This is a genomic window from Mediterraneibacter catenae, assembly GCF_008691045.1.
GTDB lineage: Bacteria > Bacillota > Clostridia > Lachnospirales > Lachnospiraceae > Mediterraneibacter > Mediterraneibacter ornithocaccae.
On the sequence record NZ_VMSO01000001.1, the window covers coordinates 173015 to 230685 of the forward strand.

General features: G+C 49.1%; 55 protein-coding genes (2 of these 55 running past the window's edge). 51 read left to right on the plus strand and 4 right to left on the minus strand.

The window, feature by feature from the left end; genetic code table 11:
* The 18 genes from FNY66_RS00685 to gatB form a co-directional block, all read left to right on the plus strand.
* Nucleotides 1–2398: the 3' portion of a PD-(D/E)XK nuclease family protein gene (locus FNY66_RS00685; protein WP_150309990.1), read on the plus strand. It extends 989 nt beyond the left edge of the window; the window shows 2398 of its 3387 coding nt (coding positions 990–3387); the start codon falls outside the window, past its left edge; its stop codon occupies nt 2396–2398.
* On the plus strand, nt 2395–6051 hold the full coding sequence (gene addA, locus FNY66_RS00690) for a helicase-exonuclease AddAB subunit AddA (protein WP_150309991.1): 3657 nt from the start codon (nt 2395–2397) through the stop codon (nt 6049–6051). Before FNY66_RS00685 ends, addA begins: the two co-directional genes overlap by 4 nt.
* Nucleotides 6048–6311, plus strand: a complete 264-nt coding sequence (locus tag FNY66_RS00695; protein ID WP_150309992.1) for a DUF1294 domain-containing protein — start codon at nt 6048–6050, stop codon at nt 6309–6311. The genes addA and FNY66_RS00695 overlap by 4 nt, the downstream gene beginning before the upstream one ends.
* 930 nt (nt 6312–7241) lie before the next feature.
* Entirely contained in the window at nt 7242–8444 is a 1203-nt protein-coding gene (locus FNY66_RS00700; RefSeq protein WP_150309993.1) for an LL-diaminopimelate aminotransferase, read from the plus strand.
* Nucleotides 8445–8670: 226 nt separating this feature from the next.
* Nucleotides 8671–8994, plus strand: coding sequence for a PadR family transcriptional regulator (locus FNY66_RS00705; RefSeq protein WP_087152164.1), 324 nt, complete (start codon nt 8671–8673; stop codon nt 8992–8994).
* On the plus strand, nt 8991–9728 hold the full coding sequence (locus tag FNY66_RS00710) for a DUF1700 domain-containing protein (protein ID WP_150309994.1): 738 nt from the start codon (nt 8991–8993) through the stop codon (nt 9726–9728). The genes FNY66_RS00705 and FNY66_RS00710 overlap by 4 nt, the downstream gene beginning before the upstream one ends.
* A gap of 3 nt (nt 9729–9731) precedes the next feature.
* Nucleotides 9732–10571, plus strand: a complete 840-nt coding sequence (locus tag FNY66_RS00715; protein ID WP_150309995.1) for a DUF4097 family beta strand repeat-containing protein — start codon at nt 9732–9734, stop codon at nt 10569–10571.
* A 32-nt stretch (nt 10572–10603) separates the two neighbouring features.
* Nucleotides 10604–10798: a PspC domain-containing protein gene (locus FNY66_RS00720; RefSeq protein ID WP_087152167.1), complete on the plus strand. Its 195-nt coding sequence runs from the start codon at nt 10604–10606 to the stop codon at nt 10796–10798.
* A gap of 108 nt (nt 10799–10906) precedes the next feature.
* Entirely contained in the window at nt 10907–11110 is a 204-nt protein-coding gene (locus tag FNY66_RS00725; protein WP_087152168.1) for a small, acid-soluble spore protein, alpha/beta type, read from the plus strand.
* A 65-nt stretch (nt 11111–11175) separates the two neighbouring features.
* Nucleotides 11176–11850 (plus strand): WecB/TagA/CpsF family glycosyltransferase, encoded by a 675-nt coding sequence (locus tag FNY66_RS00730; protein ID WP_087152169.1) that lies wholly within the window; start codon nt 11176–11178, stop codon nt 11848–11850.
* Between the two features lie 171 nt (nt 11851–12021).
* Nucleotides 12022–13113 carry a PucR family transcriptional regulator gene (locus tag FNY66_RS00735; protein ID WP_087152170.1) on the plus strand — a complete coding sequence of 364 codons (1092 nt, stop codon included), beginning with the start codon at nt 12022–12024 and terminating at the stop codon, nt 13111–13113.
* A 46-nt stretch (nt 13114–13159) separates the two neighbouring features.
* On the plus strand, nt 13160–13846 hold the full coding sequence (ftsE, locus tag FNY66_RS00740) for a cell division ATP-binding protein FtsE (protein WP_087152171.1): 687 nt from the start codon (nt 13160–13162) through the stop codon (nt 13844–13846).
* Complete coding sequence (gene ftsX, locus FNY66_RS00745) at nt 13836–14789, plus strand: permease-like cell division protein FtsX (RefSeq protein WP_150309996.1); 954 nt, start codon at nt 13836–13838, stop codon at nt 14787–14789. The genes ftsE and ftsX overlap by 11 nt, the downstream gene beginning before the upstream one ends.
* 105 nt (nt 14790–14894) lie before the next feature.
* The gene (locus tag FNY66_RS00750; RefSeq protein WP_150309997.1) at nt 14895–16211 is read left to right on the plus strand and encodes a S41 family peptidase; all 1317 of its coding nucleotides are present in this window, start codon (nt 14895–14897) and stop codon (nt 16209–16211) included.
* Between the two features lie 500 nt (nt 16212–16711).
* Nucleotides 16712–18043, plus strand: coding sequence for an aspartate--tRNA(Asn) ligase (gene aspS, locus FNY66_RS00755; protein ID WP_087152174.1), 1332 nt, complete (start codon nt 16712–16714; stop codon nt 18041–18043).
* 75 nt (nt 18044–18118) lie between these two features.
* Nucleotides 18119–18412: an Asp-tRNA(Asn)/Glu-tRNA(Gln) amidotransferase subunit GatC gene (gatC, locus tag FNY66_RS00760; RefSeq protein ID WP_087152175.1), complete on the plus strand. Its 294-nt coding sequence runs from the start codon at nt 18119–18121 to the stop codon at nt 18410–18412.
* Between the two features lie 36 nt (nt 18413–18448).
* Nucleotides 18449–19987, plus strand: a complete 1539-nt coding sequence (gatA, locus tag FNY66_RS00765; RefSeq protein ID WP_150309998.1) for an Asp-tRNA(Asn)/Glu-tRNA(Gln) amidotransferase subunit GatA — start codon at nt 18449–18451, stop codon at nt 19985–19987.
* 2 nt (nt 19988–19989) lie between these two features.
* The gene (gene gatB, locus FNY66_RS00770) at nt 19990–21426 is read left to right on the plus strand and encodes an Asp-tRNA(Asn)/Glu-tRNA(Gln) amidotransferase subunit GatB (protein ID WP_150309999.1); all 1437 of its coding nucleotides are present in this window, start codon (nt 19990–19992) and stop codon (nt 21424–21426) included.
* A 4-nt stretch (nt 21427–21430) separates the two neighbouring features.
* On the opposite strand, the gene FNY66_RS00775 is transcribed toward gatB, so the two are convergent.
* Nucleotides 21431–21646 carry an AraC family transcriptional regulator gene (locus FNY66_RS00775; protein WP_150310000.1) on the minus strand — a complete coding sequence of 72 codons (216 nt, stop codon included), beginning with the start codon at nt 21644–21646 and terminating at the stop codon, nt 21431–21433.
* A gap of 461 nt (nt 21647–22107) precedes the next feature.
* The gene (locus tag FNY66_RS00780) at nt 22108–23673 is read right to left on the minus strand and encodes an aminotransferase class I/II-fold pyridoxal phosphate-dependent enzyme (protein ID WP_087152180.1); all 1566 of its coding nucleotides are present in this window, start codon (nt 23671–23673) and stop codon (nt 22108–22110) included.
* A gap of 285 nt (nt 23674–23958) precedes the next feature.
* Between FNY66_RS00780 and FNY66_RS00785 the strand changes: the two genes are divergently transcribed.
* From FNY66_RS00785 to FNY66_RS00805, 4 genes are all read left to right on the plus strand, one after another.
* The gene (locus FNY66_RS00785) at nt 23959–24939 is read left to right on the plus strand and encodes a glycosyltransferase family A protein (protein ID WP_150310001.1); all 981 of its coding nucleotides are present in this window, start codon (nt 23959–23961) and stop codon (nt 24937–24939) included.
* Between the two features lie 393 nt (nt 24940–25332).
* On the plus strand, nt 25333–27945 hold the full coding sequence (gene clpB / locus FNY66_RS00795) for an ATP-dependent chaperone ClpB (RefSeq protein WP_150310002.1): 2613 nt from the start codon (nt 25333–25335) through the stop codon (nt 27943–27945).
* Between the two features lie 32 nt (nt 27946–27977).
* Nucleotides 27978–29192 carry a Y-family DNA polymerase gene (locus FNY66_RS00800; RefSeq protein WP_150310003.1) on the plus strand — a complete coding sequence of 405 codons (1215 nt, stop codon included), beginning with the start codon at nt 27978–27980 and terminating at the stop codon, nt 29190–29192.
* Between the two features lie 14 nt (nt 29193–29206).
* Nucleotides 29207–30220 carry an acyltransferase gene (locus FNY66_RS00805; RefSeq protein WP_150310004.1) on the plus strand — a complete coding sequence of 338 codons (1014 nt, stop codon included), beginning with the start codon at nt 29207–29209 and terminating at the stop codon, nt 30218–30220.
* Nucleotides 30221–30641: 421 nt separating this feature from the next.
* On the opposite strand, the gene FNY66_RS00810 is transcribed toward FNY66_RS00805, so the two are convergent.
* Nucleotides 30642–31970, minus strand: coding sequence for a threonine/serine exporter family protein (locus FNY66_RS00810; RefSeq protein ID WP_087152617.1), 1329 nt, complete (start codon nt 31968–31970; stop codon nt 30642–30644).
* Between the two features lie 237 nt (nt 31971–32207).
* On the opposite strand from FNY66_RS00810, the gene dnaK reads away from it, so the two are divergent.
* The 13 genes from dnaK (at nt 32208) to FNY66_RS00875 (ending at nt 46370) form a co-directional block, all read left to right on the plus strand.
* A complete protein-coding gene (dnaK, locus tag FNY66_RS00815) occupies nt 32208–33989 on the plus strand; it encodes a molecular chaperone DnaK (RefSeq protein WP_150310005.1) in 1782 nt (593 codons plus the stop codon).
* 181 nt (nt 33990–34170) lie between these two features.
* The gene (locus tag FNY66_RS15385; RefSeq protein ID WP_190324738.1) at nt 34171–35037 is read left to right on the plus strand and encodes a hypothetical protein; all 867 of its coding nucleotides are present in this window, start codon (nt 34171–34173) and stop codon (nt 35035–35037) included.
* Nucleotides 35021–35320 carry a LysR family transcriptional regulator gene (locus FNY66_RS00825; RefSeq protein ID WP_330581243.1) on the plus strand — a complete coding sequence of 100 codons (300 nt, stop codon included), beginning with the start codon at nt 35021–35023 and terminating at the stop codon, nt 35318–35320. The genes FNY66_RS15385 and FNY66_RS00825 overlap by 17 nt, the downstream gene beginning before the upstream one ends.
* A gap of 196 nt (nt 35321–35516) precedes the next feature.
* Nucleotides 35517–36794 carry a DUF2812 domain-containing protein gene (locus FNY66_RS00830; RefSeq protein WP_150310006.1) on the plus strand — a complete coding sequence of 426 codons (1278 nt, stop codon included), beginning with the start codon at nt 35517–35519 and terminating at the stop codon, nt 36792–36794.
* Nucleotides 36794–37126 (plus strand): PadR family transcriptional regulator, encoded by a 333-nt coding sequence (locus FNY66_RS00835; protein ID WP_150310007.1) that lies wholly within the window; start codon nt 36794–36796, stop codon nt 37124–37126. The genes FNY66_RS00830 and FNY66_RS00835 overlap by 1 nt, the downstream gene beginning before the upstream one ends.
* Before the next feature lie 232 nt (nt 37127–37358).
* Nucleotides 37359–38240 (plus strand): LysR family transcriptional regulator, encoded by an 882-nt coding sequence (locus tag FNY66_RS00840; protein ID WP_150310008.1) that lies wholly within the window; start codon nt 37359–37361, stop codon nt 38238–38240.
* Between the two features lie 373 nt (nt 38241–38613).
* Entirely contained in the window at nt 38614–42573 is a 3960-nt protein-coding gene (gene srtB / locus FNY66_RS00845) for a class B sortase (protein ID WP_229409402.1), read from the plus strand.
* Between the two features lie 69 nt (nt 42574–42642).
* Nucleotides 42643–43125, plus strand: coding sequence for a hypothetical protein (locus FNY66_RS00850; protein WP_150310009.1), 483 nt, complete (start codon nt 42643–42645; stop codon nt 43123–43125).
* A gap of 13 nt (nt 43126–43138) precedes the next feature.
* Nucleotides 43139–43465, plus strand: a complete 327-nt coding sequence (locus tag FNY66_RS00855; protein ID WP_087371172.1) for a hypothetical protein — start codon at nt 43139–43141, stop codon at nt 43463–43465.
* Nucleotides 43452–44219 (plus strand): FAD-dependent thymidylate synthase, encoded by a 768-nt coding sequence (locus tag FNY66_RS00860; RefSeq protein WP_267872916.1) that lies wholly within the window; start codon nt 43452–43454, stop codon nt 44217–44219. Before FNY66_RS00855 ends, FNY66_RS00860 begins: the two co-directional genes overlap by 14 nt.
* Complete coding sequence (locus tag FNY66_RS00865; RefSeq protein WP_150310011.1) at nt 44216–44629, plus strand: dUTP diphosphatase; 414 nt, start codon at nt 44216–44218, stop codon at nt 44627–44629. Before FNY66_RS00860 ends, FNY66_RS00865 begins: the two co-directional genes overlap by 4 nt.
* A gap of 129 nt (nt 44630–44758) precedes the next feature.
* A complete protein-coding gene (locus tag FNY66_RS00870; RefSeq protein WP_150310012.1) occupies nt 44759–45379 on the plus strand; it encodes a DUF6088 family protein in 621 nt (206 codons plus the stop codon).
* Nucleotides 45372–46370 carry a nucleotidyl transferase AbiEii/AbiGii toxin family protein gene (locus FNY66_RS00875; protein WP_150310013.1) on the plus strand — a complete coding sequence of 333 codons (999 nt, stop codon included), beginning with the start codon at nt 45372–45374 and terminating at the stop codon, nt 46368–46370. Before FNY66_RS00870 ends, FNY66_RS00875 begins: the two co-directional genes overlap by 8 nt.
* Nucleotides 46371–46476: 106 nt before the next feature.
* Here FNY66_RS00875 and FNY66_RS00880 read toward each other — a convergent pair whose 3' ends face one another.
* Nucleotides 46477–46791, minus strand: coding sequence for a helix-turn-helix domain-containing protein (locus FNY66_RS00880; protein WP_150310110.1), 315 nt, complete (start codon nt 46789–46791; stop codon nt 46477–46479).
* 154 nt (nt 46792–46945) lie between these two features.
* On the opposite strand from FNY66_RS00880, the gene FNY66_RS00885 reads away from it, so the two are divergent.
* The 16 genes from FNY66_RS00885 to FNY66_RS00965 form a co-directional block, all read left to right on the plus strand.
* Complete coding sequence (locus FNY66_RS00885; protein ID WP_150310014.1) at nt 46946–47473, plus strand: SLOG family protein; 528 nt, start codon at nt 46946–46948, stop codon at nt 47471–47473.
* A 65-nt stretch (nt 47474–47538) separates the two neighbouring features.
* Nucleotides 47539–47907, plus strand: a complete 369-nt coding sequence (locus tag FNY66_RS00890) for a hypothetical protein (protein ID WP_150310015.1) — start codon at nt 47539–47541, stop codon at nt 47905–47907.
* A gap of 47 nt (nt 47908–47954) precedes the next feature.
* Complete coding sequence (locus FNY66_RS00895; RefSeq protein ID WP_150310016.1) at nt 47955–48284, plus strand: hypothetical protein; 330 nt, start codon at nt 47955–47957, stop codon at nt 48282–48284.
* A gap of 40 nt (nt 48285–48324) precedes the next feature.
* Nucleotides 48325–48693, plus strand: coding sequence for a hypothetical protein (locus FNY66_RS00900; protein ID WP_087303156.1), 369 nt, complete (start codon nt 48325–48327; stop codon nt 48691–48693).
* A gap of 184 nt (nt 48694–48877) precedes the next feature.
* Nucleotides 48878–49021, plus strand: coding sequence for a DUF3789 domain-containing protein (locus FNY66_RS00905; protein ID WP_087225174.1), 144 nt, complete (start codon nt 48878–48880; stop codon nt 49019–49021).
* A complete protein-coding gene (locus FNY66_RS00910) occupies nt 49018–50562 on the plus strand; it encodes a DNA topoisomerase (protein WP_330581246.1) in 1545 nt (514 codons plus the stop codon). Before FNY66_RS00905 ends, FNY66_RS00910 begins: the two co-directional genes overlap by 4 nt.
* A complete protein-coding gene (locus FNY66_RS00915; RefSeq protein WP_229409403.1) occupies nt 50471–51364 on the plus strand; it encodes a relaxase/mobilization nuclease domain-containing protein in 894 nt (297 codons plus the stop codon). The genes FNY66_RS00910 and FNY66_RS00915 overlap by 92 nt, the downstream gene beginning before the upstream one ends.
* 89 nt (nt 51365–51453) lie before the next feature.
* A complete protein-coding gene (locus FNY66_RS00920; RefSeq protein WP_150310017.1) occupies nt 51454–52128 on the plus strand; it encodes a response regulator transcription factor in 675 nt (224 codons plus the stop codon).
* Nucleotides 52112–53476: a sensor histidine kinase gene (locus FNY66_RS00925; protein ID WP_202879147.1), complete on the plus strand. Its 1365-nt coding sequence runs from the start codon at nt 52112–52114 to the stop codon at nt 53474–53476. The genes FNY66_RS00920 and FNY66_RS00925 overlap by 17 nt, the downstream gene beginning before the upstream one ends.
* Nucleotides 53476–54291, plus strand: coding sequence for a hypothetical protein (locus FNY66_RS00930; protein ID WP_150310018.1), 816 nt, complete (start codon nt 53476–53478; stop codon nt 54289–54291). The genes FNY66_RS00925 and FNY66_RS00930 overlap by 1 nt, the downstream gene beginning before the upstream one ends.
* Before the next feature lie 2 nt (nt 54292–54293).
* Nucleotides 54294–54515, plus strand: coding sequence for a hypothetical protein (locus FNY66_RS00935; protein ID WP_150310019.1), 222 nt, complete (start codon nt 54294–54296; stop codon nt 54513–54515).
* An 11-nt stretch (nt 54516–54526) separates the two neighbouring features.
* Nucleotides 54527–54841, plus strand: coding sequence for a GntR family transcriptional regulator (locus tag FNY66_RS00940; RefSeq protein WP_150310020.1), 315 nt, complete (start codon nt 54527–54529; stop codon nt 54839–54841).
* 75 nt (nt 54842–54916) lie between these two features.
* Nucleotides 54917–55405, plus strand: coding sequence for a winged helix-turn-helix domain-containing protein (locus FNY66_RS00945; RefSeq protein ID WP_229409404.1), 489 nt, complete (start codon nt 54917–54919; stop codon nt 55403–55405).
* A 516-nt stretch (nt 55406–55921) separates the two neighbouring features.
* Nucleotides 55922–56365 carry a sigma-70 family RNA polymerase sigma factor gene (locus FNY66_RS00950; protein WP_150310021.1) on the plus strand — a complete coding sequence of 148 codons (444 nt, stop codon included), beginning with the start codon at nt 55922–55924 and terminating at the stop codon, nt 56363–56365.
* A gap of 628 nt (nt 56366–56993) precedes the next feature.
* Nucleotides 56994–57224: a DUF6870 family protein gene (locus FNY66_RS00960; protein ID WP_004052581.1), complete on the plus strand. Its 231-nt coding sequence runs from the start codon at nt 56994–56996 to the stop codon at nt 57222–57224.
* A gap of 144 nt (nt 57225–57368) precedes the next feature.
* Nucleotides 57369–57671 carry the beginning of a recombinase family protein gene (locus FNY66_RS00965; protein ID WP_150310023.1) on the plus strand. Its footprint extends 1317 nt past the window's final position, so only the first 303 of its 1620 coding nucleotides appear in the window; its start codon is at nt 57369–57371; its stop codon lies off the right edge, out of view.

Here is a 57671-nt window from a genome sequence, read left to right on the forward strand (position 1 = left end):
TCTGGTGAGGGAGAAGGGATACCGTTACCGTGATATTGCAGTGATCACGGCGGATATGAATGTATATGCGGACGCGCTTGAAAAGGCGTGTGATATATTTGATATTCCGGTGTTTATGGATCATAAGAAGAGTGTCCTGCTCAATGCCTTCGTAGAGTATCTGAGGAGCCTGCTTGCCATGGCGGAGGAAAACTTTACCTATGACAGTGTGTTCCGTTTCCTTCGCACAGGGCTGTGCGGCTTCAAGGATGAAGAGGTGGACCGGATGGAGAATTACTGTCTGGCACTGGGGATAAAAGGCTACAAAAAATGGCAGCAGGCATGGGTGAGAAGGACTTCGGAAACGGGAGAAGCAGAGCTGCAGGAATTGAATCATCTGAGAGTACGGTTCGTGGAGAAGATCCAGGATCTTGTGTTCGTGCTCAAACAGAGAAGGAAGACTGTGCGGGATGTGACGATGGCAGTCTATGAGTTTATTTCAGCAGAGAAGATGCAGGAGAAACTCAGCGCCATGGAGCAGGATTTTCAGGACAAAGGAGAGCTTGCCCTGGCAAAGGAATACTCTCAGATTTACCGGATCGTGATCGGGCTGTTCGATAAGTTCGTCGAGCTCCTGGGCGATGAGAAGATCTCTCTGAAAGAATACTGTGACCTGCTGGATGCGGGGCTTGAAGAGGCGAAGGTGGGCGTTATCCCGCCAAGCCTGGATCAGGTAGTCATCGGCGATGTGGAGCGTACAAGGATCAAGAATATCAAGGCGCTGTTCTTCGTGGGAGCGAATGATACTCTTCTTCCGGGAAATGCGGGGGCCAGAGGGCTTCTCTCCGAACGCGACAGAGAGCAGTTCGCAAAAGGAGATATCACGCTCTCTCCGGGGCCGAAAGAGGAAATGTACACACAGAAATTTTATCTCTATATGAATCTGACCAAACCGTCGGAATATTTGTACCTGTCCTGGGCGAAAGTATCCGGGGATGGAAAAAGTCTGCGGCCGGCATATCTCATATCAGATATCCGTCGCCTGTTTCCTGCTTTAAAGACGATCGACGAAGAGAAACGGAAGATGTCGGAGTCTGAGATCACGAGAAAGACAGGCGTCCTGAAAGTGGCGGAGGGGATCCGAGACCGGAGGTCCGGTGTGGACAGCGAGTGGAAAGAACTGTATACATGGTTCCGGCAGGATGACTGCAGCAGTAATTCTATGGAAGAGATCCTTCGCGCAGGATTCCTGAGACGGGAGTATCCTGATCTGGGAACAGCGCGGGCGAAACAGTTATATCCGGACCCGGAGCGGATCAGCGTTACCCGGATGGAGCAGTTCGCTTCCTGTGCGTATGCTCATTTCCTGAGCTACGGGCTGCGGCTCTCAGACCGCGAAGAGTACGGTTTTGAGGCGATGGATCTGGGAAATATCGCGCACCAGTCGCTGGAGCGCTTCTCCAGAAAAGCGGACCGGGAAAAGATGCGCTGGGAGGAACTGCCGGATGATTTAAGGGACGAGCTGATCGATGAGAGTGTGGAGGAGAGCGTTCTTGACTACGGGAATACTGTCCTGTTCAGCTCCGCAAGAAATGAATATATGATCTCCAGGATAAAACGGCTGATCCGCAGGTCGGTCTGGGCGCTTACTAAGCAGCTTGAGAAAGGGGATTTTGTGCCCGGCGGTTATGAGCTGAAGTTCGGCAGCGGCAAGATCGACAGGATCGATATCTGCGAGGATGATTCGGATAATTGTGTGTACGTTAAGGTGACGGATTACAAGACCGGGATGAAGAGCTTTGACATTACAGCGCTGTATCACGGACTGCAGATGCAGCTGCCGGTGTATCTGAATGCCGCCATGAATGTGGAAAAACGGAAATTTCCGGGAAGAGATATCGTTCCTGCGGGAATATTTTACTACCGGATCCAGGATCCTGTTGTCGACAGAAAAGACAGCGATGAGGATGTGGAGAAGAGCATTTTAAAAGAACTGCGTCTGGACGGCCTTGTAAACGGGGATGAAGCCGTGATCGCTCATTTGGAGAGAGACCTGACGGGAAGTTCGCTGCTGATCCCGGTGGGGAGGAACAAAGACGGTTCCCTGAGCAAAAGCTCCAGAGCGCTTCCGGGGGATACATTCCGGACAGTTCTCGCGTATGCGGAAAATAAAGAGAAGAAAATACGGGAAGAAATAACTTCCGGGAAAGCGGCTGCCGAGCCATATGAGATGGCCGGCTCGACCGGATGCGATTACTGCGCGTACAGGGATATATGCGGGTTTGATATCCGGATCGACGGATGCGTGTACCGCAGGCTTGAGAAGTATTCCATGGAAGAAGCTGTAGCGAAGATGTCAGTTGGGACGGAAGGCGGACAGGGCAGAGAACAGAACGGTCAGGAGGGGCAGACGAGATGAGCGTAAAGTGGACAAATGAACAGCAGAAAGTCATCGATCTTAGAAATCGCAACATCCTCGTTTCAGCAGCCGCAGGATCCGGAAAGACGGCAGTGCTCGTGGAACGCATTATCAAACGGCTTACGGAGGATACGCCCCCTGCAGATGTAGACAGGCTGCTCATCGTGACATTTACAGAGGCGGCAGCCGCGGAGATGAAAGAGAGGATTGGCGCGGCGATCGAGAAGAAGCTGGAAGAACGTCCCGGTGACGCGCATCTGGAGAGACAGGCTACCCTGATCCACAGTGCGCAGATCACGACGATCCACAGCTTCTGTCTCTCGGTCATCCGGGATCATTTTCATGTGATCGGGATCGACCCCGGATTCCGCATTGCGGAAGAGGGGGAACTGAAGCTTTTAAAGCAGGATGTGCTCGAAGAGCTTCTGGAAGAATGTTATGCTTCAGAAGAGGAAGCGTTTCTTGATTTTACCGAACGGTTCGGGAGCGGGAAGAGCGATAAGAAGATCGAGGAGATCATCCTGAAAATGTATGAATACTCCCGCAGTTATCCCCGCCCTGACCGGTGGCTGGACCAATGTGTGGAGGCGTACGAGACGGAGGATCTGGAAGCGCGCGCGGAGGAGAGAGCCCGCATAAAGGCGTCGGATATCCGGCGGATGATCGAGCGCGGGATAAAGATCTGCGAGGAACCTGACGGACCGTATATGTACGGTGATATGCTGGAATCCGACCTTGACGGACTGGAAAAAGTGGATCGTGCAAAGGATTATGACGCAATGTATGAGGCCGTCACCGGTTTTAAGTGGAAACGCCTCTCGGCTAAGAAAGACGATACCGTATCTCCTGACAAGAAAGAGAAAGTAAAGAAGCTCCGGGAACAGGCGAAGAGTCTCTTAAAAGCGCTGCAGGAGGATTACTTTTATGCACCGCGCGATGTATGGGTAAAAGATATGCGGGACGCCCTGCCGTCCGTGATCACTCTGACAGATCTTGTGAAACGATTTGCATCTATGCTGGATGAGAAGAAGCGTCTCAGAAATATGATCGACTTCAACGATATGGAACAGTTTGCCCTTGCGATCCTGACGGAGGAAAAGGATGGGGAGCTTGTGCCCTCAGCCGTCGCCGGGGAATATCAGGATCTCTTCGATGAAGTGATGATCGATGAGTATCAGGACAGCAATCTTGTGCAGGAGACGATCCTGACCAGTGTATCGAAGGTGTCACGCGGAGAGTATAACATTTTTATGGTGGGGGATGTAAAACAGAGCATCTACAGTTTCCGCCTGTCCAGACCAGAGCTTTTCATGGAGAAATATGATACCTACAGTCTGGAGGACAGCGCCACGCAGAGGATTGACCTGCATAAGAATTTCCGCAGCCGCGGGGAAGTGCTGGACAGTGTAAATTATATTTTCCGGCAGATCATGAAGAAAGAGCTGGGGGGCATCGAATATGACGACAGCGCAGCGCTTTATCAGGGAGCGGAATTCCCTCCTGCTCCGGAGCAGGGTTCACAGTTTATAAGCGAACTGCTTCTTCTTGATAAAGAAGATACTGGAGGCGAGGATGAGCGCAGGGCAGAGGCGAGAATGATTTCGCGCCGGATACATGAGCTGATTATGGACGGCGTAGTACTCGATAAAGAAACGCAGAAATACCGGAGAGTGCGATACAGCGATATCGTGATCCTGACGCGGAGTATCCGGGGGTGGGCGGAAGTCTTCTCCTCGGTCCTTGCGGAAGAGGGGATACCGGCTTACTCAGTGAGCAGAGAAGGGTATTTTGAGACTTATGAGGTCAGCGTCCTGCTGGATTATCTGAAGATCCTGGATAATGCCAGGCAGGATCTTCCCCTGACCGCAGTGCTGACTTCCCCGTTCTGCGGTCTGGATACGCAGGAACTCTCAGAGATACGGATCGCATATCCGAATGTACCTTTCTACGAGGCGGCGGCAGCCTATGCCGGTGAGGAGCATATAGCAGAGGACAGTGCGGCAGAGAGCCTGCAGAGGAAACTGCGGGAGTTCTATTCCCAAGTCCGTCATTTTAGGGAACGTGTGCCGTACACGCCAATACATGAGCTGCTGCAGGAAATCATTGACGAGACAGGATACGGCCTGTACATTGCCGCAATGCCGGGCGGCGCCCAGCGCATGGCAAATGTAGAAATGCTGACAGAGCGGGCGGCGTCTTTCGAGGGGACGAGCTACAAGGGACTGTTCAACTTTGTGCGTTATATTGCCCAGCTTAAAAAGTATGATGTGGATTACGGCGAGGCGGGCATCATGGATGAACAGGCGGACACGGTGCGCATTATGAGTATCCATAAGAGTAAAGGTCTGGAATTCCCGATCGTATTTGTGGCAGGTATGAGTAAACAGTTCAATACCCAGGATACGAAAGGAAGTGTGCTGCTTCATCCGGACTGGGGCGCAGGACTGGATCTGATCGATCTGAAGCGAAGGACGAAGACGCCGACTTTTCTGAAAAAAATGATCCGGGAGGAGACTGTACTTGAAAATCTTGCAGAGGAAATGCGTATTCTCTATGTGGCATTGACCCGTGCGAAAGAGAAGCTGATCATGACAGGAAGTGTAAAGATGTCGGAAGAAGGTTTGATTTCGGGTACTTCCGGTGTATTCCGCGCAGAGGGGGCGAAAAACTATCTCGACTGGGTACTGCCTTGTATCCTGTCTGACGAGACCGGCGAAGTGAAGGCAGAGGGTCCGTTTGAAGTCCATATCTTCGGTGCGGATGATATCCTCCCGCAGGAGGCGGAATGTCAGGCAGAAGTCCTGGCGGAAGATGTGCTGCGAAGCTGGGATGTCTCGCGGACATATGTGCCGGGATTAAAAGAACGGCTGGACGAACAGATCAATTATGTCTATCCTTATGAGGATGAGGGAAAGATGAAGATGAAATTTACAGTGTCCGAGCTCAAGAAGTGGGCATCTCTTGCAGAAGAACCCGGCGAAGAAATGTACGAAGAACCGGTCGTTGTGCCGCTCGTTCCGGAGTTTCTCAAAGAAGAGGAGGCTTTGACCGGGGCGTCGCGGGGAAGCGCGTATCACAAACTGCTGGAACTGCTGGATTTTACAGCTGATTATGGTGCGGAATATAATGATGGAGAAAGGGACGGAAAATACTGCGGCGCCGCAGAGGGGAACACTGGTGGTGCCGAGGCAGACAGCTTCGGCGGCAGCGAGAAGAAACTGGCCGAGGCGGTGGAGAGACTGCGGCAGGAGGGCAGATTGACGGATGAGATGGCAGAGTGCATCCGTCCACGGGACATCCTGCGTTTCCTCGGGTGTGAAAGCGGAAGGAGGATGACTGCCGCCGCGCGCAGAGGAAAGCTTTATAAAGAGCAGCCTTTTGTGCTCGGTATTGATGCAGCGGAAATCTATCCGGAGGACAGGTCAGGTGAAAAGATCCTTGTACAGGGAATCATAGACGTATACTTTGAAGAACCGGACGGTCTGGTAGTGCTGGATTATAAGACAGACAGAGTGAAGACCGGCGGAGAACTGAAAGAAAAGTATCATGCGCAGCTTGACTATTATGCCCAGGCACTTGAGCAGCTTACAGGAAAAAATGTGAAAGAAAAGATCATCTATTCATTTACACTTGGGGAGGAGATCAAAGTATGAGTATTCTTACCGGATATCTGGCAGTTATCAATTTTATTACATGGGTCGCATATGGCCTCGATAAAGGCAGGGCAAAGTCCGGAAAATGGCGCATCCCGGAGCGGACTCTCCTGCTGCTTGCCCTGATCGGCGGCTCTCTGGGGGCGCTGGCCGGGATGATCATGTTCCGGCATAAGACAAGAAAAGCGAAATTCGTTATCAGCGTGCCGGTCATGTTCGTGGTGCATTGCGTGATCGTGACGATGCTGTATCTGCAATAAACTCCGGATTTATCAGAGTAAGCCGTGTTGAAGATAAGGTTCGAAAACGGACGGAATGAGGCGCGAAAGTACTTCTTCGAGGCAGGCGGTATGTGCTTTAGGCTCCGCTCCATAATCTGAGAAAAACTAAAGAGTCCGTGAACTGATTAAATGCAAAGCCGCAAAATGGATAACTCGCCTTTGGCTCAGACAATCCATTTTGCGGCTTAACATCAGTCCCCGGACTCCCAACTTTTTCTGGCAGATTATTCCGAAGTCGCCTTCCGCACATACCGCCAGCCTCTTTTTGAGCCCTTCTGCGCCTCATCGCCATCCGTTTTCTACTTTATCTCCACCGCCAGTCACTCCGATAAATGCGGGAGATATAAAATGGGAAGAGACCGGAACTTCACCGGTCGACTTTCCTTTTCCTCCAAATGGTTGGGATGAGAATGTAGCCGGGAAAGTTCCGGTCTCTCCCCTTTGATGAGGATTTGTTGATAGATACTGTTGCGGACCGCGGATGGATATACTGCCGACCGGATGAGACAGCGGAAAAAGAAGATACTGCATAAGCTGTGCATCGACATGGAGCGTTCCGAATACACCTCGTTCTCCATGTTAGCGGCGTTAAAATACGAGTTCCAATGGACGAGTATTTTAATGCCGCGTTACATGGATTCGAGGGGATGAGGTAAGCGGGTCGGCACAGCGCTGCAGTATCTTCTTTTCCGCGTCCGCCATCCGATCAGCATATTTTCACTACAGCGGCGGCATCTGTTCAATAAATCCGGATTTCTTCACAATAGTACTTTTAAATTTTTTGTTTTTCTGCTAATATAGTGATGCAGATCATAAGAGCGGGCCCTTGAGTCCTGTATTGCCGCAACGGGGCGGCGTACCGGAACCATCCCGCTTTTTTCTGATGTAAAAATGGAAAGGAAGATCAAGATGCCAAAATTAAATGAGAATTATCTGAACGTACAGGACAGCTATCTCTTTGCCGAGATTGCTCGAAGGGTGAAAGCATATGAGGAGAATCACCCGGATAAAGCAGGCAGTATCATCCGCCTGGGAATCGGAGATGTAACCCGTCCGCTTACTAAGAGTGCGGTTGAAGGACTTCATAAAGCCGTGGATGAGCAGACGGTTTCCGAGACATTCAAGGGATACGGACCGGAGCAGGGGTATGAGTTTGCACGGAAGGCTGTTGCGGATTATTATGCGAGAAACGGCGTGAGCGTTGACGCGGACGATGTGTTCATCTCGGATGGTGCGAAGAGCGACACGGGAAATATTACGGAGCTGTTTGCACAGGATAATGTGATCCTCGTGCCGGACCCGGTATACCCGGTTTACGTGGATACGAACACGATGGATGGCAAGAAGATCATTTATATGAACGGCACAGAGGAAAATGATTTTCTTCCGATGCCGGATAACAATGTGAAAGCGGATATCATTTATCTGTGTTCCCCGAATAATCCGACCGGTGCCTGCTACAATAAGGAACAGTTAAAGGCATGGGTAGACTACGCTCTGGCAAATGAGGCAGTGATCCTCTTTGACTCGGCTTATGAGGCGTTTGTATCTGAGCCTGAACTTCCGCGCAGCATTTATGCGGTAGAGGGGGCGAAGAAGTGTGCCATCGAGTTCTGCTCACTGTCTAAGACGGCAGGATTTACAGGAACACGTTTCTCCTACACAGTCGTACCGAAAGAGCTGGTATTTGCCACCTCGGATGGAAAGGAACTGAGCCTGCATGACATGTGGAACAGAAGACAGTCCACGAAGTTCAACGGAACTCCGTACATTATTCAGTATGCGGCTGCACAGGTATTCACAGAGCAGGGAATGAGCGAGTGTATGGAAAATATTTCCTATTATATGGAGAATGCCCGCGTGATAGCGGAGACTCTGAGGAAGAAAAATATTCCGTTCACAGGCGGAGTGAACTCTCCTTATATCTGGTTCAAGTGCCCGAACGGGATGGAGTCATGGGAGCTTTTTGATCATCTGCTTGAGAATATCCAGGTAGTCGGAACACCGGGCGCGGGTTTCGGCGTGAATGGAAAAAATTATTTCCGTCTGACTTCATTCGGAACTCATGAGAAGACTAAAGAAGCGATGGAGAGATTCGACAAACTGTTTTAACTAAATTTCAATTTGTAAAACGTAAATAACTTATAGAAAAGAGATATGGCGGATGTCCGCAGCATATGGGAAAGGTGTGACTGTATGCAGAGCGGATATCCGCCATATATTTTTCTTGAGAAAATCTTTAGAATTTATTTCATATAACTTAAGTAATATTATATTGACAGGTAATATTATACGAAATATAATATAGAAAACGGTACAACATAGAAAGGGTGATTGCATGGTATTCAATACAGGTGCAGCGCTTCTGGACGCGATCGTGCTTGCCGTTGTTTCACACGAGGATGAAGGAACATACGGCTACAAGATCACACAGGATGTACGCAGAGTCATAGACGTGTCAGAATCGACACTGTATCCGGTCCTGCGGCGCCTGCAGAAAGATGAGTGTCTGGAAGTGTATGACAGGCAGTTTGACGGGAGAAACAGAAGATATTACAAAGTGACATCCAGAGGGATGGCCCAGCTTGGTCTGTACAAGTCAGAATGGAAAACTTATATACAGAAAATCAATGAGATATTTGAGGGAGGTGTGACTGCATGAACCGTATGGAATTTATGGCTGAGCTTGAAAGACTGCTCGCTGATATGCCGGAAGATGAACGGCAGGCGGCGGTTCAGTATTATGCAGATTATTTCGCGGACGCCGGCGAAGAAAACGAGCAGGATGTGATCCGGGAGCTTGGAAGCCCGGAGAAAGTAGCCGAGTCGATCAAGGCGGATTATTACGGAACAGAATTTAATGAAGCCAATTACGAACATAAGGATTATATGGAGAAATACGGACAGCGATCTTCCGGCGGGACAGACAGCTCCCGGGCGGATTCCGCGGCGGGCACCGGACAGAGTGGAACAGGAAGTAAAAACAGCGCAGGAGAAAATGTAGCAGGTGACGCGGAAAAAAGAAAACCGTGGACCAGCAATACACTTAAGATCATACTTGTTATTGTGATCGCAGTCATGTTATGGCCGGCATCCCTGGGAATCGCACTTGCAGTTCTTGGTATTGCGGCGGCATTGATCTTCTTTTTCGCAGGGCTTGTGATCGCGGCAGCGGCGGTTATGATCGCGGGCGGTGTTACTGTCATAGTGGGAATAGTTGCTGCGTTTGCGGTTCCGCCGGTTGCACTCGTGACAGCTGGGATCGGACTTGTCCTGTTTGTGATCGGCCTGATTGCGACAGTCGGAACAGTGAAGCTCTGTATCATAGTATATCCGGCGATGCTCAGAGGATTTGTCAATCTGTGCAGAAGACCGTTTTACGGAAAGGCGGTGTAAAGGATGAAAAAAGGGTGGAAAGTGTTCTGGATTGTATGTGCAGTACTGGCAGCAACAGGTCTTTTTATGACAGCGGCGGGGGCGGCGCTTGGCGGACTTTCAATGCTGAGCAATAGAGATGAATTAGAAAAGCTGTCGGAGATTACGTCAGACGGAGAAAATCTTAGCAGCGGATATAAAGCAGGAGAACCGGACGGCGATATGATTACGGCTTATGAGGAGGTTGATGAAATAGCATTGGATCTGTCTGAACTTGTCGTAAGTGTCGTTCCGTCTGACAGCAGTGCGATCGTAGTAGATACATCCCGGCTCCGGGAAGACGTGCGGGAAACAGTTGTTATCTCACAGGACGGTTCAGAACTGAAGATTGAGACTGACGGACATCACAGATTTCAGTGGTATACGGATGATCCGGGCATGCTGTATATAAGCATCCCTGAAGGCGAGAATTACAGCTCTTTCTCCGCTGAGATCGGAGCCGGTCTTTTGGAAATGACTGGAATCTCGGCAGGCGAACTCAGCCTTGAGGCTGGAGCCGGTCAGATCATTGCAGAAGGATTTTATGCGGATGTACTTGAGGCAGAATGCGGGGCCGGTCAGATTAGCCTTCAGGGTGAAGTGGTGCAGCATGCAGATATTAACTGCGATATCGGGGAAGTGCTTTTTACACTGCCGGGCGACGCAGAGGCGTATGACTACGGACTGTCATGTTCGGCAGGAGAACTTGTCGTTGGTGATGAGGTGTACAGCGGTCTGAGGAATAAAATGAAGATAGATAACAACAGCGGATGTATGGTTGAAGCAGAATGCCGGGTAGGCAGAATAGAGATCATGTTTGAGTGAGGTATATCATTTAAGAAAGAGAGGAACAGATTATGACGGAAAAAAGATTATATCGTTCGAGGAACAATAAGATGCTCTGTGGGGTATGCGGGGGAATCGCCGAATATTTTAATATTGATCCGACACTGATCAGACTGCTGGCGGTGGTATTCGGATTATCCGGGGGAAGCGGGATATTGGCATACATTATCGCGGCGATCATTATACCGGATAACCCGGAAGCATAAAAGGAGTGAACGTAATGTACCGGACGCTTAAGAAACGTCCGGTTTCTTAGTTTGAATATTCTGACTTAATTAGGGCAATACTTCGAGAAAACGGAAAGAAGGGGTATTGTGTCAAAGAAAAAAACAAAAAAAATCGACCTGAACAATCTGGAACCTGAAGAAAAGATAAAATATGAAGTGGCGGAAGAACTGGGACTTCTGGACAGAGTGCTTTCAGAAGGATGGAAATCTCTTACATCAAAAGAGACCGGACGGATCGGAGGTATCGTGACAAAAAAGAAAAGGGAAAAAATAATAAAACAGGGCAGGTAAAACTTTACAAAAAACGTCAGATTTGATAAAATTGTACGGCTGGGGAGACTATAGGTGATGTAGTTATGGAAGAAAAGATAAAAGTTCTGGGAGTTGAGATGAACTGTCTGACAGCTAAGGAAACGATGGTGCTGGCTATGCAGTTTATGGAAAATGACCCGGTTGATACAATAGAAATGATGACCATGGATTCCTTGATGAACAATCAGGATGATGAAGCATGGATATCGCAGGCAGGGGATTTTAAACTGGTTCTCCCCGGGGAGTCTGAGATCCTTGAGGCGGCTGAAGTCCGCGACAGGGTAAAACTGAAAGAAACAGAAAACAGGACCTTTCTGAAAATGTTTATGAAATACCTTCAGAAAAATCAGAAAAGGGTTTATCTGCTGGCAGATACAGAAGAGGCGATCTCTAAGGCTGAAGGTGCGATCAGGCGGTATAACAGGGGGATACGGCTGACCGGGCATGCCTGTCTGAATCGTGATGACAATCGGGAAGAAGAGGTAGTAAATGACATTAACGGAACAGAGACAGATTGTGTTTTGTCAGTATTAACGCCGCCCTATCAGGAGAGTTTCATAAGCAGAAACCGGACATTGATCAACGCTAAGCTTTGGTTTGGGTGCGGCCCGATGCTTTCGCGGAGCTACGATGACCGCAAGGTGTTACAGCAGATCAGGCATTTCTTCAGAAAAACGATGTTCCGCAGGCAGGTAGAAAAACAGCAGAAAGAAAAATAATATGAATTTTTTGTAAAACATTTGAGGAAATGCATAAAAAAAGTGGATTTCCTCTTTATTTTTTTGATGTTTTGCATTAATATAATACGTGAATATGTAAATTTGAATATTTTTTTTGCTTAAAATTTGTGAAAAGTGTACATGGTTTTCTGGAGGAGTGGAGGAAGAGGTATGATTTCTAATCAGATACTGCAAAATACGATCGATGGATTAAAAGGGATTGCGAGGGTGGACTTCTGCGTTCTGGATACAGAAGGAAAGGAACTGGCAGCCACATTTGACAATGGGCAGGACCGCGGCGAGGCGGTGCTTTCATTCGTGGAATCCCCTGCAGACAGCCAGGTAATCCAGGGATGTCAGTTTTTTAAGATATTTGATGAGCAGCGGTTAGAATATGTGCTCCTTGCCGACGGCGACAGTGAGGATGTGTATATGCTTGGCAAGATAGCGGCATTCCAGATCCAGAGCCTCCTGGTAGCATATAAAGAGCGGTTTGACAAGGATAATTTCATAAAAAATCTTTTGCTCGATAACCTGCTGCTGGTGGATATTTATAACCGCGCGAAAAAATTACATATTGACACAGAAGTAAAACGTGTTATCTTTATTATTGAGACATCGCATGAAAGGGATAATGCTGCGCTTGAAAATGTAAGGAGTCTGCTCGGCGGTAAGTCGAAGGATTTTATCACTGCGGTTGATGAGAAAAATATCATTGTGGTGAAAGAGCTTACTGACAAGGACGGCAACAAAGAACTTGAGAAGATGGCAAAAGAAATGCTGGATACGCTCCGCAACGAGGGAGGGGAGGAGCAGATCCGCATCGCATACGGTACAATTGTCAATGATATCAAGGAGGTTTCCAAATCGTACAAAGAAGCGAAGCTTGCTCTTGACGTCGGGAAAATCTTTTTCGATGAGAAAGATATCGTAGCATTTACGACTCTGGGTATTGGCCGTCTGATCTATCAGCTTCCGATTCCGTTGTGCAAGATGTTTATCAAAGAGATTTTCGAGGGGAAATCTCCGGACGATTTTGATGAGGAGACATTGACGACGATCAACAAATTCTTTGAGAACAGCCTCAATGTGTCAGAAACGTCCAGGCAGCTTTATATTCACAGAAATACTCTTGTTTACAGGCTGGATAAGCTCCAGAAGAGCACCGGTCTGGATCTTCGCGTTTTCGAGGATGCAATCACATTCAAGATCGCGCTGATGGTCGTAAAATACATGAATTATATGGAGTCTTTGGAGTTTTAAATCCATATAATATACGAGCAGGGGTATGAATAATTAGGAGGAACATATGATTGAATTAAGAAAGGTGACAAAGGAGTATTCCAAAGGTAATGCCGCTCTGAACGGAATATCCGTAAAGATCGAACGTGGTGAGTTTGTCTTTATCGTGGGTGACAGCGGATCCGGTAAGTCTACCCTGATCAAACTGATCATGAAAGAGCTGAATCCGACCGAGGGAACCATCATCGTGAACGGGCAGAACCTGAACAGGATGAAACACCGTAATATTGCAAAGTACAGAAGAGGAATTGGCGTTGTCTTTCAGGATTTCCGTCTGCTGAAAGACAGAAACATCTATGAGAATATCGCTTTTGCGCTGCGTGTGACCGAGACGCCAACCAGAATCATCAAGAAAAAGGTCCCGGCGGCACTTTCTCTGGTGGGACTGGCGCAGAAATATAAATCATTTCCAAAAGAGCTCTCAGGCGGCGAGCAGCAGCGGGTTGCGATTGCAAGAGCTCTTGTGAATGAGCCGGCTATACTGCTGGCAGACGAACCTACCGGAAACCTGGATCCGACGAACTCATGGGAAATCATGAGTATTCTGAAGGAAGCAAATGAGCGTGGAACGACAGTGCTTGTTGTTACGCACAACCAGGAAATTGTAAACGAGATGAACGAACGAGTGATCACGATGAAACAGGGCGTGATTGTCAGTGATGAACAAAAAGGTGGGTATATAAATGAGGATTAGCACAATAGGATACGTAGGAAAGCAGGGGGTCAAGAATATCTGGAGGAACAAGATGTTTTCACTCGCATCCGTTGCGACGATGTCAGCTTGTATCTTCCTGTTTGGTTTATTTTTCTCGATTCTCGTAAACTTTCAGTACATCATAAGAACTGCCGAAGAAGGCGTTGCCATCACGGTATTCTTTGAAGAAGACGCCACAGATGAGCAGAAAGAAGAGATCGGACAGCAGCTTGCAGAGCATGAAGGTGTGGCAGACGTAAATTATGTTTCTGCAGATGAAGCATGGGAAGAGTTCCAGAAAGAGTATTTCGGCGATAATCCGGAGCTGGCAGAGGGATTTAAAGACGACAACCCGCTGGCAAGTTCTGATAACTATGAAGTATACATGGAGACTATGGAGAATGACGATCAGAGTCTGGTGGCAAGGAGCCGGTCTCTGTCAGAGACACAGAATGAACTTGTAGAGTTTGCGCAGGGGCTTGACGGAGTCCGTGAAGTCAATAAATCAGATGTGGTCGCAAATACACTTTCCAGTGTGAATACGCTTGTAGCGATTGTGTCTATCGCGATTATCGTCATACTGTTTGGCGTATCTATCTTCCTGATCAGTAATACGGTTACCATGGGTATTACAGTCCGCAAGGAAGAGATTGCGATTATGAAATATATCGGCGCGAAAGACTTTGTGGTGCGGTCGCCGTTTGTGATCGAGGGTCTGATCATCGGTATATTCGGAGCTGCGATTCCGCTGACACTGCTGTATTTCCTGTATGACAGGGCGGTACAGTATATCATGACAAAATTCAGTATCCTGCAGAATATCATTGATTTCCTTCCGGTTGGAACAGTCTATCAGATACTGCTCCCGGTAGGACTTATCATGGGTATCGGCATCGGATTCCTGGGAAGTTTCTTTACCGTGCGCAAGCACCTCAAAGTATAGGAAACAGTACGAGTATATACGGAGAAAGAATGTGGGAGGACAAAGTGGAGAAGAGAGTGATCCGCTTTGCCCTCTTTTTCAAGTATTAGAAGAGGAGTGAAAGAGATGACAGATTTGAATAAAGACAGTGGTCATGAGGGCCCTGAGGAAACAGCGGAAGAGACAGTACAAGCGTCTCAAGCAGCGGGAGGAACTGCCGGCAAACAGGATAAAAGAAATGGCAGATTCAGTATGGGCGTACTGGCCGGCGCGCTGGGCGCAGTGATCATCATATGTGGTGCGGCAGGACTCTGGAAGGCAGTCACCGGTATGTTTACCGGAGATTATACTTCAGGGACAGTTTCGGAAGCTGATGTCAATGAAAAGCTGGATAAGATAAACGGCCTGATAGAGGAGTATTATCTGTATGACGATGAAGTCGATGAAGTCGATGAAGACGCCCTGATAGACGGGATATATTCCGGCTATGCAGAGGCTCTGGGAGATCCGTACACAGAGTATTATGACGAGGAGGAGACCAAAGCTCTTTATGAGTCTACCAGCGGCGAATTCTCAGGTATAGGGGCTACGATGTCCAAGAGCCTGGACAGCGATGAAATAACAGTGAGCAATGTGTACGAGGACTCCCCGGCAGAAAAAGCCGGTTTGAAGCAGGGCGACATCATATATCAGGTGGATGATCATTCGGTCTCGGGACAGGATCTTGAGACGGTGGTATCATGGATCAAGGGCGAGCAGGGAACGGATGTAGTCCTCCATGTGATAAGAGGCGGAGAAGAACTGGAACTGACAGCTACAAGAGATATCGTTGAGGTTCAGACAGTTACCAGTGAGATGAAAGACGGACAGATAGGCTACATCGCAGTGAGTGAATTTGACAGTGTGACTTACGACCAGTTCGAGGAAGCGCTCAATGATCTGGAATCGCAGGGAATGCAGGGACTTGTCATCGATCTGAGAGGAAATCCGGGAGGCAGCTTGACGACGGTGACAGATATGCTTAAATTATTGCTGCCCGAAGGAACGATAGTATCTACAAAAGACAAGTACGGTAATACCGAGGAAATCACCTGTGACGGCAGTCATGAATTTACAAAGCCTCTGACAGTTCTTGTGAATCAGTACAGTGCAAGTGCCTCGGAAATATTCAGCGGAGCCATACAGGACTACGGTACGGGAACGATCGTGGGGATGACAACTTACGGTAAAGGTGTAGTACAGCAGCTTATGGATCTGGGCGACGGTACCTGTTTCAAAGTTACAATAGCTGAATATTACACACCAAGCGGAAGAAGTATCAACGGTGCAGGTGTGAAGCCGGATGTTGAAGTCGAGTACGAATATGATGAGAAGAATCCGGAGGCGGATAATCAACTTGACAGGGCTTTGGAAGTTGTGAAGACAGAGCTTGAACAGGAATAGAACGGCCTCGGATTGTGTTGGAAGCAGAGCTGTGATAAGTGACGGAGGATAAGGATGAAAAGAGTTTGTACGGCGAAAAATGCAAGATATAAATCTGAAACTTGCAAAAAAGGGGTTGAAATTAAAAAAGCAGTGTGATATTATTGGAAACATATTTTAACAGGCTAAAGTGTTAAAATAGACAAAGGCAATGAACAAGACTCTGGTCTTCAGAAACTGACAGGAAGTTGGCGTCACCGACTGAGAGCGCCGGACAGCGGAGAAGGTTAAGGGAACACTTGGGAGCTGACCGTCTGAACAGGTGCAGAAAGCTTAGCATAAAGTAGGGCGGTACGTGAGGCGTACGTTACATGCAAAGAGGGGAACCCTGATCACTTGGGTGAGGGTTCAATGCGGGTGGTACCGCGGATTTTATCTTGATAATTTCCGTCCCGGGATACTTAAGTATCCCGGGACGTTTTGTTTTCCCCGGGATGCAGCATCTGAAAGGAGAGAAAACAATGGAACTGGTAAAAGGAGTAAAAAAATCGGAAACTTTGGAACTTGCAGATCTGCTTAAGGAAGAGGTAAAAGGACAGACGGTAAAGGTAAACGGAGCCGTCCACACGATCCGTGATATGGGTACGGTAGCTTTCGTGATACTCAGAAAACGCGGCGGCCTTGTGCAGTGTGTGTACGAGAAAGGTTTGTCAGGCTTTGACCTCAAGGATGTGAAAGAGGCGGCTACGGCAGAGGTTACAGGTATTGTGGCAGAATCGGAGAAAGCGCCCCACGGCATTGAGATCCGTCTGAGAGGCATCCGCATCTTAAGCGAACCGGCAGCGCCCATGCCCCTGCCGATTGCGAAGTGGAAGCTGAACACTTCCCTAGAGGCGAAGCTGAACTATCGTCCGGTTTCTCTGAGAAACTTAAGGGAGAGAGCAAGGTTCAGGATTCAGGAAGGTCTCGTGAGAGGATTCCGTGATTTCCTTTACGGTGAAGGATTTACAGAGATCCATACGCCGAAGATCGGAGCCAAGAGCGCGGAGGGCGGTGCAAACCTGTTCCGTCTGGATTATTTTCACAGACCGGCTATCCTTCAGCAGAGCCCGCAGTTCTACAAACAGATGATGGTCGGGGTGTTCGACAGAGTATTTGAGACAGCTCCGGTATTCCGGGCGGAAAAACATAATACAAAGCGCCATCTGAACGAATATACGAGCCTTGATTTTGAGATGGGATATATCGAGGGATTTGAGGACGTGATGGCTATGGAGACCGGTTATCTCCAGTACACGATGAAACTTCTCGAAGAAGAATATGCAGATGAGATCAGAATACTCGGGATCGAGCTGCCGAAGACAGAGGATATTCCGGCTGTGCGGTTTGATGAGATCAAGAAACTTGTCTCTCAAGAGTATGGGCGGAAGATCAGAAGCCCTTATGATCTGGAGCCGGAGGAGGAAGTGCTCATCAGCAGATATGCGAAAGAAAAGTGGGATGCGGATTTCGTATTCGTTACACACTATCCGTCAAGGAAGCGTCCGTTCTATGCGATGGACGATCCGGAGGATCCGACCTATACGCTGAGCTTTGACCTACTGTTCCGTGGAATGGAGATCACGACAGGCGGTCAGCGTATCCACGATTACGAGAGCCTGCTTGCAAAGATGGAACAGCGCGGCATGACAGAAGAAGGAATGGAGCAGTATCTGAGCACATTCAAATACGGTATGCCGCCTCACGGCGGCCTGGGGATCGGTCTGGAGCGTCTGACCATGAAACTGACAGGAGACGACAATGTCCGCGAGACTACATTGTTCCCGAGGGATATGAGCAGACTGGAACCGTAATAAAGCACAGCCTGATCTGCAGAAAAAATCTTGGAGAGGCTCAGGCGACCAGATACAGAGAAAGGAGAGACAGTCATGGCAAACAAGATATCAGACGAGACCATCGAGTATGTCGGAATCCTGGCAAAACTCGAGTTATCAGATACAGAGAAAGAAGCTGCAAAAGCGGACATGGAGAAGATGCTGGATTACATTGATACGCTGAATGAACTGGACACATCAGGGATTGAGCCGATGTCCCATGTATTTCCGGTAAATAATGTATTCCGCGAGGATGTGGTGACAAACGGTGACGGCAGGGAAGAGACACTGGCGAACGCACCGCAGAGAAAAGAGGATACCTTTGAAGTGCCGAGAACAATCGGCTGAGACGAAGCGGATCATGACAGAAAGGCGGCATAGATTATGGAAATATTAGAACTTACAGCCCTTGAGCTGGGAAAAAAGATAAAAGCCGGCGAGATCACAGTGCGAGAAGCTGTTCAGGCGGCGATTGACCGTGCAAAGGAAGCCGAGCCAGCGATCAACAGCTATGTGACACTGGACGAAGAAGGAGCATTTGCGCAGGCGGAAGAAATCCAGAAGAAGATCGATGCAGGCGAACTGACCGGACCTCTGGCGGGAGTGCCGGTTGCAGTCAAGGATAATATGTGTATCAGAGGACAGCTTACGACCTGCAGCTCAAAGATACTTTCGAATTTCAAACCCACATATACTGCAGAGGCGGTAGAGAACTTAAAGAATGCCGGGGCAGTGATCATAGGAAAGACAAATATGGATGAATTCGCAATGGGAAGCACCACGGAGACTTCCTGGTATGGACCGACGAAAAACCCGCACAATACGGCTCACGTGCCCGGAGGTTCTTCAGGAGGTTCCTGCGCAGCGGTAGCGGCGGGGGAGTGCTTCGGCGCTCTCGGATCGGATACGGGCGGCTCCATACGGCAGCCCAGTTCCTTCTGCGGCGTGGTCGGCCTGAAACCTACCTATGGGACTGTCTCCAGATACGGACTGATCGCTTACGGTTCTTCACTGGATCAGATCGGACCGGTGGCGAAAGATGTGTCCGACTGCGCGGCATTCCTTGAGGCAATCGCATCACACGATCCGAAAGACAGCACATCTATAGACAGAGACGATTATGATTTTACGAGTGCTCTTGAGAATAATGCAAAAGGGCTGAAGATCGGCATACCGAAGGATTATATGGGAGACGGCCTTGATCCGGAAGTGAGACAGGCAGTCCTTCGGGCGGCAAAAGTTCTGGAAGAAAACGGCGCTGTTGTCGAGACGTTTGATCTGGGACTTGTAAAATATGCCATCCCGGCGTATTACACGATTGCTTCTGCGGAGGCAAGCTCGAATCTGGAACGTTTTGACGGTGTAAAATACGGCTATCGTACAGAGGAGTACGAGGGGCTCCACAATATGTACAAAAAGACCCGTTCAGAAGGATTCGGTCCGGAGGTAAAACGCCGTATCATGCTCGGCTCATTTGTCCTGAGCTCCGGATATTATGACGCATACTATCTGAAAGCTCTTCGGACAAAAGCTCTGATCAAAAAAGAATTTGACAAGGCGTTTGAGTATTATGATATCATTCTTGGACCGGCAGCACCGACGACGGCTCCCGAACTGGGCAAGAGTCTGAACGATCCGCTGAAAATGTATCTGGGAGATATTTATACGATCTCCGTAAACCTTGCAGGACTTCCGGGAATGACAGTGCCGGTCGGGAAAGATAAAAACGGACTGCCTATCGGGATGCAGCTGATCGGAAATGCATTTGAGGAGAAAACACTGATCCGGGCGGCATACACTTATGAATGCGCGACAGGAAAACAGTATGAGACAATGGCAAATATCAGCAGAGCGTCTGCAGGCGGTATAAGCGATGGCGGCATGGGAGCGGCAGATGCAGCGATGGATAAGGAGGTGCGCTAGATATGGCAAAGCAGTATGAGACAGTCATCGGACTTGAGGTCCATATCGAACTGGCAACAAAGACGAAGATCTTCTGCGGATGCAGCACAGAGTTCGGAAGCGCGCCCAATACCCATACATGCCCGGTGTGTACGGGAATGCCCGGATCGCTTCCGGTGCTCAATAAGCAGGTGGTAGAGTATGCTATGGCGCTGGGACTTGCCGCAAACTGTAAGATCACACAGGTGTGCAAGTTCGACCGGAAGAATTATTTCTATCCGGATAATCCGCAGAACTACCAGATCTCCCAGCTCTATCTTCCGATCGCGAGAGACGGATATGTGGAGATTGATACACAGACAGGAAAGAAGAAAGTACGGATCCATGAGATGCATATGGAAGAGGACGCGGGAAAACTTGTCCATGACGAGTGGGACGACACTTCCCTTGTAGATTATAACCGAAGCGGCGTCCCGCTTGTGGAGATTGTCTCCGAACCGGATATGCGCTCTGCTGATGAGGTTATCGCATATCTGGAAAAGCTGCGCATGATCGCACAGTATCTCGGAGTGTCAGACTGTAAGCTCCAGGAAGGGTCCATGAGGGCGGACGTGAACCTGTCTGTCCGTGAAGCCGGATCTGAAAAGTTCGGTACGAGGACAGAAATGAAGAACCTGAACTCATTTAAGGCTATTGCCCACGCTATCGAGGGAGAGCGTCAGAGACAGATCGAACTCCTTGAAGAAGGGAAGGAAGTCATCCAGGAGACAAGGAGATGGGACGACAACAAGGAACATTCCTATGCGATGCGTTCCAAGGAGGACGCGCAGGATTACCGCTATTTCCCGGAACCGGATCTTGTGCCGATCGTGATAAACGACGAGTGGATCGCAAAGATCAAAGCACAGCAGCCGGAGCTCCGTCCTGAGAAGCTGGAGAGATATAAGAAGGAATTCGATATTCCAGAATATGATGCGGAGCTTATCACAGAGTCCAAGAAAGTGGCGGATCTCTTCGAGGCAACGGTCGAGCTGTGCGGGAAACCGAAGAAAGCGGCAAACTGGATCATGGGAGATGTGTTCCGCCTGATGAAAGAGAAAGGCATGGAACCGGAAGAACTGAAGTTCTCACCGGAGCATCTGGCGAAGCTCATCGACATGGCAGATGTGGGAACTATCAGCGCCGCTGTCGCGAGAAAAGTGTTTGAACAGATATTTACCGATGATGTGGACCCGGAGAAATATGTGGAAGAGAACGGACTTAAGACAGTGAACGACGAGGGCGCTATCAGAGAAGCGGTCGAAAAAGTCCTGGCGGATAATCCGCAGGCGGTCGCAGACTATAAGGGCGGTAAGCAGAAAGCTTTCGGAGCGCTCATGGGACAGAGCATGCGCGCGCTGAAAGGAAAAGCCGATCCGGCGGCTGTGACAAAGATGATAAAAGAGATATTAGGAAAATAGTTTTTCAACGGGATGATTTCCGGTATTCTCCGGGAGTCATCCCGTAAGTTTTTTTGAACATACGCATGAAATGTTCCGCAGTTTCATGAAGTGTGGCGGTCTGATAGCTGCGGCTTATGTAGTTCAGGATTTCAGTGATAGGGCTGCCGTCGTACGCTCTGGTCAGAATAGATTCGATATCATTTTCATGATACTGCAGGAGCATTGCCCATAACTGCATAAGAAGCGCGTTGAGAAATGCGGAGTGATATTTCTCGTGAGCAAGGTATTCGATGCAGATATCCCCGGTACATAGAGCCTGTGACGGCTGATATATTCCGGATCGAGCGTATCGAGATATTCTTTAAATGTCTCAGGATGTTCCTTCTCATGCAGATATACGTCTCTGTAAAACTTTTCATCTTCGGTGTAGGCGGAGAGATGCTTTGGAAATTCTTCTTTGGATATTTTCATGGACGGCCGGCCTTTCTTCATAAATTATGACAGGAGTTTATATGCTGTCATGATTATAACACGAAAAAATCAGATGATAAGTAAAAAAGACAGGCGAAAAAGAAGTCAGTAAAAAACATCAGTGTTTTTCAGAATAAAAAAGGAGACTGACACATAAGCCATATAGTGTGTCAGCCTCTGTCAGTTTATTCAAGAATCTCATTTACCTGTTCTAAAGAAATACCGCATTTACAACTGCTGTTTATAGTAGCTGAAGAAATCAGCTATTTTCCCCATTGCCTCTTTGAGTACCTCGATTCGGGGCAGATAGACTACGCGGAAGTGATCCGGCTGTTCCCAGTTGAAGCCGCCGCCGTGGATCAGGAGGATCTTTTTATCCCGCAGAAGATCAAGGGCGAACTGTTCGTCGTCTGTGATATTGAACTTTTTAACATCGATCTTCGGGAAGATGTAAAATGCTGCTTTTGGCTTTACAGCGCTGATGCCGGGAATATCGGTCAGTGCTTTGTAAATATAGTCTCTCTGTTCGCGTATACGTCCGCCCGGTTCGATATAGCCGCGCACGCTCTGATGGCCGCCAAGTGCTGTCTGGACGATGGACTGTGCGGGGACATTGGAACAGAGGCGCATGTTGGAGAGCATCTTAAGCCCTTCGATATAATCCTTTGCAGCCTTTTTGTTACCGCTTAAGATCATCCAGCCGATGCGGAATCCTGCGATCATATGAGACTTGGACAGACCGCTGAAAGTGATGCAGAAGAGATCCGGCGCAAGGGAAGCAATGGAAATATGCTCTTCTTCATCCATTACGAGACGGTCGTAAATCTCATCGGAAAAGATGATAAGCTGATGCTCTCTTGCTACATCGACGATCTTTTGAAGCACTTCTTTCGGATACAGTGCCCCGGTCGGGTTGTTCGGGTTGATGATAACGATCGCTTTCGTACGGTCGGTGATCTTTCTGCGGATATCTTCAATGTCCGGATACCATTCCGACTGTTCATCGCAAATGTAATGTACAGCCTTTCCGCCGGCAAGTGTGGCACAGGCGGTCCACAGCGGATAATCCGGAGAAGGGATCAGGATCTCATCCCCGTTGTCCAGCAGCGCAGACATACAGATATTGATCAGCTCGCTGACGCCGTTTCCGGTGTAGATGTCCTCTATGGCGATATTCGGAATTCCTTTCAGCTGTGCATACTGCATGATTGCTTTTCTTGCAGAAAAAAGCCCCTGTGCATGAGAATACCCTTCACATTCCGTCAATTGCTGACGCATATCGTAGATAACTTCGTCCGGCGTGCGGAAACCGAACGGAGCGGGATTACCGATGTTCAATTTCAGGATCTGCGTGCCGGACTCTTCCATTCTTGCCGCTTCGTCAACGACCGGTCCCCTTACATCATATAAGACGTTATCGAGTTTCGATGATTTCTTGAATGTTCGCATTTGTCTTTCCCCCGTAATTGTATTATTTCTAAAATTTATTTGGCTGTTCTGTTTTGGATTGCCGGCAGGGGCGTTTCCGCCGTCCGCGCCGGCCGAACCGGTGGAAGAGGCGGTTTCAGATGATGATTCATCACCCCGCAGCCAGTTCTCGTCTACCTGAAGTGTATCCGCGAGAAAATGCAGGATATCGGGACGCGGAAGCGTTTTTCCACTTACATACTGGCTGATGTGGCTCTTCCCGAGCTTAACTCCCTGCTCAGATGCTGCCCGTATCAGATCGACCTGTTTTTTCCCTTGCTGCGCCATGGATGCCTTCAGGCGCAATGCAAAATTTTCTTTAGACATATTCGTTATCTCCGTAAGTTCAAAAAAGTTCAATTTGCGCTGCGGATACTATAACACAGATTTAGAAAAAGTTCAATACAATATTGTGAGTTCAAAACGAGGAAAGTTCAATTTGCTCAATTGAAAAGAATATGCGGATATGAAAGCAGGATTTCTACAGATAGTGAAACAGCTTAGGGATAAGTAGATGGAATCAATAAAGGTTTGTGGGATAGCAGGAATTTTGATACAATGTGAGCGGAACTACTGGAACCGGCAGAATGGTACAGAGAAGGAGGAAATATAATGGACATTAGAGATGAGCGTCGTACAGCTAAAGATATTGAAGCAGTTATTACGAGTTATAATCAAGGGGATATGATCATTGAAGCGGTTCATTCATTATGTGAACAGACCGTACTGCCGTCAAGAATTATTATTGTAGACGATGGCTCGACAGATAAATATTCTCTGGACATATTGAATACAATTAAGGCAGACCACGCTATTCCTATTCCGGTCGTTGTGATACAGCAGGCAAATAGCGGTGTATCAACAGCGAGAAATACCGGTATTCGTAAGTCTGAAACACCACTGGTACTTGTACTTGACGGAGACGATAAAGTCAAGCCCTCATATATAGAGCAGGTTTGTAAGTTGTTGCACGAAAATCCTTCAATGGTAGCTGCTTCATCATGGATGAATACCTTCGGCGTGCTTGATTCGGTAATTTGTCCAGGCGGAGGAAATGTAAGTAAATTTCTTGCACGTAATTGTTGTCCGGCAACTCATATCCTTCGGCGTGAAGTATGGGAAAAAAGTGGAGGATATGATGAATCTATGCGTTCAGGTTTTGAAGACTGGGATTTCTTTTTAAGTATGTTGGAAACAGTACCGAACGCACATATCGGGATTGTGCCAGAACCACTAATTGATTATCGTACTGCGCCTGCTTCATCGAATGTCAAGAGTATGTCAAAGCGGCTTGAACTAATGCGTTTTATAATAAGAAAACATAACCAGTCTTATCAGGCGCATATAGAAGATGCAATATTGGAGATCGAAACCATATCCATGTCAAGACTGGACGGATGGGAAAAGGAAATATGCCATACCTTGAAAGAAAAGCAAATTTTAAGCCAGGCATCTGTAGATTTTATCAAAAGCCCATCATATGGTGACGGCGGGATGGCTGCTGCTGTTCGCATTGCATCAAATCATCAATCAACTATATCTGCTTTGAGGACGGAGAGCCGGAGAAGCGAAAAACGGACCATTTCGGACTAAAAATATGTTTTATAAACAGATTATCTTACAGCGAGGACTTCCCTTTGAAGTGAAAATCCCAGACAGAACGCCCACAGATATAAGTATGCTGGGAATAGAAGAACTGCTGTGACGAATACGGCAATCCTCACACCAGTGTTGACAAGGGGAGTCAAACTTAAGAAAAATGACAATTTCAAGAGTAGAAAATGCTTGCAAACCATTGATTTTACTGGGTTTGCAAAAAAAAATTCAAAAAAATTAGCACTCACCTCTTGACTGTGCTAATAATTACTGCTATATTTCTACTAGAACACGAAAACCAGGTAGTGTCTGCTGATCTGCTCTCGTTACCGGATCAGAGTTATGGATCTGAGTGATAACGGGCAGACTTCAATGAAGGAGGGAACAGCCATGAATATTAATAAATTTACACAGAATTCATTACAGGCTGTACAGAACTGCGAGAAGATCGCCGCAGATAACGGCAATCAGGAACTGGCGCAGGAGCATCTGCTCTATGCTCTGCTGACGCAGGATGACAGTCTGATTTTAAAATTGATTGAAAAAATGAGTATCCAGGGACAGCTCTTCATAAACAGTGTGGAACAGCTGATCGGTAAGCGGCCGAAAGTCCAGGGCGGTCAGGCTTACGTAGGACAGGATCTCAACAATGTCCTCATCCATGCAGAGGATGAGGCGAAACAGATGGGAGACGAGTATGTGTCTGTCGAGCATCTGTTCCTTGCCCTGTTAAAATATGCAAGTAAAGATATGAAACAGCTTTTCCGTGAGTATGGCATCAGCCGTGAGGGATTCCTGCACGCACTTTCAACCGTGCGGGGAAACCAGCGGGTGACCAGCGACAATCCGGAAGCTACCTATGATACGTTAAATAAATACGGGCAGGATCTTGTGGAGCGTGCAAGAGAGCAGAAGCTTGATCCGGTCATCGGTCGTGATGAGGAGATCCGCAATGTGATCCGCATCCTTTCCCGTAAGACAAAAAATAACCCCGTGCTTATCGGCGAGCCTGGAGTAGGCAAGACTGCAGTCGTGGAAGGTCTGGCGCAGCGTATCGTCAGCGGGGATGTTCCGGAAGGACTGAAAGAGAAGACAATCTTCTCCCTTGATATGGGCGCACTTGTTGCCGGGGCAAAATACCGGGGCGAGTTCGAGGAACGTCTGAAAGCGGTCCTTGAGGAAGTGAAGAACAGTGACGGGAAGATTATCCTATTTATTGATGAGCTGCACACAATTGTCGGTGCGGGCAAGACGGACGGCGCCATGGACGCCGGAAATATGTTGAAACCTATGCTGGCGAGAGGAGAGCTGCACTGTATCGGTGCGACGACGCTGGATGAATACCGTGAATATATTGAGAAAGACGCGGCTCTGGAACGTCGTTTCCAGCCGGTTATGGTAGATGAACCGACGGTGGAGGATGCAATCTCTATCCTGCGTGGCCTGAAAGAGCGGTACGAAGTATTCCACGGCGTAAAGATCACGGACAGCGCGCTTGTTGCGGCGGCGACACTTTCGAACCGATATATCTCTGACCGTTTTCTTCCGGATAAGGCGATCGACCTTGTAGATGAGGCGTGTGCCCTGATCAAGACAGAACTCGACTCCATGCCGACAGAACTTGACGAACTGAGACGTAAGGTTATGCAGCTTGAGATCGAGGAGTCAGCGCTTAAGAAAGAGGAAGACCGCCTGAGTAAGGAGCGTCTCGAACATCTGCAGGAGGAGCTGGCAGGTCTGAAAGAACAGTACGCCGGCAAGAAAGTCCAGTGGGAGAATGAGAAAACCTCTGTTGAGCGGGTGCAGAAGATTCGCGAGGAGATTGAGCAGGTCAACAAGGATATCCAGAAAGCCCAGAGAGAATATGACCTGAACAGGGCAGCTGAATTGCAGTACGGCAGACTGCCGCAGCTGCAGAAACAGCTTGAGGAAGAAGAGGAAAAGGTAAAAGAAAAAGACCTTTCCCTTGTTCATGAGGCTGTCACAGATGATGAGATCGCGCGTATCGTATCCAGGTGGACAGGGATTCCGGTGGCGAAGCTGAACGAGAGCGAGAGAAATAAGACTCTTCATCTTGCAGAGGAACTCCATAAGCGTGTAGTAGGACAGGACGAAGGTGTGGAACTTGTTACGGAAGCGATCATCCGTTCCAAAGCCGGGATCAAAGATCCAAGCAAGCCGATCGGTTCGTTCTTGTTCTTAGGACCTACCGGAGTCGGTAAGACGGAGCTTGCAAAAGCATTGGCACAGAGTTTGTTCGATGATGAGAACAATATGGTGCGCATCGATATGAGCGAGTATATGGAGAAATATTCCGTCTCCCGTCTGATTGGAGCTCCTCCGGGATATGTAGGATATGATGAGGGCGGACAGCTCACGGAGGCAGTCCGCAGGAAGCCTTATTCAGTTGTATTATTCGACGAAGTTGAGAAAGCGCATCCTGATGTATTTAACGTACTGCTCCAGGTACTCGACGACGGGCGTATTACAGACTCTCAGGGAAGAACGGTAGACTTTAAGAATACGATCCTGATCATGACCTCGAACATCGGGGCAAGCTATCTGCTGGAAGGCATCCATGATGACGGCTCTATAGACGAACAGAGTCAGGAGATGGTCATGAACGACCTGAAAGCCCACTTCAGACCGGAATTCCTGAACCGTCTGGATGAAATAATTATGTTCAAGCCATTGACGAAACAGAATATCCGTGCCATTATTGACTTACTGATAGCAGATGTCAACAAACGGCTGGCGGAGAAAGAGCTGACGATCGAACTGACAGATGCAGCAAAAGACTTCGTAGTAGAAGGCGGCTACGACCCGATGTACGGAGCAAGACCGCTGAAAAGATATCTGCAGAAGAATGTTGAGACGCTGGCGGCAAGACTGATCCTTGCCGGAAATGTTGGCAGGGAAGATACAATCCTGATCGATGCGAAAGACGGAAAACTGACAGCAGAAGTGAAAGGTCAGGTCGTTGCAACGGAGACCGTTTCCTGATGCCGAAGCCGGCGTGAAAGGACGATATTCGGATGGCACCTATCATCTTTCATATAGATGTAAATTCAGCATATTTAAGCTGGACTGCAGTAGAACAACTGAAAAACGGAGCCGCAGTGGATCTGCGCGAGATACCAGCGATCATCGGCGGGGACCAGAAATCCCGTCATGGCGTGGTGCTCGCCAAATCCCCTGCGGCGAAGCGATATGGCATCCGCACGGGGGAACCTGTTGCGAATGCCTTTCGTAAGTGCCCGAATCTTGCAATGTATCCCCCGGATCACAAAATGTACCGGGAGAAGAGCAGGAGACTGATGGAGTACCTTCGGACATTTACGAAAGAGATTGAACAGGTCAGTGTGGACGAGTGCTACATGGATTTCACAGGAATTGCAGACCGATGGAACTCTCCTGTGGATGGCGCGGTGGAGATAAAAGACGGGATAAAGGAGCGATTTGGATTCACCGTAAATATCGGAATCTCTACAAATAAACTTCTGGCGAAGATGGCGTCGGATTTTGAAAAACCGGACCGGATACATACACTTTATCCGGAGGAGATAAAGGAGAAGATGTGGCCGCTGCCTATAGGAGAACTCTATATGGCGGGGAAATCCAGCGAGGAGGTACTGAAAAAACTGGAGATCAATACCATAGGTGATCTTGCGCAGTCAGATCCGCGCCTGATTATGCTCCATCTGAAGAGCCACGGGAAGATGCTGTGGGAATTTGCCAACGGCATCGGAACTTCGGTAGTCCAGTCAGAGCCCGATGAGGCGAAAGGAATCGGAAATTCCACAACTCTCAGTGAAGACGCGGCGACAATGGAGGAAATCCGGCCGGTATTTGAGCGGCTTGCGCAGAGTGTAGGAGGACGGCTTAAGAAAGCGGGAAAGAAAGCCGGAATGGTTAGCATGGAGATTAAATATTATGATTTCCGGACGGTTTCTCATCAGATACAGATGGATAAGCCGACCAATGATCCGGAAGTGCTCAAAGAGACTGCCTGCAGTCTGTTCCTTGAAGTATGGAGCGGAGAGCCGGTGCGTCTGCTGGGAATCCGGACTTCCAAGCTTACCGATGAAGCAGCGCCTGAACAGCTCTCGATTTTTGATATTGAGATACCTAAAGAACCGGATGAGAAACACAAACGGCTGAAGAAAGCTATGGATGAACTGAATGAGAGGTTTGGAGAAGGGGCTGTCATGAAAGCAAGCCTGATGCCGAAAAAGCCGCATAACAAGTGAGGGGAACTGTTATTATGAAAGAAAAGAACTATAATCTGGAACTGGTCAGAATGATCTCGTTCATTCTGGTTATCGCGATCCATGTGAGCAATTATTTCTGCCGTGCCTACGGTAAGATCCCGCAGGGGGAATATCTCTTTTCTCTTGTGATCGACACAGTGGCAAGACTCAGCGTGCCCTGCTTTTTCATGATATCCGGAGCTCTGCTGCTGGGGAGAGACGAGCCGATTAAAAAACATATACACCGGGTCGTGCGTTTTGTCATTGCGCTGGTTGTATGGAGCGCAGTTTACTACTTCTGGAATATCTATTACATGGGATCGTCATTTGACTTAAAGGAGATACTTTATGTTCCGGCGGAGGCGCATCTGTGGTATCTGTACGCTATGATTCCCATTTACCTTGTGCTTCCGTTCTTTCAGGTGATGTGCAGAAATATGAGCCTGAAACTGGAAAAGGTGTTTCTTATTGTGACGACGGGCGCGGTACTGTTTAACTATGTTCTGTGGCTCATGGGTGGAGAGGCATATTATGACCTGCCGCTGATTGGCGACAGGATTTACGCGTGGTACGTATTTGTGGGATTTTATCTATATAAATACAGACGGCATATACGGATCAGCCAGAGAACACTGGCTGTTATCTGCGTGTTCAGCATGGCTGCAACGTTCGGAATCACATGGGGTGTTACAACGGTGACGGGCGACCATTATGAGGATGCGCTGACTTATATCAGTCCCTTTGTTGCCATTGCGGCAGTGTGCTTCTTTCTGTTTATGCTGCGGCTTGGAAACGCCCATGTCAGACCGGGGGAGCGGGCGAGAAAAGTAATCGACCTGTTCTGCGGATGTTCGTTCGGCATTTACCTGATCCATATCCTGTTCCTCGATAATTATAAGAAATACATGAAGCCGTGGGATCTGACGGCGTGGATCGCGGTGCCGGGACTTATCGTAGTGATCGCACTGGCGTCATTTGCGTGCGTGTGGGTGATACGGAAGCTTCCGGGAGGACGAAAGATAACATGAGAGGAATTCGGATTTATCTGACTGAGAAAGAGTCCGCCGGGAGGTATGTATTGTTATCGCACACGTTTTCACTCGGTCGCGGCGTAGCGGTACATAAGAGCGCAGAAGATGCGCTCTAAGTGCCGACGCCGCTCCAACGGTGCGTAAAAAGATTGAGAACGGCGACTGTGGAAGGAAATTACGAAAAGTTAAAAGCAGGGAAATGGTGTTAAGTGAAAAAATGATGCTGTCTGAGCTTGCGAGTTCGTCATTTTTTCACTTGCTTTTAACCATTTTCCTGCTTTGTTACTTTGAGTTATTTCCTGTAACCGGAGCCGGGATCAACCTTTTTCTCCGCCTGCGTACACGCAAGTCAGGTCGCTGTATATTGCTGTATTTCAGATGTTTTCTGTACTATCAGCCAGTACGATAAATCCTAAGTTTAGGTACAGTGTCGGAAAGACCGGTCTGTTATGATTCTTGCCGCGATCAGTCCCAGGGGTAATGCCATGATAATCATCAATGCTGACACGAGCCATGGTGCGGAGAGGGTCAGCGACATCTCACCCATGTTATAAACAGCCCGGTACAGATACAGACCGGGAACCATGATGACGATGGACGGTACGGTTACGGATATTCTCGGGTATCCCAGTTTTTTCATCATAAGCGAGGCCAGAAGTCCTGCTGTCAGTGCTCCGATAAAAGCGGCAACTGCTGCGGGAAGCCCGGCCAGATCTACAAGCTCCAGTCTCAGCGTATTTGCAACTGCGCCGATGACGGCTGCTGAGGCTGCAATGGAAACCGGACTGTTGAACATTATAGAGAATCCAAAGACCCCGACAAAGCTTGCAATCAGCCGAAGCACGAAGAGCAGTGCCGGCGACAGCCCCAGATCCGCAAAAGCTCCCGGTGACAGGTTCAGTATCAGTGACATGACCCATGCCGTAATTGTTGAGATGACAACGATGATCACCGCATATGCAAGCCGTTCCAGACCGGAGCGCATATCCAGCTTCGCCAGGTCAATGCCGCTTGTGATGAACGGAAAGCCAGGGATAATAAACAGCATAGCGCATATATATCCGACTTCATGACCGCCTGCTACAGGAAAGGCCAGTTCAATCAGGCGCAGGGATGCAACATAGGCCAGACAGGCAAGTGCAACGGAGGATACGACACACAGATACAACGTGAAGTGTTTCCCGATTAATTTGGAGCGGAGAAAGTTTCCTGCTCCGGCGCCAATAAATGCACACAGCATTTCGATGGGACCGCCGCCCAGAAGAAAAGTAAATGCCGCACATGCAAAAGCAGCTGCAAGACCAAGTTTGACGGGAGTGTACAGTCCACGGATTTTTTCAATCTCGTCCAGCTCCTGATGAAGCTGTTCGCCCGATTTATGTGCGCCGTCTGTAGGAAATTTTTTTACGAATCGCTCCAGCCGGTCAAGTTTGGATGTGTTGACGCCGGTGTTGTTCAGACACAGAGAATTTGTAAAGGTTTTGTGTCCGTCAAAGCAGGTGTAGACAATGGTCATAAGTCCGATACTGGAGGTACACGTAACTCCGAGCTGTTCAGATATTGCATTCATGGAGCTGCGAACACGCCATGCGCCTGTCCCGCAGGACAACAGCATCAGCCCGACTCTGCCGATCAGGGCTGCCTTTACAGGAACGCTTGCCTCGGTTATGGGTTTGTCTTTCACATGTCCGGTATAGTCATGCCAGTAGATATCCATATGATTGGGAATAATATTATCTTTTACCATAAGAATTCCTTTCGATAACTGAGTATGCATTGGTTACTTATTACTACATATTCAGTATAGATAGATATGTAGAAAAGTCAAGAAAAACAAATGGTTTCGATGTTTTGAAAAAACTGTGTAAAGGATTAAAAAATAATAAAATCTCTTGACCGGGAATTCTGGTGTGGTATGGTTTTATATAGTGGGATTTTGGCGGGCAAAATCCAGAATGATAAGCAGATTAAGGAGACGATGAAAATGAGCAGAGTGATCGGAATTGATCTCGGAACTACGAACAGTTGTGTATCCGTAGTCGAAAATGATACGCCGGTAATCATACCGAGCGCAACAGGAGCCACAACGACACCGAGTATCGTTGCATTTACGAAAAACGGAGAGCGGCTGATCGGCGAGGCGGCCGCAAGACAGGCTGTGACAAACCCGGAGCGGACGATCACATCTGTAAAGAGGCATATGGGTGCTGACTGGTCGGCACGTATAGACGGAAAAGAGTATAAGCCACAGACGATCAGCGCAATGATCCTGATGCAGCTGAAAAAAGATGCGGAGAAGTTTCTCGGAGAAGAGGTGACGGAAGCCGTTATCACGGTGCCGGCATATTTTAATGATATCCAGAGGCAGGCAACAAAAGATGCAGGCAGGATCGCGGGGCTGAATGTGAAGCGTATCATCAACGAGCCGACGAGCGCCGCTCTTTCCTATGGCCTGAACCACGGCGAGCCCCAGAAGGTCATGGTTTATGATCTGGGAGGCGGTACATTCGATGTATCCATTATCGAGATCGGCGAGGGCATCATAGAGGTGCTGGCCACGTCCGGAAATAACCACCTGGGCGGCGATGATTTTGATGAGCGGCTTGTACAGGGGATCGTGCGGAAGTTCAAGGATAAGACACGTGTCGATCTGACAAAGGATTTCGCCGCTATGCAGCGGATAAGGGAAGCTGCGGAACGTGCGAAGAAAGAACTTTCTACCAGTGATACTACTCATATCATGCAGCCGTTTATCACTCAGGTCAAAGGAGAAGCGCTGCATCTGGATATGGTGATCACGCGGCAGGAATTTGAATCCATGATCAGCGATCTGATCCAGAAGACAGAGGACCCGGTGAGAAATGCATTGAATGACGCACATATCAGCCCGGCACAGCTTGGAAGAGTCCTGCTCGTAGGCGGTTCTACGAGGGTTCCGGCAGTCCAGAGGAAGGTGCGGGAGATGACAGGAAAAGAACCTTCCAGGAATATCAACCCGGACGAATGTGTGGCGAAAGGCGCGGCAATCCTTGGAAGTACACTTCAGGGCAGAGGACTTGTCGCTGCAGGGACAGGACAGGATCTGCTTCTTCTTGACGTGACGCCGCTGAGTCTTTCAATAGAGACGGTGGGCGGTGTGGCGACCCGGATCGTGCAGAGAAATACGACTCTTCCGGCAAGATATTCCCAGATATTCTCTACAGCTGCACCGTATCAGCGAAATGTGGATATCCATGTTCTTCAGGGAGAGCGCCCGATGGCAAGAGATAACAAGACCATCGGAAAATTCCGGCTGAAAGGGATCAAGCCGGCGCCGGCGGGCGTGCCGCAGATCGAGGTTACATTTGATATCGATGCAAACGGCATCCTGAAGGTATCTGCCCGGGATCTGGACACAGGAAGAGAACAGTCCATCACGATCACTGCCGACGACAGGATGTCCGATATGGAGATTCAGCAGGCAATGCAGGATGCGCAGAATTATGCGTCTCAGGATCAGCTGAGAAAGGATGCAATCGAGCTGCTCGGGGATGCGAATAAGCTTCTTATCAGGACAGAGCGCTGCGTGAAAAATGCCGGGAAACAGCTTGAGAAAGCGGTGAAAAAACAGGTAAAGGCAGACACGGCAAAACTCCAGAAACTTGTGGCAAAATGCAGACTTGACCGTGTGGATGCGAACCAGCTCTCTGAGATCAGGGCGGCAAAAGAACAGCTTGAACAAAGCGCCGGAGATATTCTGATGAGATATGACGGAGGGCAGCAGTAGAAGTGACAAAGTAATAGTTTATGCAGCAAAAGTCCGGCCCGCATCATTTGTAAAAATGTTTGACAGACAGCCGGATGCGTTATATTGTAGAATATATATTAAAAGAACGAAAGCGAGGATGCTTGACCTTAGGGAAAAGTGCCCTCGCTTTTGCTTTGCGGCAAAGGAGGTATAAGATAAGATGGGCGCATTTGACAAGATAAAGAGCGGGCTGCCGGGAATGGACGAACTTTTAAATTATATCCGGATGGGTGACAATGTAGTCTGGAGCGTAGCAGATCTGGAGGATTTTAAATTTTTTGCAATACCGTTTGCAGAGCAGGAGATCCGGGACGGGAGAAATCTGATCTATATGCGTTTTGCCGATCATGAACCACTCCTTACACCGAGACCGGGGCTTAAGATCTGTGAGTTTGATCCGGATAAAGGGTTTGAGGCGTTTACCGTAGATATCCATGACCGGATTACAGAAGAGGGGAAAGATGCATTCTATGTGTTCGACAGCCTGTCTTCTCTCCAGTCTGTATGGTACACAGATCTGATGATGGGTAACTTTTTCCGTGTGACATGCCCTTACCTGTTCCAATTGGACACGGTGGCTTATTTTCCGTTGCTGCGGGGCAGACATTCTTTTGAGGCGGTTGCGCGCATCAGGGATATCCTTCTCATGACTCCGGGAAGGGTGGGCACCTCCTCGCCGGAACTTGGAGTGCCGGTCAGCTTTGCGCAGATATCGGGATTCTGCGGGATCTGTGAGGTGTCGGATAACCGGGCGGGATATATGCCGGAACTGAGCTACGGAAGCCATATGTTCCAGGATCTGGTGGAGGCCGGAATCTTCTACTGTGCACTGTGGGGAGATGAGAGGACAGTACAGTATAATGAGGCATTCTTCGGAGATCTTGAGAATCTGTTCCCTGTGATCTGTCCGGAACGAAAGGAGCTGGCAAAAATGGTCCGGGTGAGCGATCCGGAGGATCTGTGGTATTGGAACAATGAACAGACAGGGGAGACTGTGTGCGGGATATTGCATGAGAGAATCGGATAAGTCGTCGGATAAGATGAGACGAAAAAGACTTTGGTCCGCTTTCTCACTGTTCAATCTTCTGGAAAAAGACCTGGGGCTGAAACTGTTTATCCGTACACATCGGAGGCTTGTGCTTACGGAAGCCGGAAAGTCTCTGTACAAAGATGCAAAATATATTATCCAGTACTGTAAAGAGTCCGTGGAGCGGGCGAAGAAAGCCATGGAGGAGAAGGACAATATCATCCGGATCGGGACTTCTCCCATGACTCCGGCAAATATGAAACCGGATAATTTTATCCACTAATATCCTTTGTCAACGATGCAGGCAGTGCTGTGTCTACTTAATATTATAGTATATTTTTGGCTGCCTCATCCGCTCTTCTTGAATATAATTGAAAAACTTGACAATATCGAGTATCGATATTATACTCAAAGTAGAAATATCGATACTCGATATTTGTTGTGGGAAATAGTAATGAAAGCAGGAAGGAGGGAGTTCCATGAAAAAGAATATAAAACGGGTGTTCAGAGATTTCAGTTATCTGGAGTGCAGCGCATTTGCCGATTATCTCCATGAGATGTCGCTTGAAGGATGGCACTTTACAAGCTGGAAGTTCGGGCTTATATTTGAAAAAGGAGAACCGGAGGATATCGTATATGCCGCCGAAGTATTCCCCAAAGGCCGGGAGAGTGACAGTCAGCCGGGGAAAGATGCAGAAGAGTATGCCGAATATTGCGAGGCGGCAGGATGGAGGCTCATCGACGGGCGGAGGCGGTTCTGCATTTTCAGGAGAATACAGGACGATGCTGTTCCCATCGTGACAGAAGAGGAGCGGTTTCAGAATGTGAAGAAAGCGGAGATAAGGCATCTTCTTGACCGTTCTGCCGGGTTTGCGCTTCTGGCGGGAATGGACTGGCTGCAGTTTTTTACAATCAACTTTGACAGATGGGTCTTTTCACAGATGTGGCTTCTCCTTCTTGCAGGGCTGACATTTATGTGCCTGCTTTATCTGCTGCAGCTTGGTGTACTGTTCTTCTGGAGCCGCCGGGCGAAACGGGAACTGGAAAGCAGGGGGAGTATATATTACGGGCAGAGAAAGAGAGTCCGGGCGGCCAATGAAATCTGGGCGCTGTTCATAATGGTGCTCCTTATATACTGTGCGGGAGACATCCTGAGCATATGCAGTATTATTATGCTTATCATTGCAGTCATTATCATCTTTGCCGTGCGTATCGTGATGATATATATGCGTCCGTCATGGGAGGCGCAGATTGCCGTATGGACTCTGATTCCGTACTGTTTCGTCCTGATTTTTGTGGCAGGTATAGTGTCGGATGTGATACAGATGGAAGAAGGAGATTATGACCTTTCAGATGTGCCGCTTGTTCAGTCTGATTACCGTGAGGTGGAAGGCGAGCCGGACTATCTGGATCACGGACATGAAGAAAGTGTCCTTGGAAGCATGGATTATTACATGGTGTCCTATGACCACGGGCAGACGGACAGCGAGGGGCAGTCCTTATCCGACAGTCTCACATATACAGTTTACAGAAGTAAGCATCCATGGATACTGGAGAAGTTATGGGAGGATGAATACAAGTCAGAGGAATCTGTGGACTGTAGTGCCTCATGGCAGGCGGAGCGGGCGCTTGAGACATGGGAGGGGAGCGGAAATTACCTCGTGATGTATGATGAAATGCTGCTCGTGCTGAGTTCGGATACGGAGCTGGACGATGCTCAGATACAGATCGTGATGGAAAAGCTGGGGGTAATATAATGGCAAGAGAACAGTTTCAGACATTGACAGAACCGATGTATTATATTCTCCTTGCCCTGACAGAAGAATGCTGCGGCGTCGACATTATGGAGAAAGTCCGGCAGATATCGGACGGGCGTGTAAAAGTAGGACCGGGAACACTGTACGCTATGCTGTCCAGATTTGAGGAGAACGATGTAATACGAAAGACCGCGGAAGAAGGCAGGCGGAAATCCTATATCATAACAGACACCGGAAGGCAAATGTTAAAGGACGAGTATGAACGTCTGAAGACGATGGTGAGAGACGGGGATACGGTATGGAATGCCGGCTTTTCGGATATTCATTTTTGAACAGGTGTTGTATCAATGTAGAATTTCCATTGTCATTTTGTTATGATATGAATTAGAAAAAAACGTAAAAAGCAGGAGGAAACACTATGACGATGGAAGAAAGAAAAGCCAAAGGGCTGCCGTGTGGTTTTCTCTATCCTGTTCGGAATCCTGCTGGGCATGGGAGTGATCGGATAGAAACTGTAACGATTTGGTGAAACCTGTGTAAATGCAGTAGGAAGGAGAACGTACTATGGAGATAAGGGTACTGCGATATTTTCTGACGGTAGTGAGGGAGGAGAGCATCACACGGGCGGCAGAGGTGCTCCATATTACACAGCCTACACTGAGCCGTCAGCTCTCGCAGATGGAAGATCAGATGGGAGTGAAACTGTTCGTAAGAGGAAGTCGAAAAATATCTCTTACAAATGAGGGACTTCTGCTCCGGCGCAGGGCGGAGGAGATATTGGAGCTGGTCGATAAGACAGAGCAGGAGCTCATAGCACAGGAAGAGCAGGTGGAGGGGAGTGTGTCGATCGGATGCGGAGACTTGAGGACTGTACAGAGACTTCCTGAACTGATCCGGACCTTTCATGAGAAATATCCGCTCGTTACATTTGATCTGTATACGGCAACTGCAGATCATGTGACGGAACGGATGGACCGGGGGCTGACCGATATCGGTCTGCTGCTTGAGCCTGTCGATCTGGAAAAATATGATTTCATCCGTCTGGCGGGAAAAGAAACATGTGTGGTCACCATGCATCCGGATGCACCACTTGCTGCAAAGGAATATATTACACCGGAGGATCTGGCGGGTGTCCCGCTGATTATGCCGAGAAGGGCAAGCATACAGAGCGAGATTGCAAACTGGTTTGGCGAGTATTATAACAAGCTGCATGTGCTGATGACAAGTAACCTGCCTGCCGGAAGTGCAGTTATGGCAAACCAGCAGCTTGCATATTCAATCAACACATGCGGCTCGGTGGATTTCTGGGATCAGACAAAACTGACATACCGTCCTCTAAAGCCGGAACTGTCTGCAACATGCGCGCTTGCATGGAAGAGACAGCAGCCGTTCGGCATTGCGGCAGAGAAGTTTATTGAGCATGTCTGTAAAGCGCTGCAGAAATAAGCAGAGGCCTGTATTCACTACAATAGTGGATGCAGGTCTCTTTTTGTATAAATTTCTCTGTTTCAACACATCCTAACGCTGAGATGGACGTAGTGTGTAGTATCCGTATGCCCTTACGGTATAATAAGGACAAACGGAAAAACCCAGTGTTTTCAAGGGTTTCAGCGTTTGTCGTTGCCTGTTCAATTCCTTTTCCAACCTTGATAGCCAGCGAAAAATCTGTCGAATGATGGGAGGTGTCACTTAAAAGACAAAATTGAATACTGCTGCAGCGGTGCGGTGTTTTACCGGACCGCTGCTTATCAGGGCGTTTCATCTGATCTGATGGGCGCCCTTTTTTTGCGCCCATTTTCAGAAATAGGAGGAAATTTACATGGAACTGAATGAAGAAGAAAAAAGGCAGTTGTTTCAGGTTGACGGTGACTGCCAGGCCAAAGTGTTGGATGAACTGTATATGACAGCCCGTTTTACCCGTAACCCGGAGCAGCGCGATATGGTGCGGGGACTCATGGCAAAGCTGCGGGTTCTGTCAAATGAACAGTGCATGGATTTGGTGAAGGACATCCAGAAGAACTATCATCTGCCTTACCCCCGCACTATGGGTGAGCGGATCGCGCTGGCCCGGCAGCAGTCCGGGGCTGAAAAGTTGAAAGGGCATGACATCATGGCCCTGGAGCGGTTTGACCCGGAGGTACGCCACATCTATAACAACGGCGAACTGGTCGATACCTATACCACGGATGCAGACGGCAGCTTTATGACCCGCTATTATGTATGCGGGGACGCCTGGACGATCCGTGAAATCTCCCCCAGCACCGGGTATCTGCTCAACGAGACTGTCTACGAAGTCGGCGCTTCTCCTTCCCTGTATGAGATTGAGCTGAATACAGCGGAGAGCCAGGTCACAGAAACGGTGATCTATGGGAACATCCAGCTTGTGAAGCATACCGATGAGACGGACCCGGATGTGCCGGAAGATGAAAACACCGAGGAACCCAATGAGGGTGTGGTGGAACGCCCGGAGGAAGGAGCAGTATTTGAGATTTACTTAAAAGCCGCAGGCAGCTATGACAACGCGAAGGAAAGCGAGCGCGACCTGCTCACAACGGACAGCGACGGATTTGCCGCTTCCAAACAGCTCCCTTACGGGCACTATACCGTACATCAGGTTGCCGGTGAGGACGGAAAAGGGTTTGTGCCGGACTTTACAGTCTTTATTTCTTCCAATGGGGAAACGTACAGCTATATCCTGAACAACCGCACTATTACGGCCCGGCTGAAAGTGGAAAAATGTGATGCGGAGACGGGAAATATCATTCCCATGACCGGCACCGGCTTTAAGATCAAAGACCTTTCCACCGGGGAATTTATCACCCAGGACGTTTACTACCCGAACCCGGAGACTCTTGATACCTTCTATGTTTCGGACGAGGGCTGGCTGATGCTGCCGGAACCTCTGCCTGTGGGGGATTACGAACTGCATGAGGTGGCTGCGCCTTATGGCTATGTGCTGTCCAATGAGCCGGTGCCGTTTACTATTGACGGCAGTGAGGCAACTGTAACTGTTACGCAGTACAATATGCCGCAGAAAGGCCAGCTCAGTATTACAAAGACCGGCGAGGTATTCGCTTCCGTGCAGGAAAACGATGGCCTCTATCAGCCGGTATATGAAGTCCGGGGACTTCCCGGCGCGGTCTATGATGTGATTGCTGACGAGGATATTTACACCGGAGACGGTACCCTGCGGGCAGCGAAAGACACGGTGGTGGAAACTCTGACTACCGGCGAGGATGGAACTGCCCAGAGCGGACTCTTATACCTGGGCCGCTACCGTCTGGAGGAACGCCAGGCGCCGGAAGGCATGGTGCTGGACCCCACGCCGATTTATACCGAGCTTACCTATGCCGGTCAGGATGTAGAGATCACCCAGGCGGCCATCGGGCTTTATGATGAACGCCAGAAGGTAGAGATCGACCTTCTGAAATCCCTGGAAACGGACGAAACCTTTGGCATTGGGCTTGGCGAGGAATACAAGGATATTTCCTTTGGCCTGTACGCTTCGGAGGACCTGACTGCCCTGGATGGCAGCGTGATTCCCGCGGGCGGGCTTCTGGGAGTCGTGGCGGTTGCGCCGGTGGAGGACGCGCCCGGTCAGTATTCGGCTGCCTTTGCCTCCGATCTGCCTTTTGGCAGCTTCTATGTCCAGGAACGCACCACCAATGAAGCGTTCGTGCTTTCCGATCAGCAGTACCCGGTGGACTTCGCGTATGCCGGGCAGGAAACCGCTCTGGTTACGATTGCGGTCAATGACGGCGAGGCCATTTCCAATGAAATGATCCGCGGGCGCATTGACGGTGTGAAATACGGCGAGGATCCCGAAGGCGGTGAGGACCTTACCCTGGAGGGCGCGCTGATCGGCCTGTTTGCTCCCGGCACGGAGGAATTTACCGAGGAAAATGCCCTCCTTGTGACAACTTCCGTGGAAAACGGCGCCTTCTCCTTTGAGGATGTGCCTTTCGGCCATTGGATCATCAAGGAAATTTCCAGCCCTTCGGCCCTGTACTCCATCAGCCCGGAACAGCACCATGTCTATATCGGCACCGATGGGCAGACCATTGAAATCGAGATCGACAATACCCTGATCCACGGTACGGTGCAGGTCATCAAGACCGAGGCTGTGGACGAATTGAAGTCTATCCAGGAGGACGAGGAAAACACTTCTGAAAGTGAGGCTGGCGAGACGGAAGAAAGCGCCGCTGATGATACCGGCGAGGACACTGCGGACAATCCATTCCTCCACCGGCTGCCCGGCGCTGTCTTTGAGCTTTATGAGGACACCAACGGCGATAAGGCATTTGATGAAGGCGACGCCCTGATCGGGGAGCTGACGGAAACCGGTGAAGGTTTCCATGAAATGAGCGGCCTCTTGGCAAAGGGCTATTTTGTCAAAGAGAAAACGGCCCCAGAAGGCCACAAACTGGACCCCAATACTTATTACTTTGAGATCACCACGGACGGGCAGGTTGTCGTTGTGGAAAATGGTGAGGCTGGCCGCGGCTTTGTCAATGAGGCGTACCGCGGAAACCTGAAAATCACGAAGGATTCCAGCGATGGCCGCAAGGACGGCTTTGCCTTTGAGGTGAAAAGTGAAGATGGCACCTACTGCGAGACCTTCACAAGCCCGGAGGATGGTATCATCCTGATCGAAGGGCTGCGCGTGGGCAAATACACTGTGACCGAGGTGAAAAATAAGGCCAGTGAGGACTATATCATCCCGGATGGCGCTACGGTGGAGATCAAGGCCGATGAAACCGCCGAGGTGAGCTTCTTCAATGAAAAGCCGGAGGAAGAAACCCCGGAAACGCCGGATACGCCGGATAACCCGGATAGCCCGGCAACGCCTTCCAATCCTTCCAAGCCGGTCCCGCAGACAGGCGATGATTATAACCTGTATATCTGGATCGGCGTGCTGGGTGCGGCGGTGATCGGCAGCGGTGTTGCCCTTTTTCTGTGCGCTTACAAGAAAAAGGGACAGAAGGCCAGCCCCGGACGCCGCAAAGCGGCAACCGGCGTGATTCTGATCTGCATTGCCATGGCAGTAGGCAGCGGCTTTATGCTGGCGCGGGAGATCGGCCAGTACAAGGAAAGCGCCGATACCTATGCCGGGCTTTCGGAATATGTCACCCCGGCTGAAACGGATGGGGAAAATGGGAACGCGGAGGCGCCGGAGGAAACCGGCGCTTCCTCCGTTTCCCTTCCCATGGTGGACTTTGAAAGCCTGATTGCCCAGGGACCGGATGTCAAGGCATGGCTGGAGCTTCCCGGCACGGTCATTCAGTACCCGGTAACGCAGGGCGAGGATAACAGCTACTACCTGAAACACTTGTATGACGGTACGGCAAACAAGGTAGGCTGTCTGTTCATCGACTATGAAAACGCGGAGGATTTTTCCGACAACAACACGATCATCTATGGGCATAACATGCGTGACGGTTCCATGTTCTCCACGCTGGTGGAATACAAAGCGCAGGCTTACTATGACGAACACCCGGAAATGTACCTGGTAACGCCGGAGGGCGGCTATGTGGTCGAGGTGTTTTCCGCATTTGTGGCAAGCCCGGAGGAATCCGGCAGCGAAACTTCTCCCTGGGCGCTGGAATGGAAAGACAGCGGCGCATATACGACCTGGCTTTCCGCAATGCAGGAGCGTTCCGTGATCGAAACCGGCGTTTCCGTCACTTCCAGCGACAAGGTACTGACCCTTTCCACCTGCACCAATGGCGGCGCTGACCGCTTTATCGTCATGGGCAGGCTGGTAGCTGTAACTGAATAACAATTTTTCATAAGATGGCGCGGGATGCCGGTTGCTCCCGCGCCCATCTCTATATATGGAGGATTTGCAATGGTAAATAACATTGTTCCCATTCCCGGATATGTCCATCTCTACCGCTCCATGCTGCGGTTTTACGATATGCCCAGCGCGGAGCTGAAAGAAATGCTCTACCTTCTGAATACCGCAAACCTGGACAGCTACGGCTTCCACCACCCGGAAGCGCATGTGGTCGAGAGCGGCCCGGTGGCTTTTTGCGGCTGGCTGGATCATCGGTATGCCCGCCCTTACCGGACGGAAGTGCAGCTTTATAAATCCCTGCTGGCCCTGAAACGCAGCGTTGACCGGGATTGCATTGTCACTTCCCAGCGGGAAGCCCTTCAAATGCTCCGGTGCGTGATCTCCAACCTGGAATATCGCTTTTATAAAGCCTACAACATGGAATTTGAGGATAAGCGCACAGTGTATTCCGAGTGCGCCTTCCGGCTGATCCCGCGGGAGGACGAACCCAGCGTGTGCCTGATGCGCGATTGGGTTTATCTTCCTACGGCGTAAAGTGGGGTGAGTTATGACACAAAAAGAATTTCAGGCTGTTTTCCGGGAACAGGTACGGCAGTGTGAAGGGCTTCTGATTCAGAAGGCCAAAGAATATACCGGCGACAACCCGGACCGGCTCAGCGCCTTCAAAGCGGCGGCTGCGATCCAGGACAGCACCCCGCAGCGGGCGTTGGCCGGGATGATGGCAAAGCACATCATCTCCATTTATGATATGTGCTTTACAGATCGGAAAACTTTTGAGCTGGCTGTCTGGGAGGAAAAGATCACCGACAGCCTTAACTATCTGTTTTTACTAAAAGCTGTGATAAAGGAGGAATTGGAACATCAATCAGATTGAAACTAAAATTTTGAACTGCACTGCGGTACAGGAAGCAGAGAAAAACATGGTGTTTGCGGCAAGGCTCACCCAGCGGGGCCATGCGATCCATTCCATGGATGACCTTATGGCTCTTTATGAGAAAGCCTATACTGCCGATACAGTCAAACGGATCGCCTCTCTGCCACACCCCGCCGTACAGAAGCTTTCGGTTATCACGGTGGCGGTTGTGGGCGCCAGCAGGCGTTTTCTGGCGCAGATCACCCGGCACCAAAACGAGGTCAAGTTTATCAGCGCCTCTTTGCAGTACAGCAATTATGCGGGGCAGGCTGATTTTGTGGTGCCTTATGAGATCCTGACGGCCAGCCAGTGGGTACATGACTTCTATCTGAAAAAGTGCCGAGCTGCCATGGAGCATTATGCGGATATAGGTGCCTGCGGGATTTCCAGTGACGCCGCGGGGTATCTTACCCCGCAGAGCCTTCGCAATGTGCTGATTATTAGTGCCACGCCTTATCAGTGGAAGCACATGATCGGCCAGCGGACTTGCCGCCGCAATACGGATGAAACACGCTTTGTCCTGCTGAAGATATGGACAGACCTGTATGCGCTGGACCCGGAACTGTTCAGCCCGGAGCTTACCGGTCCCTTCTGCCAGCGGGAGGGCTGTCGGGAAAAAGATATGTCCTGCGGCTGCCCATGCGAGAAAGGGGCGCTGCCTCTTACTCTGCTGCACCAGGACTATCCTGCGGCACTGGAAGGAGGCGGCCTGTGAAAATCAAGATCATTGATTTTGGGCTGCCAGAGAACCACCGCCCCCTCCGTTCCCACGCCAATGACGCCGGGGCGGATGTCTATATGCCTTTTGACTGTACCCTGGAGCCTGGCGGGATTGCAAAAATCCCGCTGGGCTTTGGCCTGGAGGTGCCGGACGGTTATGCCGCCTATGTATTCCCCAGGAGCAGCCTGGCGGCAAAAGGGGTGGTCTGCGAGCTGCCCCCTGTGGATTCCGGCTACCGGGGCGAGATCCACGCCATTGTAAGCAATGTAGGAAATGAGCCCCAGACGCTTCCGAAAGATTCCAGGATCGGGCAGCTTATCATCATGCCTGTGGTGATCGCGGACTTTGTGAATGACCTGGGCGGCGAACGCGGCAAGGGTGCTTTCGGCAGCACGGGGAAATAATACCATCCTTTGTTTTGCCATGACGTATAAAGAGATCCTTTCTTGGGAACCCTTTAGGAAAAGGGACAGGTCTATTGCTTTTTTGTCCCGAATAATATATAATAAACGGGACAAAAGGAGGCGATACGCATGGCAAACGGTTATGCGAAAGAGATTCAAAACCGCATTGGTGCGGCTCCTGACGGCACGATTTTTATTGTTTCCGATTTTGCGGATGTGGCGGACAGCGAGACCATACGCCGGAACCTGAACCGGCTTGTGCAGGCTGGGACGCTCCGGCGTATTTTAAAAGGTGTCTTTGAAAAGCCGAAATTCAGCAAGCTCCTTGGGGAATATGTGGCGGCGGACCCGGATGCGGTTGCCAAAGCACTGGCGAGGTGCTATCATTGGACGATCGCTCCCTGTGGAGATACCGCATTAAATATGCTGGGGCTGTCTACCCAGGTAACGGCAGTATGGTCCTATATCAGTGACGGGCCATATAAAACCTATGAATGGGATAAGACAAAGATTGAATTTAAGCATCGGACCAACAAGGAGGTCACGGGTCTGTCACCTATGACAATCCTGGTGATCCAGGCGTTAAAGACTCTGGGAAAAGAACATGTGGACGAAAAAACCATACGGGTGCTTTCCCGCAGGCTGAATAAAGATGAAAAGGCGGCGCTCCTTGCGGAAGGGGCCGAAGCGACGGATTGGATTTACACTGTGATTAAAGAGATCTGCAAAGGAGAAAGAGAAAATGATTGAGATTGCCAGACTTCCGGCGGATGACCGGCGTGAGCTGTTTCATAACACCGCAGCAAAAACCGGCCTCCACGATGCCATTGTGGAAAAGGATTTTTGGGTGTGCCTGACGCTGGATTACCTGTTTCACCGCTCCCCATGGAAAGAGGCGGTCACATTTAAGGGCGGGACCAGCTTATCCAAAGGGTATCATCTTATCAGCCGGTTTTCCGAGGACATTGATCTGATTCTGGATTGGCGTGTCCTGGGGTATGGGATCAATGAGCCCTGGGAAAAACGCTCGAACACCAAGCAGGACGCCTTTAATAAAGAGGCGAACCGTAAGGCCGAGGTTTTCCTGGCAGAAACCTTCTGCCCGCAGGTTCGGGAAGGGCTTTCTGCTGAATTAGGCCTCCCGGCCAACCTTTACATAGACGAGGAAGATAAACAGACGGTGATTTTCGCTTATCCAAACCTGTTTACCGATGCCTCCACCTTGCAGGTAATCCGATTGGAGATTGGGGCGCTGGCTGCCTGGACTCCGGCAGAGCTGGTAGATATTGTGCCGTATGCCGCGGAGCAGTACCCGCAGTTATTCAAGCAGAAAGAGGTTTCTGTCCTGACGGTGGCGCCGGAGCGGACTTTCTGGGAAAAGGCTACGATCCTTCACCATGAAGCAAACCGGCCTGAACATCTTTCCATGCCACAGCGGTATTCCCGCCATTATTATGATCTTTACTGTATGGCGAAATCTCCTGTGAAGGAAAAAGCGTTTGGACGGCTGGATCTGCTGCAGAAAGTGGTCGATTTTAAGATGAAGTTTTATCCGCGGGCCTGGGCGCGCTACCTGGAGGCTGTTCCGGCTACCATAAAGCTGCTCCCTCCATCATATCGCCTGGATGCGCTGCAGGAGGACTACACAGCTATGCGGAATATGCTTTATGGGGAGATTCCGGCTTTTGAAACTTTGATGGAGACTGTTGGAGATCTTGAAAAAGAAATTCACACATTATAAATGGAAAGGGCCGCACATGCGGCCTTTTCTTATGCTGTATGGCAAAACGGCAAATGGGAATACTTACGGATAAAGAAAGCAGCCTGCCTCACTGTGCCGACTGCTTCTACTTTTTGCTGTTCAGTTCTTTCATAATGCCGAGGATGTAAGACATCGCTTTGGAATCCAGCTTCTTTGCCTCTGTGATAAATTCATTTAAAGCGGCGGGATTCGGATTGCCTTCATCGAAAAATTCCTGTGGTGTTACGCCCAGGTATTCACAGATATAAAAGAAGGACTGCATGGAAGGAAGCGTTTTCTTGTTCTCCACGTTGTTGATATAATTGTTGGCCTGTCCAAGCGACAGCGACATATCCCGTGCGGAAACACCCTTCTGCATCCTCAGTTTTGCCAGCCTTTCCGGGACAAAATCTTCGTACAACATAGTCACCTCCCATTCTGTAATAGATTGTACCTTACAGGCTGGCTCTATTCGCTAAATGAAAAGGGGTATTTCTGTTGACACGCTAAATGTAACCTAATAAAATAAGAAATACAGTAGTTTTTAACTATCAGCCATAAGGGAGGCAGGTATCATGGAACAAAAAATATGCGGAGTAACCGGACACCGGGAAATCCCCGCTGAATATATGGAACAGGCAGAGCAAGGTCTGCGGCGCGAAATTGAAAAAGCCATCGCAGACGGCTATACCTACTTTATTTCCGGTTTTGCTGACGGTGCAGATCAGCTATTTGCCGGGATTGTTCTGGAAAAAGCCAAAGAAAATCCGGTATTGCACCTGGAGGCAGCGATTCCGTACCGCAACCGCTATAAGCAGCTGATGGAGGACGGGCAGACCAGAGCCATGCTGGAGGCATGTGCGAAAGTTGCGGTTATCAGCGAGGAATGGGCTTCCAATGTCTATATGAAGCGCAACCGTTATATGGTAGACCAGGCAGACCGGGTGATTGCTGTCTATGATGGGCGGGAAAAAGGCGGCACGGTGTCCACGATCCGCATGGTCCACGCCCAGAGAAAAGAAATGCGGGAGGTCCCTGTGGGGCCTTATCTTCCTAAAAGCATGATAAATCTTGGATATTTCAGGAACGCTTCGGGTAGATAAGGATTTGTTTGTGTGGTAAAATAAGAAACATAAGTGGACAAATTGGAAGTTGCGGAGGTCTTAGTATGGGAAAAGATAATAAAGATTTTTTTGTATGGTTGGATTCGATTTTAAAGGATGAATTGAATAATGAGGTAAAAGCGATTAACTTTAACCTATATGAAGATGCTGATAATAAATGGTCTATTGAGCTAGTCGGTACATTTTCTTTCGATAAAGATGATGAAGATTGGGCTTGTGATGAAGTATTTGCTACAAGAGATAATCCTTTTGTGATAGAGTGCGAAAGTGATTGGAAATCAATGGAAACGGTTTTTATTGGTTTAGTAAATGAATATCTTTCTTCTGGAAAATACGCAAATAAATTAAAAGGATATCTGGCAGTTGGTATTGGATTTGTTGACGGGGATTTGCATATTTTATACGAAAAGTAATGTCCTGTTTTTGTTAGACAAATCCTAATTTGTGGAGTGAAGCATATATGGCAAAACATGAGTTTGGAATTATGACGGATGCACCTCAATCGGGTAAAAGATACGACGAGTATGAACCACGGAAATATGATTGCATTTCTGTTGATGATGACTATGTAGAAGGCATTGCAGAAAAGCTTGGTTTCATTGATTTCTATTGGCATACGCTTTCTATCAAAGAAAAGGGGCTTGCATACTATGGTATTTCACTTATTCCGCCCTGTTCTCTAAAAGCGTTTATTGATGTCATTGATGATATTCCTGAACTATATGAACTAAAGGGACTGTTAGAAAAGGCATTGAGCCAAAACAAATGGGTTATTCATTATGGACTCTAATGGAGCGGCAAATCCTAATTTGATAAAAAGGCGTGATTGTATGTTAAAAAAGAAAATTATTATTCATTTATTGTCTTTGGGCGTGCTTTGTAGTGGCTTTGTTTTGTGCAGATATGTATTTTTTGATATTCATGGAATGAAGCAGTGGCCTGCTATATTGTTTGGTATCGGGATAATTGCTGTAGTAATATCGTTTATCCTTGATGGAAAAACAACGCCTATCTGTATTGCCTTTTCTTACATTGTCGGATTTGTTGTCGGAATTATTTTTCAAACTGATGGTATTGATCCAGGAGGTGCAAGAACAAATAACCTTTGGATAATTTGGACTGTGGTGTTTATTTGTCTTACATTGGCTGGTATTATTTACGACAAGTTTATTAGTACCGCTAAAAAGAAAATTCGTTAAGCGAATTCCCATTTATCGTGAAGTTGAACAGAGCGATAAATCCTAAGTTGTCAAATAAAACTGAATATTCCTGAATTTACGCCGCAGATCTTTTCTGCGGCGTCTTGCTATATAGCCCCGGCGCAAAGGTGTTCTTATCCCTTTGCGCTTTTTTCATATTCAAAATTCAAAGGAGGTGCGGCACATGTGGAACGCAGTATCACATTTTCTGTCTTTCACGCTTGGCACAATCGCAGGCGTAACTTTGATGTGTCTGCTGCAGGCCGGAAGGCAGGCAGACGAGCAGTTTACAAAATTCTTTGATAAAGAGGGAGGTTCAGACGAATGAAACTTGTGGTAGCCGAAAAGCCCAGCGTGGCCCAATCTTTGGCGGCGGTGCTGGGAGCAAAGGTGAAAAAAGACGGGTATCTGGAAGGCGGCGGCTGGCTGGTGTCCTGGTGCGTGGGCCATCTGGTGGAGCTGGCCCAGCCGGAAGCCTATGGGGAGCAGTACGCCAAATGGCGGTATGCGGATCTGCCTATTCTTCCCGCCCATTGGAAGTATGATGTGGCAAAGGATAAGAAAAAGCAGCTTGGCGTCCTGCGTCATTTGATGGAGGATAAACGTGTGGACGCTGTGGTGTGCGCTACCGATGCTGGCCGGGAAGGTGAACTGATTTTCCGGCTGGTCTATCAGCAGGTCGGATGCAGCAAACCCATTCTCCGGCTCTGGATCAGCTCTATGGAGGACGCCGCTATCCGTGATGGATTTGAACACCTGCGGCCCGGCGCCGACTATGATTTGCTTTATCAGGCGGCACTCTGCCGGGCAGGTGCGGACTGGCTTGTGGGAATTAACGCCACTCGCCTTTTCTCTGTCCTGTATGGCGATACCTTGAATGTGGGCCGGGTAATGACGCCGACACTGGCGCTGATCGTCCAGCGGGAGGATGCGATCCGCTCTTTCCAGAGCAAGCCCTTCTATGTACCGGAACTCACCTGCGGAGGGTTTACCGCTGCCGGGGAGAAGCTGGAGGACAAAGCGGCTGCGGAGGCAATACAGACAGATTGTGACGGAAAGACTGCCGTTGTCCGCAAAGTGGAGCGGCAGAAAAAGACTGTCCAGCCGCCCCGCCTTTACGATTTAACTATGTTGCAACGGGAGTGCAACCGCTTGTATGGCTTTACTGCCCAACAGACCCTTGATTATTTACAAAGCCTGTATGAGAAAAAGTTGGCGACCTATCCGAGAACAGACAGCCAGTATATCACAGCGGATATGCAGGCCACAGTTGGCTCTCTGGCCCTGTGGCTGTGGCAGAATATGCCTTTTGGCAAGGACAGCACCACGGCACCGGAGCTGGAAGGAATCATTGATGACAGCAAGGTAACAGACCACCATGCCATTCTCCCCACGGTGGAGATAGCCCGCACCGACCTGTCTGCTTTGCCTGCCGGTGAGCGGGATGTCCTGATGCTCCTTGCCTGCCGCCTCCTCTGCGCTACCGCCCAGCCCCACCGCTTTGAGGCAGTGCTGGCAGTTTTAGAGTCCGAGGGCCACACATTTACCGCAAAAGGGAAAACGATTCTGCATGAGGGATGGAAAGGCATTGAGCAGGCTTTCCGTGCCAGCCTGAAACAAAAACAGCCGGAGGACGGCGACGAAAATACGTCCCGCCTGCCGGAGCTGAAAGAAGGACAGCGATTTGAAAAGGCTGCCGCCACGATCCGGGAAGGCAAAACCAGCCCGCCCAAGCATTATACTGAGGATTCTCTGCTTGCGGCTATGGAGACAGCTGGTGCGGAGGATATGCCGGAGGACGCCGAACGGAAAGGGCTGGGATGGAAACAAACCGCTCTCCTTTCAGAACCAGATCCGGCAGGCTATTGACGCCGCCCTGGAGCAGTCCCCCTCCACCTTTGAGGATTTCCTGAAAATTCTGGAAGCGTCCGGCGTGGAAGTCACCCGGCGCGGGAAATCTGTCAATTTTCGTGTCTCCGGGCAAAAGAAGCCTACTCGCTGCAACACTCTGAAAGGCGACTACACGGAACAGGCCATACGGGAAAGGATCGCCGGAACCTATATCCCCTCTGTTCAGCCCAAGCGGTCTCATTCTTCGGTGAGGATGCTGATTGATATTGACGCCGCAATGCGTTCCGGCAAAGGCGCCGGTTATGAGCGTTGGGCCAAAGTATTCAATGTGAAGCAGCTTGCGAAAGCCGTGGCTTACCTGAAAGAGCATGGGGATATGAGCTATGAGGACCTTCAAGCAAAGGCCCAGGTCACGACTTCCCGGTTTAATGAGCTTTCCACGCAGATCAAGGATATGGAGAGCCGTTTGTCTCAAAATGGAGAATTGCAGAAGCAGATCGTCAACTACTCTAAAACGAGATCTGTCTATATTGAATACCGGAAAGCCGGTTACAGCAAAAAGTTTCGGGCTGAGCATGAGGCTGACATCCTGATCCATCAGGCAGCAAAGAAATATTTTGACAGCCTGGGGGTGGAGAAACTGCCTACCATAAAGGCTCTGCGGGAAGAATATGCCCAAGTGTTGGAAGCCAAGCGGAAAGCCTATGCGGAATATAAGCAGGTACGGGAAGAAATGCGGGAGCTGCAGAATGTGAAGGCCAATATTGACTATCTGCTGGGGCCGTCTGCAGATAGGGCCCAGGAAAAAGAACATTCATAAAGGCATGGTATAATAAAAAAGCAAATTCTTTGTCCAACTCCACCGAAACTCCACCTTTGTATGGTACACTACCCTTGGAGGTGCAAGCGATGTCAAAAATGATTTTGATTATAGAGGATGAAGAATCCATTCAGAATATCATCAAGGCGTTCCTGGAGGACGCAGGCTATACGGTGGTTCTGGCTGCTGATGGCCTGGAAGGGATCGAACAGTTCCGGGCGAACAAGCCCGACCTGGTGCTTCTGGACTTAATGCTCCCGAAAATTGACGGATTTGCCGTGTGTGAGATCCTGCGGAAAGAGAGCCACGTTCCCATTATCATGCTCACCGCATTGGACGATGACGACAGCCAGATGAAAGGGTTTGATGCCCTGGCCGATGATTACATCACCAAGCCCTTTTCCATGCCGGTTGTGATGAAGCACATCGAAGCGGTGCTGCGCCGGGCCGAACAGGGCGGCGCTGCGCCCAATACCGTGATCCGTTATAAGGAAATCACGGTAGACACGGACAGCCTTACCGTCCTTGTGGGAACAGAAAGCGTTTCCCTGACCACCAGGGAATTTGAGATTTTGAAGCTCCTTCTGGAAAACCAGGGCCGGGTGGTGTCCAGGGAAAGACTGCTGGACACGGTTTGGGGCTACGATTATGTTGGCGACGAAAAAATCATAAACACCCACATCAAGAATATCCGCAAAAAGCTGGGTGTGGACTACATAGAAACCATGAGAGGGGCGGGATATAAAATTGAAAAGGAAGATTAGCGGGAGCATTCAGGCCAAGACCTTCCTCAGTATGCTGGCGCTGCTGGTGGTCTGCTGCATCCTCATTTACGGCATGGTAATGATCTTTCTGCCGAGAAATTACCATACGGAGCTGGAAGGACAGGTCACTTCCGATTTTTATGACTTGATGACGGTCCTGGAGCGGAACGGCTGGGAGGCCAGTTCGGACAGTTTGATGGAATTTTCCATGAGGAACAACGCTTCGGTGAAAGTCAACGATAATTATGGGAATAATCTGTTCTCCGTGAATTTTGCTGACATGGAGAACCCGGACACTTCTGCCCCTTCCATGAGCTGTTCCGCAACATTCCAGCAAGGTGGGCAGACCTACCATGTATTTGCCAATGCCGCCCTGGTCGCGGTGGCGCAGTCCTATGACATTCTGCTGAAGCTCATCCCCTTTATCGCCGTTGTGATTCTGCTGATCTCCGTCATGGGGGCGGTGGTTTGTTCCCGGTACTATTCCAAGCCTCTGGTTAGTATCAGCAATGTGGCGAAACGGATGACCACCCTGGACATGACTTGGAAGTGTGAAGTCAACCGGCAAGACGAGATCGGTGTGCTGGCCGCCAGCCTGAATGAAATGGCCCAGCGTTTGAGCGATACGATGGACAGCTTGAAGGCAGCAAACTGGCAGCTGAAGAAAGATATTGAGCGGGAACGCGAGCAGGAAAAGCAGCGGGTAGAATTTTTCACCGCTGTTTCCCATGAGCTGAAAACCCCCATCGCCATCATCAAGGGGCAGCTGGAGGGCATGATCTATCAGGTTGGCGAATACAAAGACCGGGATACTTACCTGCGCCGGTGTATGAAAACCACCAATGACATGGAGGCATTGGTGAAAGAAATCCTTTCTGCGGCCCGGATGGGCGGCAGCGATTTTCACCTGGAGCGCACTGACCTGGACATCAGCCAAATGCTGCGAAAGGTCTGTCAGCAGTTCCGTGGCCGGATGGAGGACAAGCAGATGGAGCTTCGCATGGACATCCAGCCGGAATACCACTACCAGGGGGACCGGCGGCTTATGGAGAAAGTGTTCACCAATGTGATCGGAAATGCCGTGGCCTATTCACCGATGGGCGCAGTGATTACTGTCACCCAAAAGGACGAGGTGTTTTCCGTGGAGAATACCGGCGTCCACATTGCAGAGAAAGATTTGGAGCGTATCTTCACTCCCTTCTACCGGGTGGACAAATCCCGGAACCGGAACAGCGGCGGCAGCGGCCTGGGGCTGTATATCACCAAAACCATTCTGGATCACCACGAAATCATCCACAACATGGTTAATACGGAAAATGGCGTGAAGTTTACGGCGTTTTTGTGGTGATGGCGCCATATTATGGGATGTGCCGGAAAGGTCTTGCTGTGCTGCCAATCCTTTGGGCAGCCGGTATTTTGTCCGTTATTTTGCTGGTACGCCAATGGGCAGCGGTTCTTCTTGCAGCGGTGGTAAGCATGATAGCTGCGGTGTTATATCTGGCCTTTGCGGATGCCTATGATTTTTACAGTGCTGGCGTTGCAAAGAAAGCCATCCGGCATACAGGCCGCGCCGGGAACGTGTTCACCTACTTGATGCGCTATTTGATGGCGAACAAGACCTATCTTATCAACACTGCGGGCCTATGTGGGATTGCCTGCTTTCTGCCTCTGTTGTTCGGTGAATTTCAAGGACTGAATATGTTCCCTATCGGCCTTGCGATCCTTTGCCTAAACACCCCAATCTGTACGCTGCTGTCCTGCGATCCGGATTTGGAGCAGGCAATCCGTATGCTTCCCGGACAGACGGGGCGATTTTGTCGGAAGTATTGCTTGTTTATCTTTGCGGTCAACAGCATTGTCGCCAGCATCTACCTTTGCAGTTGGCAGATGGTAAGCGGCGGCCTTGATTTTGTCCATGTGGGGACACTTCTTATATTCGCTCTGCAAAGCGCCATTCTGTCGGTTATTCTGGAATGGAAACACCCGATCCGTGGTTGGAAAACAGAAAGCGATTTGTGGCATCATCCCCGTAAATATCTTGTTCCGCTGATTATGCTGCTGGTTGCAGCATTTGTAGGCACATGGACATTGGCTCTTTGGATATGTGCTGCTGTTTTGCTGACGGAGTGCTGTGTTTTGCTTTTTGTTACAAGGAGAGGGTGACAATGAAAAATACAAGATGCTGCCCGAAGTGCCATTCGGAGAATATCGTGCGTGTGCCGGATAATCCGTCAAGATACACCAGCGGAAATAATATCTATACTACAACCGTGACCTTATTTGGAAAAATTCCAGTGATCCGCTATGTTTGCTGTAATTGCGGCTATGTAAAAAATTGGGTGGAGAACCGGCATGAGTTGGACGAGATCAAAAAGACATTTGGATAAGGAGGCGTTGCATGAGTTGGGACATTGAAGTACACGAAAAAGTGTATCAGCGTCTTGCCAATGAGATTTTCTTTCGTATTTTGCGTGGAGAGTATGCGTTGGGCGCAAAATTGCCTTCTTACATAGACTTTGCAAAAGAGGCTGGGAGCAGCCCGGAAACTGTCAGAAAAGCAATCCGGGAACTGCAACAGCAGGGAGTGGTTGAAAAGACGCGGCGGGGATATTTCGTAACCTCGGATAGAGCTGCGATAGTGGCGTTTCGGGAACGATACCTTGCTTCCATCGAAGAAGAATATCACAATGCGATAGAAAAAGTAGAAATTTAACACAGTATATTTTGAAGATAATCTTTCCTACATCAAGTGAAAAGAAGGTGACAATACTATGGGAAATTAGCCGTATTGGATTTAGGAGATTCTGGCAGACAAATCGGTGAAAAGCTGTTTGCCCTGCTTTCTACCGGACAAAAGAAGGATCTGGCTCAGTTCGTTCGTGACTATGAGACTGGTAATATTCCGGCTGATGTCCCATGCACAACACTCTTTCGAGGCCAGTATTTTATCCCACTGCAGGCTAATCAGCCATTGACAGAAATCCGGGAAGGTGCTTTATATTTCTGCTTAGAGCAGCGCCTTGTTACTGTGCGGGACCAGATAATTCCGCTAACGGTTAAGGAATTTGAGATTTTTGCTTTGCTCATACTGAACCCCAAGAGAGTATTCACCTATGAAATGCTTCTGGAATTGGTATGGCATGAGGACTATTCCTACTATTCCCGGAAAGCGATCAACAATCACATAAGCAATCTTAGAAAGAAGCTCAGGATAGCCCCCGACTTGCCGGAATATGTGAAAAGCGTCTATGGCGTGGGCTATAAATTTGAAGTATAGAAAGGGTGCGGTATTCTCTGCCGCACCCTTAATTTTCGCGTTTCCGTTGCTGTGTGAATAACACCTGATTTTGTCATATTTTGTTGATGAAATTCAGTAAAACCATGACACTTCTGGAAAAATTATAGCATATTTTCCTATATAATGCCCCCAAAATGAGGGAGGTGAAAACGGTTCAAGCTATCTGTCCTCCTTCATAGAAGGAGGCATAGGAAATGCTGCCGAGGTCAAAATACCGGCCTCGACAAAGCCGGTCATGTAGAAGATACTCAAACCCCGTAATCCTGCACTGGATTACGGGGTTTTTCTATTCGACAGAATTTTGCATTTCCCCTACTGTTCTGTCAGAAATTGGCAGAATACGACAGGCACAGCCTACTGTCATACGGTGGGCGCTCCTTTTTACATATAAGGCGCAGGACAAGCCTGACGCTGGACCTGTACGGTGTAGATCACCGCCCCTCTGATTTCGATTTGCCCATTAACCCACTCAAAAATCGAAATTGGAGGATTACCATGAAAGAAATCAATCTGCGGGATTATTACCCGTTTTATACACAGGACGCTATTGTTGAAGTACCGGACGAAGTGGCAGCCCTTCTCTATGAATTAAAATTAGCAGAGGCAGCCTCTTTTCTGCGTACATACCGGCATAAAGCATACTTTTCACTGGATTACGATACCAATGTGGAACGTGATGCACTGGTGGTGGTTCTGACACCGGCTGATATTTTGGAGCAGAAAGAAGAAAATGATCGGCTATACCAGGCGATTGCTTCCTTGCCTGAAAAACAGCGGAACCGGATCACTTCTCATTTTCTTCTCGGCATGAGTATATCGGAGATTGCAAAAAGCGAAGGTTCCGGCGCCAGCTCTGTGCATGAAGGAATCCAGAGAGGGCTTCGGCGTCTGAAAAAAATTTTGAAAAAAATGGAGTCAGACCCCGAAAAAAACGCCTGAAAATGAAATGAATAATAGAGGGACATATTCGGCGGGACAAGCCTGATGGGTGTGGCCGGTAACACACGTTCCGGCCCGCCCAACTGAAATACTGTCATAACTGCCACATCCCTCGCTTGTTCTTTGACAACTGAATATACGGTGCCATAGGTACTTTCCCTGTATTCCGAGCGGCAAATGGAGCGGCGCGATGACAGACGGCTTTAAGGAGGTGGTGAAGCCCAGCCGTACGAGCGATCTACGCAATCCATTGACCTGGCTGTGGCAGGCCAGGCGCGATGACCGATACAGGGCACAATGATACTTTCTCACGACCCGTCAAAGACTTGGGGGGAGTCCCTTCTGTGTTCGTTAGCTCTGGCGAAGCGACGGCATAAGCAGGGCTATGATGCGGTAAAGCTGACCGTAGCCTGTGGCATCCCCGGCCCTGAAAAGGGCCTGCCGGGGGGCGTGGCAAATACGGCAAGTTACCAAAAACCATCCATGCCGTTGTTTTAATTTTCGAGCAGCGGCATGGATTCCTATAAAATCGAAATCAGATACCATGAGGCCGGGCCGCTCTTTCAGTGTGTCCGGCCTTATTCATGTGATTTTGATGATTCAGTATGAAAGGAAAGGAGCTGCTGTTATGAGTCACACACCGGCATATACGGTCATTCAAACACCGGAGGCAGATAAACTTGCCGACATCCGGGATGTATCTGTTAATAAGGATTTGCCGCGAGAAGAAAGGATTGCCGAGTTTATTCGGCAGATCCGGGACCCGTATCATTTCAAATGCGGCAGATTTGTTGTCCGGGCAAGTTTTTCCCAGGAAGGTGCCACCCTGGAGGAATGTCTGCGCGGAATCCTTCGCTGAAATTTGCTGATTTTTTTCATTTTGGGGGCTGATTTTTCCCGCATGGAGCGTTATAATAAACATGGAAAAGGAATTGAATACCGATAAGCAGACTGCACTCCTTGAATTGCGGGGATTTTTCCGTGATGAAAGGAGTGTTTTTCTATGCAGGTTTATAAGGCTGCCAAATATATCCGCTTATCTTATACGGATGACAAATCAAATGAAAGCAACAGTGTCGGCAATCAACGAAAGCTGATCGAAGATTTCGTGAGCCGTCACCCGGAAATCGAGCTGGTTTCCGAAAAGGTAGACGATGGGTACAGCGGGGTTATCTTTGACCGTCCGGCTTTTAAGGAAATGATGGATGACATCATGGAAGGAAGGATCAACTGCGTCATTGTCAAAGACCTTTCCCGTCTTGGTCGAGAGTATATTGAGACTGGCCGCTATATGCGCCGTGTCTTT

What these genes read in the sequence shown, in the direction of transcription:
- FNY66_RS00735 (WP_087152170.1), top strand. Translation starts at nt 12,022, where the DNA reads ATGATTTCTAATCAGATACTGCAAAATACGATCGATGGATTAAAAGGG.
- FNY66_RS00730 (WP_087152169.1), top strand. Translation starts at nt 11,176, where the DNA reads ATGGAAGAAAAGATAAAAGTTCTGGGAGTTGAGATGAACTGTCTGACA.
- FNY66_RS00950 (WP_150310021.1), top strand. Translation starts at nt 55,922, where the DNA reads ATGAAAGAAATCAATCTGCGGGATTATTACCCGTTTTATACACAGGAC.
- FNY66_RS00785 (WP_150310001.1), top strand. Translation starts at nt 23,959, where the DNA reads ATGGACATTAGAGATGAGCGTCGTACAGCTAAAGATATTGAAGCAGTT.
- FNY66_RS00695 (WP_150309992.1), top strand. Translation starts at nt 6,048, where the DNA reads ATGAGTATTCTTACCGGATATCTGGCAGTTATCAATTTTATTACATGG.
- FNY66_RS00920 (WP_150310017.1), top strand. Translation starts at nt 51,454, where the DNA reads ATGTCAAAAATGATTTTGATTATAGAGGATGAAGAATCCATTCAGAAT.
- FNY66_RS00750 (WP_150309997.1), top strand. Translation starts at nt 14,895, where the DNA reads ATGACAGATTTGAATAAAGACAGTGGTCATGAGGGCCCTGAGGAAACA.
- dnaK (WP_150310005.1), top strand. Translation starts at nt 32,208, where the DNA reads ATGAGCAGAGTGATCGGAATTGATCTCGGAACTACGAACAGTTGTGTA.
- FNY66_RS00805 (WP_150310004.1), top strand. Translation starts at nt 29,207, where the DNA reads ATGAAAGAAAAGAACTATAATCTGGAACTGGTCAGAATGATCTCGTTC.
- FNY66_RS00720 (WP_087152167.1), top strand. Translation starts at nt 10,604, where the DNA reads ATGACGGAAAAAAGATTATATCGTTCGAGGAACAATAAGATGCTCTGT.
- FNY66_RS00890 (WP_150310015.1), top strand. Translation starts at nt 47,539, where the DNA reads ATGGGAAAAGATAATAAAGATTTTTTTGTATGGTTGGATTCGATTTTA.
- ftsX (WP_150309996.1), top strand. Translation starts at nt 13,836, where the DNA reads ATGAGGATTAGCACAATAGGATACGTAGGAAAGCAGGGGGTCAAGAAT.
- FNY66_RS00885 (WP_150310014.1), top strand. Translation starts at nt 46,946, where the DNA reads ATGGAACAAAAAATATGCGGAGTAACCGGACACCGGGAAATCCCCGCT.
- FNY66_RS00715 (WP_150309995.1), top strand. Translation starts at nt 9,732, where the DNA reads ATGAAAAAAGGGTGGAAAGTGTTCTGGATTGTATGTGCAGTACTGGCA.
- clpB (WP_150310002.1), top strand. Translation starts at nt 25,333, where the DNA reads ATGAATATTAATAAATTTACACAGAATTCATTACAGGCTGTACAGAAC.
- FNY66_RS00840 (WP_150310008.1), top strand. Translation starts at nt 37,359, where the DNA reads ATGGAGATAAGGGTACTGCGATATTTTCTGACGGTAGTGAGGGAGGAG.
- FNY66_RS00835 (WP_150310007.1), top strand. Translation starts at nt 36,794, where the DNA reads ATGGCAAGAGAACAGTTTCAGACATTGACAGAACCGATGTATTATATT.
- FNY66_RS00935 (WP_150310019.1), top strand. Translation starts at nt 54,294, where the DNA reads ATGAAAAATACAAGATGCTGCCCGAAGTGCCATTCGGAGAATATCGTG.
- FNY66_RS00930 (WP_150310018.1), top strand. Translation starts at nt 53,476, where the DNA reads ATGGCGCCATATTATGGGATGTGCCGGAAAGGTCTTGCTGTGCTGCCA.
- FNY66_RS00775 (WP_150310000.1), bottom strand. Translation starts at nt 21,646, where the DNA reads ATGCAGTTATGGGCAATGCTCCTGCAGTATCATGAAAATGATATCGAA.
- FNY66_RS00895 (WP_150310016.1), top strand. Translation starts at nt 47,955, where the DNA reads ATGGCAAAACATGAGTTTGGAATTATGACGGATGCACCTCAATCGGGT.
- FNY66_RS00960 (WP_004052581.1), top strand. Translation starts at nt 56,994, where the DNA reads ATGAGTCACACACCGGCATATACGGTCATTCAAACACCGGAGGCAGAT.
- FNY66_RS00710 (WP_150309994.1), top strand. Translation starts at nt 8,991, where the DNA reads ATGAACCGTATGGAATTTATGGCTGAGCTTGAAAGACTGCTCGCTGAT.
- FNY66_RS00855 (WP_087371172.1), top strand. Translation starts at nt 43,139, where the DNA reads ATGACACAAAAAGAATTTCAGGCTGTTTTCCGGGAACAGGTACGGCAG.
- FNY66_RS15385 (WP_190324738.1), top strand. Translation starts at nt 34,171, where the DNA reads ATGGGCGCATTTGACAAGATAAAGAGCGGGCTGCCGGGAATGGACGAA.
- srtB (WP_229409402.1), top strand. Translation starts at nt 38,614, where the DNA reads ATGGAACTGAATGAAGAAGAAAAAAGGCAGTTGTTTCAGGTTGACGGT.
- gatB (WP_150309999.1), top strand. Translation starts at nt 19,990, where the DNA reads ATGGCAAAGCAGTATGAGACAGTCATCGGACTTGAGGTCCATATCGAA.
- FNY66_RS00940 (WP_150310020.1), top strand. Translation starts at nt 54,527, where the DNA reads ATGAGTTGGGACATTGAAGTACACGAAAAAGTGTATCAGCGTCTTGCC.
- gatC (WP_087152175.1), top strand. Translation starts at nt 18,119, where the DNA reads ATGGCAAACAAGATATCAGACGAGACCATCGAGTATGTCGGAATCCTG.
- FNY66_RS00875 (WP_150310013.1), top strand. Translation starts at nt 45,372, where the DNA reads ATGATTGAGATTGCCAGACTTCCGGCGGATGACCGGCGTGAGCTGTTT.
- FNY66_RS00870 (WP_150310012.1), top strand. Translation starts at nt 44,759, where the DNA reads ATGGCAAACGGTTATGCGAAAGAGATTCAAAACCGCATTGGTGCGGCT.
- FNY66_RS00830 (WP_150310006.1), top strand. Translation starts at nt 35,517, where the DNA reads ATGAAAAAGAATATAAAACGGGTGTTCAGAGATTTCAGTTATCTGGAG.
- FNY66_RS00810 (WP_087152617.1), bottom strand. Translation starts at nt 31,970, where the DNA reads ATGGTAAAAGATAATATTATTCCCAATCATATGGATATCTACTGGCAT.
- FNY66_RS00800 (WP_150310003.1), top strand. Translation starts at nt 27,978, where the DNA reads ATGGCACCTATCATCTTTCATATAGATGTAAATTCAGCATATTTAAGC.
- addA (WP_150309991.1), top strand. Translation starts at nt 2,395, where the DNA reads ATGAGCGTAAAGTGGACAAATGAACAGCAGAAAGTCATCGATCTTAGA.
- FNY66_RS00900 (WP_087303156.1), top strand. Translation starts at nt 48,325, where the DNA reads ATGTTAAAAAAGAAAATTATTATTCATTTATTGTCTTTGGGCGTGCTT.
- FNY66_RS00780 (WP_087152180.1), bottom strand. Translation starts at nt 23,673, where the DNA reads ATGTCTAAAGAAAATTTTGCATTGCGCCTGAAGGCATCCATGGCGCAG.
- aspS (WP_087152174.1), top strand. Translation starts at nt 16,712, where the DNA reads ATGGAACTGGTAAAAGGAGTAAAAAAATCGGAAACTTTGGAACTTGCA.
- FNY66_RS00825 (WP_330581243.1), top strand. Translation starts at nt 35,021, where the DNA reads ATGAGAGAATCGGATAAGTCGTCGGATAAGATGAGACGAAAAAGACTT.
- ftsE (WP_087152171.1), top strand. Translation starts at nt 13,160, where the DNA reads ATGATTGAATTAAGAAAGGTGACAAAGGAGTATTCCAAAGGTAATGCC.
- gatA (WP_150309998.1), top strand. Translation starts at nt 18,449, where the DNA reads ATGGAAATATTAGAACTTACAGCCCTTGAGCTGGGAAAAAAGATAAAA.
- FNY66_RS00850 (WP_150310009.1), top strand. Translation starts at nt 42,643, where the DNA reads ATGGTAAATAACATTGTTCCCATTCCCGGATATGTCCATCTCTACCGC.
- FNY66_RS00705 (WP_087152164.1), top strand. Translation starts at nt 8,671, where the DNA reads ATGGTATTCAATACAGGTGCAGCGCTTCTGGACGCGATCGTGCTTGCC.
- FNY66_RS00700 (WP_150309993.1), top strand. Translation starts at nt 7,242, where the DNA reads ATGCCAAAATTAAATGAGAATTATCTGAACGTACAGGACAGCTATCTC.
- FNY66_RS00905 (WP_087225174.1), top strand. Translation starts at nt 48,878, where the DNA reads ATGTGGAACGCAGTATCACATTTTCTGTCTTTCACGCTTGGCACAATC.
- FNY66_RS00910 (WP_330581246.1), top strand. Translation starts at nt 49,018, where the DNA reads ATGAAACTTGTGGTAGCCGAAAAGCCCAGCGTGGCCCAATCTTTGGCG.